The following is a 55706-nucleotide window of genomic DNA, read 5'->3' on the forward strand; positions in this document are numbered from 1 at the left end:
ACCGCCGACCGCTGCCCGGTGGTCGGGTCCGACACCTCGCGGCGGTGCCGCGCCTGGCAGGTGATCGTCACGACCGTGCCCTCGTGGTAGGTCGCCTTGTCGGTGTCGCCGGGGATGTCGGGAGTGCGGAAGCGGAACACGCCGAGGTGCTGGTGGTACTGCTCCGACCAGGTGCCGACGATCTTCGCGCGCCAGATCCGCGGCTCGGGTTGCGCCCACAGCACGGTGAACCCGATCGTGCCGACCACCGCGACAGCGCCGAGGACCGCGCTGAGCACCAGTAGCGCGCGACGCCGGGTGGGCGGCGGTTCCGGAGGTTTGACCCGTTGCGCGCGCTGCTGCTCCTGGTACGCCTGCCGCGCCTGCTTGTAGCGGAAGTGCAGCTCGTCCGTCTGGACGCGTACGGTTGCGCCGCGCTGTTCGGCGAGTTCGACCAGCTTCGACGCCAGCAGCCACGCCTCCTCGACGACGCGTTCTCCGTTGAGGTAGCGGGAAAGCGTCGACGGCGACCACGGCACGTGCCCGGCGAGCTGCCGCAGCGACAGGCCGGTCGCCTCCGCCAGCTGCTGGAGCTGCTGCGCCCACTGCTGGATGTCGGGGTGCCGCTGTTCCGGATCTACCACCGCCACGTCCCCTGCCGCGTCCCCGGGAACAGCTGTCCCCGCAGGTGGAACGCCTGCGGTGTTCCCGATGTGTCCCCGATTCGCCGCCAAGGCTAGCGAGCCCGGTCGGTGCTGGAAAGACTCCGGTCGAGCACCGCGACGGGAACTCCGGACTCCACTGTGGACCGTCGCGGGCGGTTGTTCGTCCCGAGTTCACCAACCGACAGGAGAACGGTCAATGACCCGAAAGTCGACGGCCTTGTTCGCGGCGCTGGTCGCGTCGCTGGCCATCGCGACTCCCGCGGCGGCAGCGGCGCCGTCCCGCGCCGAGCTCGCGCGGAAGATCCTCGACGACGGCGGAATCACGTTGCTCAACAGCCACGTCGGCGGGCAGAACGATCCGGAGTCGACCGCGCGGCAGAACATCCGCGACACGGCCGCGGGCAAGGCCGCGCGGACCAGCCCGTGGAGCGACGTCGGGGTGACCGAGGTCCAGCTGTCCGCGGACCTGCTCAAGGGGATGGTCGCCATCGGCGCGGACTACGACTACCGCGTGACCACGATCGCCGGTGGCGACCACAGCTCGACCTCGTACCACTACGCGGGAACCGCCTTCGACGTCGACCAGATCGACGGCAGGGCGGTCAGCGCGAGCAACCCGAAGGTCGCCAAGATCAAGTCCGCGTGCGAGTCGGCGGGCGCGGTCGAGATCCTCGGGCCCGGCGACGCCGGCCACGACAGCCACGTCCACTGCGCCTGGAGGTCCTGAGCATGAGGAAGCAGTTACTGGGAAGGAACCTGCTGACGGCCGTGGCCGCCGCGGTCGCGGTGCTGGGCCTGACCACGGGTGCCGCGCAAGCCGACGCCCAGGCGCTCGGCATCGACGTTTCCAACCACAACGGCAAAGTCGACTTCGAGAAGGTCAAGAAGGACGGCCGGGACTTCGCGTTCGTCCTCGCCACCGACGGGCAGTCGTTCACCAGCGACCTGTTCGACAGCCAGTACAGCGGCGCGGGCAAGGCCGGTTTGTTCCGCGCCGGCTACCACTTCGCGCGGCCGGACGGGTCGGCGGCCAAGCAGGCGAGCCGATTCCTTGAGGTGGTGGGCTACCGCAACGACGGAAAGTCGCTGCCCCCGGTGCTCGACATGGAGGCCAACCCGAACGGCGCCACCTGCTACGGCCTCGACCACGGGCAGATGAAGGAGTGGATCTCGACGTTCGTCGGCGAGGTCAGGAAGCAGACCGGCCGCGAGGCGATCATCTACACCAGCCCGTCGTTCTGGAAGGAGTGCACGGGCAACAGCAAGGCGTTCGAGCGCAACCCGCTGTGGATCGCCGAGTGGGACGTGGACCAGCCGAGCAGGATCGGTGGCTGGCCGGAGTACACCTTCTGGCAGTACAGCGACTCCGGGAGCGTGGACGGCGTCAGCGGAGCCGTTGACGTCAACCGGTTCAACGGCGGCGTCGCCGACCTCGAACGCTTCGCCAAGGGCTGACCCGCTGCCGGGGCGCGGGATCCCGCGCCCCGGCACGTGCCGATGGGGGTACGCGAGGTGCGCGGGCGAGGTTAGGTTGTCCGGATGAGATCGCACTGGTCCGCCGGAATCCTGGCCGCTCTGCTCACGATCGCGACGGTGGGCGTGGCCCACGCTGACGCGCCGGAACCGAAGCCGCCCGTGGCGTGCGAGTTCATCCCGACTCCCGAGAATCCGGCAGCCCGCCCCGTCGTCCCGCCGTGGCCGGTGGCGCCGAGCGGGGGAACGGTCGAAGCGGAGATCGAGACCAACCACGGTGACGTCGTGGTCGAGCTCGACCGCGAGAACGCTCCGTGCGCGGTGCACAACCTCGTCCACCTCGCCCGCAGCGACTTCTACGACGAATCCCGTTGCTGGCGCCTGACGAACTCGGCGCGCCTCGGAGTGTTGCAGTGCGGCGACATCTTTTCGGTCGAGAAGGGCGGCCCCGGATACCGGTTCGCCGACGAGCTGACCGGGTCCGAGACCTACCCGCGCGGCACGATCGCGATGGGCAACCAGGGCCGGACACCAACGGCAGCCAGTTCTTCGTCGTGCACTCGCACGCGAACATCCCGCCCGCGTACACGGTTCTGGGCCGGGTCGTCGAGGGCATGGACGTGCTCGACGCCATCGTCGCCGGCGGCATCGTCGGCGGCGAGGACGGCGAACCCGCGCTACCGGTGGAGATCGAGGACGTCGAGATCGACGGCTGAGCGGGCGCTGTCCCTTCGGCGGGTCAACCGCAGGTGGAACACACCTTCGTCGCAACGCGCGAGCGGTCGGCTCCGGCATTGGCCTGAATGGCTTGACCGGTCTTGATCCGCTCCCAGGCGTTGGGCACGTCGCGGATCTCGCCCCACTCGTCGAAGCGTGACTCGGTGTTGTGCATACATCCGGGAACATGCGCTGTGCCGCTCGGGCTCACCAAGATCTGGTGGTGGGCCCGCGACGGCGCGGGCTGAGCGGGACGGGTGTGCGGGCACTGCCCAACCGGAAGTTCGCACAGTTCGCAGCGGACGACAGCGGAAGCCATGCGCTGATTATCCCGATTCCTTCGCTGGAATGGCCGCGTTTCCGCGCACTCACAGCAGCCCGCGCTTGGCGGCCTGCACCCCGGCCTGGAACCTCGTGCTGGCGCCGAGCTGGTCGAGCAGCGCAGCGATCCGCCGGACGACGGTGCGCCGGGACAGCTGCAACCGGCGGGCGATGGCGTCGTCGGTCGCGCCCGCGGCCATCAGCGTGATGATGGTCCGGTCCCGATCCGTCAGCAGCCCCTGCTTCCCCTTGCTGGAGACGGGGATTCCGAGTGTCCACAGTGTCTCGAAGACGCCGATGAGCGCGTTCAGCAGCCCGGAGGCGTGCACCAGCAGCGAGCCGTCCAGCCCGGCGCGGTCGGGGTCGGGCACCAGCAGCCCGGTGTGGTCGTCGCCGATCGTGAGCTTGACCGGCAGCTCGGACAGCACGCGGACGTTCTCGCCCAGCGCGGCCATCCGGGTCATGGCCGCGAACAGCCCCGGATCGTCGTACACGTCCTGGCTGTAGACCGTGCGGTAGCGCAGGCCAGCGGCCATCCGCCGCGCCTGGATGTCCTCCTGCGCCTGGAAGTGGTGCGGCTTGCTGTAGTAGGGCGGCCGGTCGAGCCAGCGGACCTGCTCGGTGGCCTGGTCCTGGAGCCGGGTGGTCAGCAGGATCAGGCGTTCCGGGTGCTCGACCGGCTCGACGTACCGGAACGTCCCCGCGCCGCCCAACGCCTGGTGGTAGAGGCGGTCGAGTTCGGCCCCCGCCTGCCACATCCGGGCGCGCCGGTCCTCCTCGGCGCGCAGCGCCACCGACATGACCCGGTCCGGCGGGGCGGCCTCCCACCGGTCGCCGACGCGCAGCACGAGGTCGAGATCGGCCAGCTCGTCGAGCACCTGCCGCAGGATCTCGGCGGTGATGCCGGTGTGGCGGGCCAGGGAGTCGGCGCGCGACCGCCCTCTTGTGGTGAGTGCGCGGTAGACCCGTCCGTGGTCGCTGTCGGCGGCGAGGACGTCGAGCACAGCACCCTCCCGGGCGGTCTGGACCGACCGAGCCTAGAACTCCTGGTCGAAAGAGGTCAACAAGGTGGCGCAGTTGCGCGATGGCCCAGGTGAGCCAGCCCGAGACCTGGCTTCCGCGACGACGGCGTTGCGATGATCTCGGTGATCGTCGGCGCCGGTTCCGAACTCGGCGAATTCCCGGTCACCGGCGCGAATTCGGATTCCAGGAGGCAGAGATGTCCGTGCGGAAGCTGGCGGCCTCGTCCGCCGTGCTCGCGGTCACCCTCACCGGAGCGTTGTTCGTCCCGCCCGCGCTTTCGGCGACTCCCGCGCCGACGGCCGCGGCGGTGCGCCCGGCGAGCGAACATGTGCTCCAGATCGACTACCAGGTGCAGGAGACGGGGTACTGGTGCGGCCCCGCGGCGACCAGGATCGCCCTGTCGGCGCGCGGGATCCAGCGCAGCCAGTCCGACCTGGCGGCCGAACTCGGCACGCACGAAGGCGGAACGGACCACATCGGCCAGGTCACGCGGGTCCTCAGCGCGCAGGTGGGCTGGTACGAGACCAAGGAAATGCCGAACGACCCGCCGTCCGAGGAGCAGAAGTCCCTGCTCTGGAACGACATCGTGCACGACATCGACAACGGCTACGCGGTCGTGGCGAACATCGTTGCCCCGCCGGGCAACCAGCCGCCCGGCTACCCGCCGGACCAGACGATCTACCACTACTTCACGGTCATCGGCTACGACGACGCGGCGGGGACGGTGCTGATCGCCGACCCGGCCTCGTTCAGCGGGAACCAGATCTACTGGCTGTCCTTCGACCAGCTGGCCAGCCTGATCCCGCCCAAGGGTTACAGCGCCTGACCCGGAGGGCGGGCCCCTCGCGGTCCGCCCTCACACCGCGGACGCGACCGCCGCCACCACCGCGACGAGCAGCGCGACGATCAGGAGCGTGGTCGCGGCCTGGAGCAGCCGGAACTTCTTCGTCCCGAGCCGAGCGACGACAAGCAGCCGCTCCCGGTGCCAGCGCAGCGGATCATCGGCGATGCGGTCGAAATGCCGCCGGAGTTCGGAGTCGGTCATCGAGCTGTAGGTGGTGAACCCGCTCTGCCGCAATCGTGGCCGCACGTTCCACAACAACAGCAACATGGCCACGGCGAGCAGCGCCAGCGCGGCCCAGAAGAGGACTGTCGCCACCACGGGCACCGAGGCCCGCGGCAGCACACCGAGCCCCACGGTGAGGATGGGACTGAACACGGCCAGCAGGATGCTGGTCTTGGTCTCGGTACGGGTGAGCGTCGAGTCCCCACGGGCCAGCTCGTCCTGCAGCAGCCCTTCCACCGTCTCCACGTCCGGGCCGCCGCCCGTCGATTCCGCCATGGCGGAATCATCGCGCATCCTCGGAGCGGTGTGGCTCCGTTCCCCTGGCGTGGATACGTTCGCGGGGTGAGCGCAGGACTTCGACTCAGACCGTTGCGAGGCGAGGACGAAGCTTCGTTCCTCGCCGCTCACAGAGCGATGGCAGCGGAGGGGGTCAACTTCGCCTTCGGCCTCGAGGCAGGTATGTCGTGGAGCGACTACCTCCAGACGCTGGAGGAATGGCGAGCTGGGATCAACCTGCCGACCGGCATGGTTCCCGCGACCTTCCTGGTAGCAGAGGTCGCCGGGGAGATCGTCGGCCGAACGTCCATCCGGCACACCCTCAACGACTTCCTGGCCCGCCTAGGAGGCCACATCGGCTACGCCGTCCTGGCAGAACATCGCCGACGCGGGTACGCGACCGAAATCCTCAGGCAGAGCATTGTCATCGCGCGAGCGCACGGGGTGGAACGAGTCCTGGTCACGTGCGACGAGGACAACATCGGCTCGATCACGGTGATCGAAGCCTGCGGCGGGCGGCTGGACACCCTCGTTCGCACCGAGCCGGGAGCCCCCGCGAAGCGCCGGTACTGGATCGACTGACTCCTGGTGCTCCCGACTCGCACTGCGAGCAGCGATGGTCCAGGGAGTGACCGGCACCCCTGCTGACACGGAACCGTCGTCGCCGGAGGGCGTACGAAGGGGATCAATGAGGTTCGGGGCATCGCTTTGTCACTAGGTGTGGTCGCGGACCCCGGCCTACGTTGCCATCGGTGGTCCGGCAGGTTCGGCTCTCATCGGACATCCGGTACGTAACCTGCGAACGTGACGACGGACGCAACTCCCGACGACCTGGCCCTGCCACCGGCATTCACCGAACTGCACGAGATCGGCATTCCCTGGGTATGGGACGACGATGAAGACACGCTGCTCTACGGCTGCGACTTCGAGTTCTACCCGCACTTCGCGGCTCCGGATCACACGGCCTGGTGGTTCCGCATGTGGACTGGCAATGAGGAGGTCGACGGAAGCGAGTTCCGATTCTTCGGCACGTCCGGGGCGGGCGACTATGCCGGATTCTGGCTCGTCCGAGACGACACACCGATCACCGGACAGCCCGTGGTTCTCCTGGGCTCCGAGGGGCAAATCGGGGTGATCGCCCGCGACCTCGGGGCTCTCCTGTGGGTGTTCGCCAACGGCTCCGGCCCGGTCGAAGCACTCGATGATCCGGACGAGAAGAGACCCCCGAACGAGACGTTCCACGCGATCGCAGAGCGGTACGCACCTGGACAAAGTCGCCCGACCGCCGAGATCGTCGCTGAGGCTCAACAAGAGTTCCCGGACTTCGAGGCGTACATCAACGCGATGTGCTGCTGAACGAAGCGTGCCTCGAACCGCATCGGAGCATTGTCCTCGGGGGCGGCGGGTCCGCTGCGTAATCGCACGCTAGTCGCACGACATGATGAAGGGGTGCGGGTCAGGAGCGGCCTGCACCCCTGCTGACCTGGCGTTATGCGCCCCCGGCAGGATTCGAACCTGCGACACCCGCTTTAGGAGAGCGGTGCTCTATCCCCTGAGCTACGAGGGCTTGGTCGCGTGCGACCCACCTCGGAGGGTACCGGGCGGCGGGACGGTTGCCGACACCCGGTCGCTTCTCGCGGACGGCGGTCACAGCGGGTGGGGCTCGCGTATCGTGAGGTGATCGTTACGGGCCGCGGGTTTGGGGGACGGTCGTGCACAACGAGAACCACGGGGACGTTCGGAACCTCGTCCAAGCCGGGGTCGCGCACGTGCACCTGCCGGACGGGCGGCGGACGCCCGGTGATCTTCCGACCTGGCAGCAGGTGCTGGTCGATCGGGTTTCGGAGCAGGCGCGGCTGATGGAGCTGTTGACCGGTGACGGCTCGGTGACCTGCGTGGGGATCAGCGGGACCAGCGGGGTCGGCAAGAGCGCGCTGGCGTTGTACTGCCTCAACCGGGTCGTCAAGCGGTTCGAGCACGGTCAGCTCTACTACGACTTCAACGCCCAGGGGCGGCCGGTCGGTCTCGTGGACGCGGTTCGGTACTGCCTGAAGTCGCTCGGTGGGCAGGTTCCGGTCGATCCGGGGGAGGCTGCCGCGCGGCTTCGGAGCGAGCTGAGCGAGCGTCGCGTCGTGGTCGTGCTCGACAACATCGCTGAGCTGGACGGGCTCCGGGAGCTGCGTCCGAGTACGGGCAGCCTGCTGCTGTTCACCACCCACCGCAACGTCGACGACCTGCGGTTCGACGGAGTGGAGCCGATCGCGCTGGACGTCTTCGACCTCGATTCCGGTGTCGAGCTGCTGGAGAAGCTGTGCCCGGACGGTCGGGTCGCGCGGGAGCCGGACGCCGCTCGTGAGCTCGTCGAGCTGTGCGGTTTCCTGCCGGTCGCGCTGCGGATCGTCGGCGGGATGCTGGTGAAGCGGAAGTCGCGGCGGTTGTCGGCGCTGGTGGCCGAACTCCGCAATGACGACGTCCGCCACGCCCGGATGCGGAATACGCTCAAGCACGTGGTGGAAGATCTTTCGCCCGGGGAACGGGATCTGTACCTGCTGCTCGGGCTGGTGCCCGGGCCGACGTTCTCCGCGCCCGCCGCAGCGGCGTTGGCCGATCTGCTGCCGCACGTCGCCGAGGAGCTGCTCGACGAACTCCGCACCAGCAACCTGCTGGAGGAGAACGATCGGGAGCAGTTCCGGTTCCACGACCTCGTTGGCCTGCACGCGAAGAAGCTTGCGGAAGCAGAGTTCTCGCACGACGCCGCCCGCGCGGCGCGGTTGCGGCTGGTGGAGTGGTACCGGACGCAGGGGGCGTTCGCCGATCGGGCGGTGACGGAGCCGTCGCGGCTGCGGGTGGGCGGGGACGACGACCTGGTCGCCGGCGCCAACCCGTTCGACAAGACCAGTGGGCTGGAGTGGCTTGAGAACGAGCGGCCGAACATCCTCGCGCTCGCTGAACTCTGCGCCGAATACCGTTGGGACGAAGCGGTGATCTCGTTCTGCGACGGTCCACTGTGGGCGCTGCACAACCATCACAAGAACTACCGGGACACCCTCGCGGCGTTGAAGTCGGGCGTCGGCGCAGCGGAGCGGGCGGGGGACCTGCGGGCCGAGGCGCGGATGCGCAGTCTTCGGGTGCAGTTGTGGACGGAGCTGGCCAGTTACGACGCCGCGCGTGATGAAGCCGCGCTGGCCGTCGCCGCGGCCGAGAGGTCCGGGAACCGCCGGATTCTGGCCTCTGCGCTGGAGTTCCAGGGCAAGCTCCACCTCGCCGAGGAGTCCTGGGACGACGCGATCGCGTTGTTCCGGCAGGCGCTCGCGCTCAACGAGGAGGTCGGCAGGCCGCGCGGCATGGCCATCCAGCACTACCTCATCGGCAAGGCGCTCAACGGGCGCGGTGATCACGAGGAGTCGTTCGCGCACCTCGACGTCGCCCTCGGGCTGCTGGCCGGATTTCCCGACGAGCGTCGGCTTCCCGGCCGGGTCCGCCTCGTCATCGCCAGCGGGCACCAGCAGCTCGGGTGGCACTCGGAGGCGGTCGAGCTGCTGCGCGAGGTCGTCGACCAGACCCGGGCCCGGAACGCCTCCTTCGAGCTCGCCGAAGCGTTGGAACTGCTCGGGATCTCGCTCGCCGAGACCGGCGACTCCGCCGCCTCCCGGGAGCACCTGACCGAAGCGCTCGACATCTACCGGCAGGCCGGGCACCCGGCCGCCGACCGCGTGCTCAGGCGTCTGGGCTGAAGACCTCGACGGGCTCCGCCCGCACCGGCCACCCCGGCAGCGGCAGCCCGATCGCGTCGTAGATCGCTTCGCGCAACCGCTCGGCGGACCGCCCGATCGGCGAGAACGCGTCGGACGCCAGCTCCTCGTGCCCGGCCACCGGCCGCGCCGCATCGACCTGCGCGCGCAGGTCCGCGGTCGGATCCAGCCAGGCCGCCCGGTCCGCGAGCCGGGCGGCCGGGGTGCCCGGCACGATCTCGTCGGTGCCGAACTCCGCCAGGAGGAAGGGAATTCCCAACGCCGCCGCGTAAAGGGCGAGCGAACCGTGGTCGGACACCACGACATCCGCCGCGACCAGCACCGCTCGCCAACCGCGATCCGGCGGCACGACGACCAGCCCGCGCGAACGCGCGTGCCGCGTCCACAGGTCGACCATGAAACGGCTGTGCTGCGCGGGGATGTTGGGATGCAGCACGAGCGCGACCTGGTAGTGGTCCGGCGGCAGCACCTCGACCAGCCGGGTCACGAGTTCGGCCTGCCGCCCGTAGGCGGACCGGTCACCCCAGGTCGAGCAGATCACGACCAGTTTGCGGTCGCCGGACCGGAGTCCGGAGCGGTAGTGGTCGCGCATCGGGATACTCGCGCGCAGGCGGTCGAAGCACGGGTCGCCGATCACCCGGGCGCGGTCGACGGCCTCCGGGCAGCCGGCCCGCAGCGCGTCGATCTGGTTGTGGTGCGAGAGTCCGATGATCTTCGGGACGATGCGGTTCTTGTGCACGAGCTGGGTGCGGGAAAGGCCGGAGATCTCGTCGGTGAATCCTTCGCCCGTGGCCCGTTTCTTGTGGTGCCCGGCGCCGTGCGGCATCGTCATGATCGGGATTCGCAGCTTGTGCAGGGCGCCGTTGCTGCTGGGGGAGATCGCCAGGTCGAAGTCCGCCGCCCTGATCTTGGACCACTTGACGACGCGCATGTGCTGGCGGTGCAGCAGCTCGGTCAGGTCGGCCGCGAACTCCGAGCCCTTGGCCACGGCGAAGCGGATCTCCAGCCGCACGTCGTCGGCCAGGGCCGGGAAGACGTCGTGCAGGCGGTCCAGCGCGGTCGGGGTGCGGACCACCGCCAGGATCCGGGCGGCGACGGGCACCGTGCCCCACCGGCCCATCCGGTTTCCGGTTTCCGGTTTCCGGTTTCCGGTTTCCGGTTTCCGGTTTCCGGTTTCCGGTTTCCGGTTTCCGGTTTCCGGTTTCCGGTTTCCGGTTTCATCTTACGTCGCCCCGTTTTCCGCTGCGGGCGTTCCGGAGAACCGGTCAACGCGAGTCCGTCCGGGAGATCGACGGCAGGTCGCCGCTGTCCTGGTCGATCTCCACCCGGTTGCGCCCCGCGCGCTTGGCCCGGTAGAGCGCGATGTCGGCGGCCGAGAACAGGTGGTCCAGTTCCGCTGGGCCCGCGGCGACTCCGATGCTGACCGTGGGCGGCTGCTTGGTCCGGCCCAGCACCAGCCGCCAGTCGTGCGCGTCCACCGCCGCGCGGATGCGTTCGGCGACCACCGGACCGGACTCGTCCGCGGAGTCGACCAGCAGGACCACGAACTCGTCCCCGGCCCACCGGCAGATCAGGTCGTCGGCGCGGCACTCCCGGCGCAGCAGGTGCGCGACCTCCTGCAGGGCCGCATCTCCCGCGGCGTGCCCGGCGCCGTCGTTGACGTCCTTGAACCAGTCGACGTCCACCAGCATCAGCCACGGGATCCGGCCCTGCGCCGCGGTCTGCTCCAGCAGCGCGGGCGCCCGCCGCTCCAGGCCGAGCCGGTTGGTCAGGCCGGTCAGCGGATCGCGCAGCGCCGCCTCCTGCGCCGCCATCGCCATCCGCTGCGCCTGCACCGCGACCCGGCGCTGCTCCAGCGCCTGGCCGAGCCCTTCCTGCAGCGTCTCCACCGCGAGCCGGGACGCGCTGACCGTGCGCCGCAGCGCCGCGGACTCGCCCACCGGGTCGGACAGCTCGTCGCAGATGGCGGCCAGGTCCAGCGAGAACTGCATCATCAGCTGCGTGTCCCGGATGGTCTCCGCCCGGTCGAGCGCGCGGCTGGCGTAGGTCCTGGCCTCCGGGAGCTCGTGCTGCTCGCGCCGGACGACCGCGAGCACCCAGTTGGCCACCGACGCGCTGAACAGGTCCTCGGCCGGCGTGCTCAGCCGCAGCGCCTCGGCGGCCAGCCGCTCCGCGGTCTCGTGCTCGCCGACCCCGGCGTGCGCCCGCGCACCGCCCGCGAGGGCCGAGCGGTACACCTGGCCGGGCCCGGTCAGCGCCCGGCTCTCCTCGAACAGCGCGCGGGCCAGCCGGAACTGCTCCTCCCGGGACTCGCTGCGCCGCGACACCGCGCGGAACACCAGCGCGTTGGCCTCCCGGCACAGGCACTGCGCGAGCGTGTCGTCGTCCCCGGCCGCACGCGCCACCTGCACCGCCAGCGCCATCAGCTCCAGCGCGGGCGCGCGGTGGCCGATCGTCTCCAGCAGGTGGCCCAGCATGCTGATGGTGTGCGCGGCGGCGATCCCGCTGGGGCGGTCGACGTCGAGCTCGGTCCAGCCCTCGGCGGCCAGCTCCAGCGCGAGCGGGATCCGGTCCAGCCGCCACGCCAGCGACGCGCGGTGCACCAGCACGGTCGCCCGGTCCCACTGGTCGGCGACCAGGTTCGGCCGGACCGCGGTGAGCTCGTCGAACGCGGCCCCGGCGGCCTCGAACCGGCCGGAGTCCAGCAGCAACCGCACCTGGCGGTCCTGCGCGGGCAGCCGGCCCGGCATCAGCGGATAGTCCTGCTGCACTGCGTCGTCCTCGCAGTCGCTCACCGGTAGTCGCGATGACTACTCATCGTTACCGATTCCGTGACGTATCAGGCTACCGGGTGAGGTCGTGCCGGTACGTCTCGTAATGCACCACCTTCTCCAGCGGAAGCCGGCGGCGCCAGCCGTGCCGTTCGAGATCGGGTGCGTCGGCCAGGCGGCGAACCGGGCCCAGGCACAACCATGCCACCGGTCGCACGCCGCTGGGAATGTCGAGCAGCCTGCGCAGGAACTCCTCGCGGTAGAAGCTCACCCAGCCCACGCCGAGCCCTTCGGCGGTCGCGGCCAGCCACAGGTTCTGGATCGCCAGGCAGACCGAGTACAGCCCGGCGTCGGTGATGGCGTGCCTGCCCAGCACCGCGGGCGAACCGCGCTCCGGGTCGTAGGTGACGGCCACCCCGAGCGAGGACTCGACGATGCCCTCGACCTTGATCTTGGAGAAGGTCTGCGCCCGCTCGCCGCTGAGCTGCGCGGCGAACACGCTGCGCTCGGCCAGCACGTGCTCGCGGAAGCCGCGGCGGGTCGCTTCGTCGCGCACCAGCACGAAGTCCCAGGGCTGGGACAGCCCCACGCTCGGCGCGCTGTGCGCGGCGGTGAGGACCCGGTGCAGGACCTGGTCGGGGATCTCGCCGCCGGTGAACTCCGAGCGCACGTCGCGGCGGCGCTCGATCACGTCGTAGAGATCGGCGGCGGGGGTGGAGGAGGGGAACTGAGGTACACGTCCGGCGGTGGTCATCGCAGACCATCCTGCCGTGTGACGATCGGCGGCCCGCATACGCCCGTGCGGGTGGGTGCGGCTGAGCGCACCCACCCGGGCCGGGTCAGCGCTTGGCGGCGGCGGGGTAAGGCAGCAGGGCCATCTCCCTGGCGTTCTTGATCGCCTGGGCGACATCGCGCTGCTGCTGCGGGGTCAGGCCGGTCACCCGGCGGGAGCGGATCTTGCCGCGGTCGGACACGAACTTGCGCAGCAGGGCGGTGTCCTTCCAGTCCACCACCACGACGCCCTCCCGTTCGAGGAGGTTCTGCTTCGGCCTGCGCGGCCGGTGGTTGCCAGCCATCCCTCACCAACTCGACTTCGTCACGCCGGGCAGTTCACCCGCGTGCGCCAGCTCGCGCAGGCGCACCCGGGAGAGCCCGAACTTGCGGAAATAGCCACGCGGCCTGCCGTCGACGGCGTCGCGGTTGCGCAGGCGCGTCGCGCTGGCGTCGCGGGGTTGCCGCTGCAGCTCCAGCACCGCGGCGTCCCGCTCGGCGGCGCTGCTGGCCGGGGCGGCGATGATCTTCTTCAGCTCGGCGCGGCGCTCGGCGTACCGGGCCACGACCTCGCGCCGCTGGGCGTTGCGGGCGATCTTGGACTTCTTGGCCATCCGGCCTCCTCGAATGTTGGGGGAGCGGCTAGCGCTCCTCGCGGAACTCCACGTGCGCGCGGATCACCGGGTCGTACTTGCGCAGCCGCATCCGGTCCGGGTCGTTGCGCCGGTTCTTCCTGGTCACGTACGTGTAGCCGGTTCCGGCGGTGGACCGGAGCTTGATCACGGGACGCACGTCGTTGCTCGCCATCAGATCCGCTCCCCTCGCGCGCGCATCTCGGCCACCGCGGCCTCGATGCCGCGGCGGTCGATGGTCTTGATCGCGTCGGTCGACAGCCGCAGCCGGATCCAGCGGCCTTCGGACGGCAGCCAGTAGCGCCGCCGCTGGATGTTGGGCATCCAGCGCCGCCGGGTGCGGACGTGGGAGTGCGAGACGTGGTTGCCGTAGCCGGGCTTCTTCCCGGTCAGCTGGCAGCGGACGGACATGACCTGCCTCTCGGTAATGACATCCGTTTTCATATGGCTGGGCCGACAGGGTAGCGTAGGTCCGGAACGAAATGAAAACCATTGCCGATTGGGGTCGAGGTGGGGATGGGAACCGACGCCCGGCGGATGCCGCTGATCATGGTGGCCGGGATCCGCGAGGACCAGGTCGGGACGACCGCGGAGGCGGTCCGCGCGCAGGACGCCGCAGGCACCGCGCTGGTGCAGCACGACCTCCGCGAGATCGAGCAGGGCGTGGTCCGCAGGCGGGTTCGGCACGGCGACGACGAACGCGTCACCGTGCTGGAGCTGGCGCACGGATGCGTCTCGTGCACGCTGCGCGAGGACTTCCTGCCGCTGCTGCGCGGTCTCTGCTCGGCGCCGGACGTGGAGCGGATCGTCGTGCAGCTGGATCCGGCGCTGGAGCCGGAGGCGATCTGCTGGGCGCTCCAGCACGTGGTGGTCGACGGCCGCACGTTGGACGACGACGTCGAGATCAGCGCCGTGATCACCGTCGTCGACCTGCCGAGCTGGCTGGCCGACGCCGGCAGCGAGGACGAGCTCGCCGAACGCGGGCTCGCGGGCAGCCCGGACGACGACCGCACCCTCGCGCAGGTCGCGGTCGGGCAGGTCGAGTTCGCCGACGCGGTCGTGCTGGCCGGGTCGGCCGAGGACCGCTGGAACCAGGTGCGGACCGAGGCCGTGATCAGCAGGCTCACTCCGAGCGCGCCGCGCGTCCACCTCGACGCCCTGGACGTGCCCGCGCTGCTCGCCGGGGTGCCCGAGCTGGCGCGGCGCGGGCAGATCGACTGGCCGCACGGCCCGCTGCTGCGCGGCCAGCCGCCACTGGACACCGAGGCCGGGGTCGCGGTCGTGCTGTTCGAGGAGCGCAGGCCCTTCCATCCGCAGCGGCTGCACGAGGCGATGGATGTGCTGCTCGACGGCGTCGTGCGCACGCGCGGGCGCGCGTGGGTTGCCAGCCAACCGGACGTGGCGCTGTGGCTGGAGTCCGCGGGCGGTGGTCTGCGCGTCGGGCACGCGGGTCCGTGGCTGGCGGCGCTGGACCGCGACCAGTGGGCCGACATCCCGGCCGAGCGGCAGGTCAGGGCCTCGCTGAACTGGGACGACTACTACGGCGACCGGATGCAGGAGCTGGTGGTGATCGCCCACGAGGCCGATCCGCGCGACATCACCCGCGCGCTGCGGTCGGCGGTCCTGACCGACGACGAGATCGCCGCGGGCCGGGAGGAGTGGGCGACCTACGAGGACCCGTTCGGCGAATGGCACACCGACCCGTGCGAGCCCACCGGCGCCGACTCGCCCGCCGACGCCGCCCGCGACAGCGGGACGTACTGAGACAGCGGGAAGTACTGAGAGGACAGCGATGAAGCCAGACATCCATCCCACCTACGAGCCGGTGGTGTTCCAGGACAGGTCCACCGGAAACCGGTTCCTGACCCGGTCGACGGCCACCTCCGACCAGCGCGTCGAGTGGTCCGACGGCAACTCGTACCCGTTGATCGTGGTCGACGTGACCTCGTACTCGCACCCGTTCTGGACCGGCAACCAGCGGGTGCTGGACAGCCAGGGCCGGGTGGAGAAGTTCCGGCGGCGCTACGGCGACCGCAAGCGTGGAGGGGAGTGAGCCGTGGCCGTTCCGAAGCGGAAGATGTCCCGCAGCAACACCAGGCACCGGCGGTCGCAGTGGAAGGCCGCCGCGCCTGATCTGGTGCCGATCGTGGTCGACGGGGAGCGGAAGCTGGTGCCCCGGGCGCTGGTCCGGTACTTCCAGCAGCAGGGTTGACCCGATCCGGTGGACGAGGCGCGCCGCGAAGATCGCGGCGCGCCTTTTTCGCGCAGAAGACCCGATTTATCACGGTATGTGCCTGCCGTAGCTAGATCGAGTAGGTGTGCGTGCATCCGGGTGGCGCCCGGAAACTCCTCGTGCAAGGATGCGCCGCCGCGCCGCCACCCGGTCGTTCCGCCGGGATTCCCTGGTCGGGAACGTTTGCAAAACTCTTTCGCGTACTCATTTCGGTTCTGGGCCGGAAATCGCTTTGCGTCGCGGATATCTCCGCCGGTTGATCCCTCACTCAGGGTGTTGACGAATGGTGGCCGGTGGTCCACTCTTCCGCGCCTTGGTATGTCCGTTTTGTTCCCATAGGCTTGAGGTGCCGGAGGGCGACCCCCTCCGTGCACCCTGAAAGTTCCCCAGAAAGTTCCTGCAGAAGTTCGCACAGGGAGTTCCGGCTTCGAGTCCGGCTCCTGTTTCCCTGTCATTCGCCGCGCTCAACGTGAGGAATAACCGTGAACTACGGAACGGCGCTCCGAAACGAAATCCTGTCCCCCCAGATCACCCCGCTCATCGGCATTTACGACATGCACTCGGCGTCGGTGTCGGCGCAGCACTACGACGGCATGTTCGTGTCGGGGTTCGGTTTCGCGGCATCGCACTACGGACTGCCCGACATCGGCTTCATCGCCTGGTCCGACCTGGTCTCGTTCGTGCAGCGGCTCCGGCTGGCCTTCCCGCGCCAGCACCTGCTGGTCGACATCGACGACGGCTACGTCGACCCCGAGGTCGCCTGCCACGTCGTGGAGCACCTGGAACGCATCGGCGCCTCCGGCGTGATCCTGGAGGACCAGCGCAGGCCGCGGAAGTGCGGGCACGTCGAGGGCAAGCAGATCCTGGCGCTGGAGGAGTACCTGGAGAAGCTCGAACTGGTCCTGCGCACCCGCCGCGACCTGGTCGTGGTGGCCCGCACCGACGCGGTCGAGGAGGCCGAGATCCTGCGCAGGGCCGAGGCGCTGGCCGAGACCGACGCCGACGTCCTGCTGGTCGACGGGGTGCGCGACGTGGACTGGATCCGCAAGGTCCGCAAGGTCATCGGCGACAAGCCGCTGCTGTTCAACCAGATCGCGGGAGGCAAGTCGCCCCGGCTCTCGCTGCCCGAGCTGAGCGCGCTCGGCGTGGACGTGGCGATCTACAGCACGCCGTGCCTGTTCGCCGCCCAGAGCGCCATCGACGAGGCGCTGTCCGAACTGCGCCGCAACGAGGGCAGGCTGCCGGAGGTGTCCGGTCAGGCCGTCGGGGTCGCCTCGTCGCTGCAACTGCTGGAGAAGAACATCAGCAGGCACCACGAGCGGAACGTCCGCAGCTACGCGTGATCGAGGTGGCCCCGCGCCACCCGCGTCCGGTGATCGGCGGCCGTTCCGCCGCCGATCCCGCAAGAAGATTTCCGAATCGCTATTTCTCCGGAAAGGATTTTTTGTGCCCCCCGTTTCGGGTGCGCTCGCTCGAATTCGACCCGATCCCTACGTTCTCGCCATTGTCGTCAGTGCGGCCGCGGCCGTATTGCTTCCGGCGCAGGGTGTTGCCGCGGTCGGCCTGGACCGCGCGATAGCCGTCGCCATCGCGGTGCTCTTCTTCGTCTACGGCGCGCGCTTGTCGGCCGCCGAGGCGCTGGCCGGAGTGCGGAACTGGCGACTGCACCTGCTGATCCTCCTGCTCACCTTCGCCCTCTTCCCGCTGCTCGGCCTCGCCGCCCGGCTTCTCGTCCCGGGCGCGGTGACCCCCGAGCTCTACGTCGGCCTGGCGTTCCTCTGCGCGCTGCCGTCCACCGTGCAGTCCTCGATCACGTTCACCTCGCTGGCCAGGGGGAACGTGGCGGCGGCGATCTGCGCGGCGACCTTCTCCAACGTGCTGGGCGTGGTCCTGGCCCCGCTGCTGGTGGGGATGCTCGTCCGGACCGAGGGCGGTGCGTTGTCGGCGGGCGCGATCCGCGACATCGTTCTGCTGCTGCTCGTCCCGTTCCTGCTCGGGCTGTGCCTGCACGGGTGGACCGGGAGCGCGCTGCGGCGGCACCGCCGCGCGTTCGGGCTGGTCGAGCGCGGTGTGATCCTGATGGCCGTCTACGCGGCGTTCAGCGAGGGCACCGTCTCCGGCGTCTGGCACCAGCTGACCGCTCCGCGGATCGCGACTCTGGTACTGGTTGACGCGGTGCTGCTGGCGGTCGTGCTCGCCGTCGCCGTCGCCGTCACCAGGGCGGCGGGATTCGACCGGGCCGACGCGGTGCCGATCGTCTTCTGCGGCTCGCAGAAGAGCCTGGCCACCGGGCTCCCGATGGCGACGGTGATGTTCGCGGGCCAGGGAGTCGGCCTCGTCGTGCTGCCGCTGATGCTCTACCACCAGCTGCAGCTGATCATCTGCGCGTGGCTCGCCCGCCGCTTCGCGCAGCAGGAAACGTCCGAACCGGAGAAGGAGTCCACGTGCGCCTGATGATCGCGCTGCCCGTCGCGCTGCTGTTCGCCGCGGCGCAGGCGGCCACCGCCAACGCCGCCGAGAGCGGCCTCACCCTGATCAACGTCGACGACAGCGTGCTGGAGGTCGACCGGTCCCTGAACATCAACCAGGGCGGTCACGGCGACACCGGCAGCGACGTCGTCGCGCAGACCGGCGACGGCCAGAACCTCGGGGCCTGATGACCGTCGTCACACCCTGATCGCGAACCCCGCGACAGGTTCTCAGGTGCTTCTCAGGGCTTCGGGTAACACTGTGGTCATGCGCATCCTCGTCGTCGACGACGACCGGGCCGTGCGCGAGTCCCTGAGGCGGTCGTTGCAGTTCAACGGGTACCAGGTGGAGCTCGCCGCGGACGGTCAGCAGGCCCTCGACTGGTTGGCCGACCAGCGACCCGACGCCATGGTCCTCGACGTCATGATGCCCAGGCTGGACGGACTGGAGGTCGCCCGCCGGTTGCGCAGCACCGGCGACGACCTCCCGATCCTGGTGCTCACCGCCCGGGACGCGGTCTCGGACCGCGTCGCCGGGCTCGACGCGGGAGCCGACGACTACCTGCCCAAGCCGTTCGCGCTGGAGGAGCTGCTCGCCCGCCTGCGCGCGCTGCTGCGCCGGGCGGCGCCGTCGGACCTCGACCACGACGACCTGCCCGCTCCGCTGCGCTTCGCCGACCTCGAACTCGACCCCGGCACCCGCGAGGTCCGCCGCGGCGACCGCCAGATCAGCCTCACCCGCACCGAGTTCGCCCTGCTGGAACTGCTGATGGCGCACCCCAAGCAGGTGCTTACCCGCAGCAGGCTGCTGGAGGACGTCTGGGGCTACGACTTCCCGACCTCCGGCAACGCGCTGGAGGTCTACATCGGCTACCTGCGCCGCAAGACCGAGGCCGAGGGCGAACCGCGGCTGATCCACACCGTGCGTGGCGTCGGTTACGTCCTGCGCGAGACGCCGCCGTGACGGTCCCGACCTCCCAGCCGCCCGCTCCGCCGCCACCGGACCTGCCCGCGCCGGCCGCGCGCGGCCTCCAACGGGTCTCGCTGCGCAACCGGGTCACCTGGCTGGCCGCGATGTGCGTGGCGGGCGCGGTCGCCCTGGTGTCGGTCGCGGCGTTCGTCACCGTGCACGACAGCCTGTACTCGCAGCTGGACGAGAACCTGACCGAGCGGGCGGTGGAGGCGGCCGAGGGGCCGCTGGTGCGGACCCCGAACCTCCAGCAGGTGCCGGTCGCGTTCTACGCGGCGGCGAACCTGAAGATCAGCGTGCTGTCCGCGGACGGCACCGAGATCACCCCGAACCCGGGCGACCGGCCGCCGTCGGGCTACCTGGAACTCGCGGTGGCCAAGGGGCAGAGCGCGCATTCGGCCCGCACCGACCAGGCGACCAACAGCCGCGTGGTCGCGGTCCCGGCCGGGCCGAACGTCGCGCTGGTGATGTCGCAGTCGCTGCGCCCGACGCAGGCGACGCTGGCGCAGCTCAGCGTGGTCCTGGTGGTGATGGGCGGGGCGGGCATCCTGCTCGCGGCCGCCGCCGGGACCGCGGTGGCCCGCGCCGGGCTGCGTCCGGTGCAGCGGCTGACCGCCGCGACCGAGCGGGTCGCGCTCACCGGCGACCTGCGGCCGATCCCGGTCTCCGGCGACGACGAGCTGGCCAGGCTGACCACGAGCTTCAACCGGATGCTGGGCGCGCTCGCGGAGTCCCAGGAACGCCAGCGCAGGCTGGTCGCCGACGCCGGGCACGAGCTGCGGACCCCGCTCACCTCGCTGCGGACCAACCTCGAACTGCTGATGGCCTCGTCCCGTCCGGGCGCGCCGACGCTGTCCCCCGAGGACCGCGACGAGATGATGGCCGACGTCCACGCCCAGATCACCGAGCTGTCCTCGCTGGTCGGCGATCTGGTGGAGCTGGCGCGGGAGGACACGCCGCAGGCCGTGCACGAGCCGGTGGACCTGCTCGAAGTGGTGGAGCGGGCGCTGAACCGGGCCCGCAGGCGGGCGCCGCGCGCGCACTTCCTGGTCCGGCTGGAGCCGTGGCTGATGATGGGCGACGCCACCGCGCTGGAGCGGGCGGTGCTCAACCTCCTGGACAACGCGGCGAAGTGGAGCCCGGAGGGTGGCACGGTGCGCGTCGACCTGCACCCCGACCAGGCCGGGCACACGGTGCTGGAGGTCGCCGACGCGGGTCCGGGCATCGCCCCGGCGGACCGGCCGCACGTGTTCGAGCGGTTCTACCGGTCGTCGGACGCGCGGACGCTGCCCGGTTCCGGGCTCGGGCTCTCGATCGTCAAGCAGGTCGCCGAGCGGCACGGCGGTACCGTCCGGGCGGGCGAGGCACCGGAGGGCGGTGCGCTGCTGACCATGCGCCTGCCCGGTGACCAGCGCGCGGCAAACGAACAGCACTGAACATCGCGACCGGGCCCCGCGCGGATCGTCGCAGCGGGTAGTGTTGGTTCCTGTTGACTTGACGTGTCAAGTTCGAAAGGACTGCCAGTGCTCGCACGGCAACGCCAGGAAGTGATCCTCGACGAGGTGCGCCGCACCGGTGCGGTTCAGGTGAGCGCGCTGGTGCGGCGGCTCGGGGTGTCGGACATGACCGTCCGCCGGGATCTCGACGCCCTGGCCAGGCGCGGGCTGGTGGAGAAGGTCTACGGCGGCGCCACCTCGACCGTCGGCCGCAGCACCGACGAGCCGGGTTTCGAGGCGAAGTCGGTGCGCCAGCTCGCGGAGAAGGAGGCCATCGCGCGGCTGGCCGCCGAGCAGGTGCGGCCCGGCACCGCGATCGGCCTGTCGGCGGGGACCACGACGTGGACCCTGGCGCGGCACCTCGACGAGATCGCCGACCTGACGGTGGTGACGAACTCGGTCCGGGTCGCCGACGCGCTGCAGCAGCGCGGGCGCACCGACCGGACGGTGGTGCTGACCGGCGGCGTGCGGACGCCGTCGGACGCGCTGGTCGGGCCGGTCGCGGTGCAGTCCCTGCGGTCGCTGCACCTGGACCTGGTGTTCCTCGGGGTGCACGGCATCGCCCCGCACGCCGGGTTCACCACGCCGAACCTCAACGAGAGCGAGACCAACCGCGCGCTGGCCGACGCGGCCGCCCGGCTGGTCGTCGTCGCCGACCACTCCAAGTGGTCGACCGTGGGGATCTCCACCATCGCCGACCTGTCCGAGATCGACCTGCTGATCAGCGACGACGGCCTGCCCGCCGAGGCGCGCGAGGTGCTGTCCGAGAACGTCCCGGAACTCCTGCTCGCGGAGGTGCAGCGGTGAAGTCGGTTCGCAAGCTCGCGGACGGGCGCGAGATCATCTACTTCGACTCCGATCCGTCCAGGGTGCGCGACGCGGTGGACACCCGGGACCTGCCCGCGCGGTCCCCGGCCTCGGAGATGCGGCGCGACCCGCTGACCGGGGAGTGGATCGCGATGGCCGCGCACCGGCAGTCGCGCACCTACAAGCCGCCCGCCGAGCTGTGCCCGCTGTGCCCCAGCGCGCCGGGGCGGCCGAGCGAGATCCCGGAGTCCGACTACGAGGTGGTGGTCTTCGAGAACCAGTTCCCCTCGTTCGCGCAGGGAATCCCCGGCTCGCTGTCCACTGTGGACGGAATGCCGATGGTGCCGTCGGCGCCGGCCACCGGGCGCTGCGAGGTCGTGTGCTTCACCTCGGACCACAACTCGTCCTTCGGCCGGCTCAGCGCGGCGCAGGCCCGCGCGGTCGTCGACGTGTGGGCCGACCGGACCGAGGCGCTGTCCGAAACACCGGGCGTCGAGCAGGTCTTCTGCTTCGAGAACCGCGGTGAGGAGATCGGCGTGACCCTGCACCACCCGCACGGGCAGATCTACGGGTACCCGTTCGTCACGCCCAGGACGGAGAAGATGCTTGCGGCCGCGGAGGAATACCGCGCCGAGCACGGCAGCCACGTGCTTGGCGACGTCCTCGCGGCCGAGCGCGTCGACGGGCGGCGGGTGGTCGTCGACTCCCGGCACTGGACGGCCTTCGTGCCCGCCGCGGCGCGCTGGCCGGTCGAGGTGCACGTGGTCCCGCACCGCCAGGTGCCGGACCTGGTGGAGCTGACCGACGAGGAGCGCGACGACCTCGCGGCCACTTATCTGGACGTCCTGCGGCGGTTCGACCGGCTCTACGACCGGCCGCTGCCCTACATCGCGGCGTGGCACCAGGCGCCGGTCCGGACCGGGCGGGACCTGTCGTGGCTGCACCTCCAGCTGTTCTCGGTCCTGCGCTCGGCGGACAAGCTGAAGTACCTCGCCGGATCGGAGTCGGGCATGGCGGTGTGGATCAGCGACGTGACCCCCGAGCAGATCGCGGACCGGCTGCGCGCCGCGTGACTTCGCGCACGGTGAAGGTTTCCAGGGTGCGGCACAGCAGGATCTCAGGCGCTTCTCAGCTCGGTGCAGGACAGTGAAGGACATGACCGACCAGACCCCGGGCTCCGCCGGCGACCGACCGGAGGAGCCGCAATCGCAGGCAGCGCACCAGGCCGCGGGGGATGCCGCGACCGTCCCGCTGGCGGGCGGGGCTCCGAAGCGGCCGGAGGACGCGGAGCAGCCGGGGGCTGCGGAGCCGTCGGAGGCCGCTGCGGAGGCAGGCGTCCCCGGTCGGGAGCCAGGCGTCGCCGGGCAGCGGGCGAGCGTCGGTGAGCAGACGGGCGCTGCCGATCAGCAGTGGGGTGCTGATCGGCAGCAACCGGGGACCGCCGATCAGCCCGCAGGCCAGTACCCGGGTGCTGCGGGTCAGTCCGCAGGTGTCGCAGGCCAATACCCGGGTGCCGCGGGCCAGTCCGCAGACACTGCCGGCCAGCACTCAGGTGCGGCAGCAGTCCAACACCCCGGCGCTGCAGGCCAGTACCCCGGCGCTGCGGGTCAGTCCGGAGACGCTGCGGGCCAGCATTCCGGTGCGGCGGCAGGCCAGTACCCCAGTGCTGCGGGCCAGTACCCGGGTGCTGCGGGTCAGTCCGGAGACGCTGCGGGCCAGCATTCCGGTGCGGCAGCAGCCCAGACCCCCGGCGCTGCAGGCCAACACCCCGGTGCTGCGGGTCAGCCCGACGACGCCGCGAGCCAGCACTCGGGTGCCGCCGGTCAGCCGGGTGCCGCCCAGCCGGGTTCCGCTGGTCATCAGCCGGGCGCTGCTGGTGCAGGTTCCGGTTCCGGTCAGCCGGAGCAGCCCCGGTCGCCCTGGGCGGCCCCGACGGGCCAGGCCGGGCAACCGGGTCAGCGACCGCACCACACCCAGCAGTTCGCGCAGCAGGAGCCGCACGGTCAGCAGTACCAGGGGCAGGCGCCGTACTCGGCGCAGCAGTACGGCGGTTTCCAGCCGATGAACCCCGTGGCGCCCCAGCGGACCTCCGCCCCGGCCCGGCAGAGCCGGATGCTGGTGGGCGCGGTCGCGCTGGCGCTGGTCGCCGCGCTCGTCGGCGGTGGGGTCGGCGGCTTCGTCGGTTTCCAGCTCGGCGCCGGCAACCGCCCGGGACCGACCGCGCTCGACGAATCGCGGCCCGCGCGCAGCGCGAGCACCGCGCCGCCCGGGTCGGTGCAGCAGGTCGCCGAGCGGGTGCTGCCCAGCGTCGTCCAGTTGCAGGTGCAGAGCGCGCAGGGTTCCGGTGAGGGATCGGGCATCGTGATCAGCCAGGACGGCTACATCCTCACCAACAACCACGTCGCCGAGGGCGCGCAGGCCGGTCGGATGACCGCGTCCTTCCACGACAACCGGACCGCGCCGGTCAAGGTCGTGGGCACCGATCCGAACTCCGACCTCGCCGTGGTCAAAGCCGACATCACCGGTCTGACCCCGGCGTCGCTGGGCCGCTCCGACGATCTGCCGGTCGGTGCTCCGGTGGTGGCCATCGGTTCGCCGTTCGGCCTTTCCGGGACCGTGACCAGCGGGATCATCAGCGCCAAGGACCGTCCGGTCCGCGCGGGCGGCGAGCAGGGCAGCCAGGCCAGCGTGCTCAACGCGCTGCAGACCGACGCGGCGATCAACCCGGGCAACTCCGGTGGACCGCTGGTCGACATGGACGGCAACGTCGTCGGCATCAACTCCGCCATCTACAGCCCGGGCTCGGGTCAGCAGCAGGCCGGTTCGGTGGGACTCGGCTTCGCGATCCCGATCGACCAGGCCAAGCGCACTTCCAACGAGCTGATCACGACCGGCAAGGCGACCCAGACGACACTCGGCGTGATGATCACGGGCGCCAACCGCCCGGGTGCTCTGATCGCCAAGGTCGTCCCGGGCGGCGCCGCCGAGCAGGCCGGACTGCGTCCCGGCGAGCTGATTACCAAGCTCGGCGACCGGGTGATCCACGACCCGGACGAGCTGATCGCCGCGGTCCGCTCGCACCTCCCGGGCCAGCAGGTCCCGGTGACCGTCATGGACGGCAGCGGTGGCGAACGCACCGTCGGGGTCACGCTGACCGGCGAGAAGAACTGACATGACCAGACCCGCGGCCGATCCGCTCGGCCGCGCCACGCCGATCGCGCCGGGACCGCATGCCCCCTCCGCGCCTCCCGGCGCGATCGGCGTTCAAGACCCCCGCGCCGGCGAAGCGGCGCGGCTTCCGGGTTCTCATGCCTGACAAGGAGAGTTTCGGCAGGATGTCCGATTTCACAGGCAGCATCGTTCCCCGTCGGTTGCGCGGTCTTGAGCGATCCGACTCACAGGATCTGACCGACGAGGTCCTTGCCACTACGGTGACCGATATGGAACGCAGCGCGCAGCGGTTGGGGCGAGCTCTGGTGGTCATCGTGGACGACCGGGTCGCCCAGGGCGAACAGGACGACAGCATCGGTCCGCTGGTGACCGAGCTGCTGGAGGAAGCCGGGTTCATCGTCGACGGCAGCGTCGCGGTGGCCGGCGAGACGGTGGACATCCGCAACGCGCTGAACACGGCGGTCATCGGCGGGGTGGACGTGGTGATCACGGTCGGCGGCACCGGGGTGTCGCCCCGGGACGTCACGCCCGACGCGACCGCGGGTGTTCTCGACCGGCCGATCCCGGGCATCGCGGAGGCGCTGCGGGCCTCCGGGCTGGCGGCCGGTGCGGTGGACGCGGGGGTGTCGCGCGGGCTGGTCGGTGTTTCCGGCAGCACGCTCGTGGTGAACCTCGCGGGCTCGCGGTCGGCGGTGCGCGACGGCATGGCCACGCTGAGCCCGCTGGTCACGCACGTGATCGAGCAGCTGTCCGGTCTCGAACCGGCCTGACCCCAAGCAGCAGAACGCGGCGGCGCCCGAGGTGGGCGCCGCCGCGTTGGTGTTCCGCGGTCAGGAGGACTTCGGCGGCTGCTCCGAGCCGGGCTCGTCCTTCCTGGAGTCCTGCGGGCCCTTGTCCTGCGGCCCCTTGTCCTGCTGGCCCTTGTCCTGCGGGGTCGCGTCCGGGCCGGCCGAGGATCCGCCCGGCGACTGCTCGTCGCGCTTGAGCATGCCCTCGACCTTGCTGCTGACGCTCTCGATCTTGTCGTGGTACTTGCCGCCGGTGGCCTTGTCCAGGCCTGACTTGGCGGCGTCGAGTCCCTTCGCAGCGTTGGGACCCGCCTTCTCCGCGAGATCCTCCGCCTTGGTCCTGGCCTGCTGGGCCAGTTCCTTGGCCTTGTCCAAGAATCCCATCCGTTGCCTCCCGTGGCTGGTGCGACGCCGCTGGGGGCCGGTCCGGCCGCGTTCGGCGTCCGGTTCACCGCTCGCGCGGACACGACCTGCCATCGCCGGGCGTTTGCCCGTTATGTCCATGGTGGCACCGTGATCGGCTCAGGCCAAAAAGCACCTGGTGGAACGGCGCGTCGCCACCTCGCCGAGGTGGGGGACCATGGTGGTGTGACGGAGCAGGACAAGACCGCGTCGGAGCGCAGGCGCCGGCTCGCCGAGATCTTCGGGGACGTGCTCCCCGAGACGACCTCGGACGAGCGGCCCGAGCGTCCGCCAGCGTCGAACGAGACCGAGCGCTGGTACCGGGAGAACCGGCCACCGCACCACGACGGTCGCTGACGCGCGCCCGCGCGACGGCCGCTGACGTGTCGCGCACCGTGGCCGCCGCCGGGGGTGCCGCCTGGGGGTGCCGACCACCGCGAGGGCCGCTGACTTCCCGCGTCGGGAGGCTCGCCGACGGGCACCTGCGCCACGACGCTCGCTGACGCGTACCTGCGCCACGACGCGCTGGCGCGTCCCGCGCCACGGCCGCCGCCGACGTGTCGGGCACCGCGAGAGTTGCTGATGCGTTTCCGCACCTTGGCCGCCGCTGGGACACCGCGACGGGTTGCTGACGTGTCCCGCCACGGCCACCGCTGACGCACCGGACACCGCGAGGGCCGCTGATGCGTGCCTCTGCGATGGCCGCCGCCGGCGCGCCGGATACCGCGATGGCGGTTGATGCGGTCCCCCGCGATGGCCGCCGATGACGCGCGGGACACCGCGACGGCGGTTGATGCGGTCCTCTGCGTTGGCGGCCGCTGGTGCGCCGGATACCGCGAGGGCCGTTGATGCGTTGCCCTGCGATGGCCGCCGCTGGCGCGGGATACCGCGACGGTTGCTGATGCGGTCCCTCACGTTGGCCGCCGCTGACGTGTCGGGCACCGAGACGGTCGCTGGTGCGGTCCTCGTCATGGCCACCTGGCGTGCCCCGCGAACCATGACCGCTGCTGGCGCGACTGGTCGCACAAGATCAAGTCTGGCTGGCTCGGGTGCGCCTGTCGCTGGTCAGGGTCGGTGGATCGTGCCGGGGCACTCCATCGTGGGGTCGCCGCCGGGCAGGTGGGCCGGCTGGGGGACGGCCCACCTGCGTCGGTGTGCGCAGTTGGGTGTGCTCAGTTCTGCGAAGCCTTCTGGGGCTCGTCGCGCTCCTCGCCGGCGAGGCCCTTCACCGGGGGCAGGCCCTGCTGGCGGCGGAGCAGATCGCGGATTTCCTGGAGCAGTTCGACGTCGGTCGGGTCGACCTCCTCTTCCTGGCCCTTCTTGCGCCGCTCCTGGATGGTCTTCATCGGCAGCACGAACAGGAAGTAGACGACCGCCGCGGTGATGAAGAACGTGATCACCGCGTTGATGACCTGGGCGATGTCGATGATCGCCTGGTCGTTCCCGGCCACCAGCTGGTAGGAGAGCCCGGTGACGTTGCCACCGCCGGTGGCCGCGATCAGGGGCTTGATGATGCTGGTGGTGAACGCCGTGACCAGCGCGGTGAACGCACTGCCGACGACCACCGCGACGGCCAGGTCGATCACGTTGCCGCGCATCAGGAAGTCTTTGAAGCCCTTGAGCACAGGTGTTCCTTTCCACGTTCGGGGACCGTCCGTTCTCCCGGACGGGCGATCTGGAGACTGATGGGGGAAGGAGTCATGACGACTGCTCAGCGGAGGGTAACGGTGACCGAACGGGTGATGGAGGCTGTGGCGACCGCCGGTGCCAGCTGTTCCGGTAACCCGACGACGATGAGTCTGCCCTGGTCACGTTGCTCGCCCGGAGGACGAACAGAGATCACCGGAGCCCGCTCGGCCAGCACCGAACTATTACCCGATCGGGTGGCGGTTGTGACCAGGTCCACCCGGCGGCCCGGGTACAGCAGGTCGGCTATGTCCGGATCCTCCAGCCGCACCGGAACCGCCGCATGCCCCGCGTCGCCGGTTGTCAGCGCGGTCTGCGCCGGACCGGCGAGGCGGACGTCGGTCAGCGGTTCCCCGCGGCGTGACGCCGAACCCAGGACACGGCCCTCCGCGGCGTTCAGCTGGTTCAGCGCGCCTCCTGGCACGAGTTCGAGGGGCATGCTCCGCTCGGCCAGGTCCTCGCGGGCGAGGACGTGACCGGGTGGGAGATCGCGAGCCGCGACGAGCACCGGAGCCTCCGAGGCTTCCGGGCCTGGTCTCGGTTGTATGGCGAGCATCGCCGCGAGCAACGTCAGCACCACCGCGGTCGCTCGCCGGAGAAGCACGATCTGTGCGTACCGCCCGTCGGGCAGCAGGTTGCGCAGACGCGATTCCGTTTTCGTCCCCATGGCTGTCTCCTGCCTGGTCAGAGTTGATCTGACATCGACGCTAGGGCGAGCCTGCGATCTCGGGCAGGGTCAGTTTTCGAACCTGTGGACAAACCTGTGCCCTGTGGATAACTCACGGGCAGGCGGGCAGCGGCCACCGGGCCAACGGGCGCAAGAAAAAGCCGCCGACCGGGCGGTCGGCGGCTGACGAGCGGACGGCTCAGGAAGCGGCGGCGGCCTTCGTCGAGGACGAGCTCGACGACGAAGATGACGAAGATGACGAGCCCGAAGACGACGAGGTCGAGGAGCTGCTGCTCGACGAGTCGCCGGAACTCGACGAGGAGGAAGACGAGGTCGAGCCGGTGTTGCTCGAGCTGGAGCGGTTGTCGGTCCGGTAGAAACCGCTGCCCTTGAACACGATGCCCACGGCGTTGAACAGCTTGCGGAGACGGCCCGTGCACTCGGGGCACTTGGTCAGCGAGTCCTCGCTGAAGGACTGCACCGCTTCGAAGCGGTGGTCGCACTCAGTGCATGCGTACTGGTACGTGGGCACGGCCGAAACCTCCGACATCTCGGTGTTGGCACTCCTGTGGGCAGAGTGCCAACACCGATGATGCGTCAAAACGAGTGCGTAGCGCAATTACTCCTACGTCACACCGGCAGTGACGTGACGCCACCGTGCGGCGTCAGCACCGCGCGCATGCGCACGTCGTGGTCCTCGCCGGGCAGCTCGTCGACGAACTCCTCGTCCCGCACGATCCCGATCAGCGCCGCCTCCGGCGCCGCCATCGGCAGCGACCGGTCGTAGAACCCGGCGCCCCGGCCGAGCCGGACACCCCGGCGGTCCACCGCCAGGGCCGGGACAAGCACCGCGTCCGCCTGCCCGACCCCTTCCGGGCCGAGTCGGTCACCGACGGGTTCCAGCAGCCCGTAGCCCGCGGGCGCCAGCGAGTCCGGCCCGGTGTACTCCGCCCAGTCCAGCGGCGACCGGCGCACCACGATCGGCAGCAGGACCCGGTACCCGGCCGTGCGCAGGTCTTCCAGCAGCTGAGGCGAGCCCGGCTCGTCCCCGACCGGCACGTACGCGCACACGGTCCTGACGCCGTGATCGCCCATCCAGCCCAAAACCCCCGCGCACAGGGCCGAACTGTCGGCCGAACGTGTGGTTTCCGGGACCGCGCGGCGCCGTTCCAGCAGCGTGCGACGCCAGTCCGCCTTGCTTTGACACAGATCTCCAAGCGAGGTCACAGCCTCACTGTAGGTTCGCCCGATAGGCTCTGCGGCCATGGACAGCCCGACGCGCCCACCGGCCGCAGCGTTCCGGACCGCCATCGTCCCAGCCGCCGGACTGGGGACCAGGTTCCTGCCGACGACGAAGGCAGTGCCCAAGGAACTCCTGCCCGTCGTGGACACCCCCGGCATCGAGCTGGTGGCCGCCGAGGCCGCGGAGGCCGGGGCGACGCGGCTGGTGATCGTCACCTCGCCGGAGAAGGAGTCGGTCACCGACTACTTCCGGCCCCGCCCCGAGCTGGAGCGCACGCTGGAAGAGCGCGGCAAGACCGGGCTGCTGTCGAAGGTCCGCCGGGCGCCGGAGCTGATCGCGGCCGAGACCGCCATCCAGGACAAGGCGCTCGGGCTCGGCCACGCCGTCGGCTGCGCCGAACCCAACCTGACCGACGAGGACGACGCCGTCGCGGTCCTGCTGCCCGACGACCTCGTCCTGCCGACCGGCGTCCTCAACCGCATGGCCGAGACGCGCGCCCGGTACGGCGGCAGCGTGCTGTGCGCCTTCGAGGTGCCGACGGAGCAGATCTCCTCCTACGGCGTCTTCGAGGTCGCCGAGACCGATGCCGACGACGTGCGGGAAGTGCTCGGCATGGTGGAGAAACCGGCGCCCGAGGACGCGCCGTCGAACTTCGCCGCCGCCGGCCGCTACCTGCTCGACCGGGCCGTCTTCGACGCGCTGCGCCGCATCGAACCCGGCTCCGGAGGTGAACTCCAGCTCACCGATGCCGTAGCGTTGCTGATCTCCGAAGGCCACCCGGTCCACGTCGTGGTGCACCGAGGCGCGCGACACGACCTGGGAAATCCTGGCGGATTCCTCAGGGCTGCGGTGGACTTCGCGCTGGAGGATCCCGAGTACGGGCCGGGCCTGCGGGACTGGCTCGACGAGAGGTTGAACAGGAAGTAGCGCCGGACGCCGCCGCTCGCAGGGCCACGGCTTCCGGGGCACGCTCCGGAAGAGGTCGACAGCCATGAGGTCAGTAGACGAGCAGCTCGCGCGCGTGCTCTCCGCCGCGGTGCGCCCGGCGCCGGTCCGGGTCGCGATCTCCGAGTCGCAGGGCCTGCTCTGCGCGGAGGAGGTCGTCGCGGAGCGGGCGCTGCCAGGCTTCGACCAGGCCGCCGTCGACGGCTACGCGGTGCGCAGCGTCGACGTGCAGGCCGCCGCGGACACCGGGGTCGTGCTGCCGGTCGTCGGGGAGATCCCCGCCGGTTCCCGCCAGCCCCGCAGGCTCCAGCCGGGGCAGGCCGTCCGGGTGGTCACCGGCGCGCCGTTGCCGACGCTGGCCGACGCCGTCGTCCCGCTGGACCACACCGACGAGCACCCGGCGAAGGTCACCGTCCACCGCCCGGTTCCCTCCGCCGCCTACGTGCGCCGGACCGGCGAGGACGTGCAGACCGGTGACGTCGCGGTGCGCCGGGGCGCGCCGATCGGGGCCGCGCAGGTGGGACTGCTCGCGGCGGTCGGGCGGGACAAGGTGCTGGTGCACCCGCGGCCCAGGGTTTCGCTGATCTCGATCGGCGACGAGCTCGTCGACGTCGACCGCACTCCCGGTCAGGGCCAGGTTTACGACGTCAACTCCTACGCGCTGGCCGCCGCCGCGCGCGACGCGGGCGCCGAGGTCACGAGGGTCGGCATCGTCAGCACCGATCCGCGCAGGCTGCGCGAGGTCGTGGAGGGCCGGCTGCTGCTGTCGGAGGTCGTGGTGATCGCCGGGGGCGTTGGCGGGACGGCGGGCGCGGAGGTCCGCGCGGCGCTGGCCGACCTCGGCGACCTCGACGTGACCAGGGTGGCGATGCACCCGGGGTCGGTGCAGGGGTTCGGCAGGCTGGGGCCGGACCAGGTGCCCACCTTCGTCCTGCCCGGCAACGCGGTCAGCGCGCTGGTGGTCTTCGAGGTGCTCGTCCGGCCGCTGATCCGGTCGGCGCTGGGCAAGTCCAACCCGCACCGCCGCACCATCTCGGCGAGCCTGCTCTCCCCGGTCACCTCGGCCAAGGGGCGCCGCGGCTACCTGCGCGGGCAGCTGCTGCGAGATCCCGGGAACGGGTCGTACCTGGTCCAGCCGCTGGGCACCTCGGGATCGCACCTGCTGGCCTCGCTGGCCGAGGCGAACTGCCTGCTGCTGATCGACGACGACGTGACAGAGGTGGCGGCGGGCGAGGACGTGCGGGTCAGCTTCCTCTCGCAGCGCGCCTGAGCTCCCCATGGGCGAGCCGTCCGACGTCGACGCGTTCCAGGGCTTCGGCCGGCATCCCGGTTGGCCCGCGAGGCTCGGCCCGCTGGTGACCGAGGCGGGTGCGGTCGTGCTGCGCCCGCCACGGCTGCGGGACGCGGCCGCGTGGAGCCGGATCCGCCTGCGCGACCGCGTCTACCTGCAGCGCTGGGAGCCGACGTCCGCAGGTAGCTGGCAGGAGCGCAACTCCAGGCTCGCGTGGCCCGCGCAGTGGAGCGCGCTGCGCGGGCTGGGCAGGCGGGGTCAGGCGTTGCCGTTCACGATCACCGTCGACGGTGATCTGGCCGGGCAGCTGACCGTCGGCAACATCGTCCGCGGCGCGCTGCGCTCGGGCTGGATCGGGTACTGGGTGACCCAGCGGCTCGCGGGCCGCGGGGTCGCGACAGCAGCGGTCGCGCTGGCCGTCGACCACTGCTTCGGACCGGCCGGGCTGCACCGGCTGGAGGCCACGGTCCGGCCGGAGAACACCGCCAGCGTGCGCGTGCTGGAGAAGTCGATGTTCCGCCGGGAGGGGCTGTTCGAGCGGTACCTCGACGTCGCGGGCGACTGGCGGGACCACTACGTCTACGGGCTGACCGTCGAGGAGCTGCCGCAGGGCGCGGTCGAGCTGCTGGTCCGGGAGGGCCGCGCGCGGCGGCCTTGAGGCCCGAGATCTTGGTCACCCGAACGGTGGCATCCGCGGTTGGGGGGTTCCCGGTGCGATCCGCCGTTCGGCTGCCGGGTTCGCGCTGATCAGCGGTACGGATTCCGACACGCCGGTGCCGATGTTGCGCCCGGTTGCTCCGAACGTGCGGTTCCCTGGGGCCGAGCGGCGCGGTGGTGACTCGGCGTGGCTGCGAGACAGAAGTGACTGATGTGACTAGCGTGGCGAGCGCAGAGGTGTGCTGCCGGTGGCCAGGGGGAGGTGGCGAGGCATGCTCAGTTCGTTGATCTTCGCTGCGCTGGCGGCTGCTTGGCTGGTCGTGCTGGTGCCGATGTTCGCGCGTCGCCGCCAGGAAGTGTCCAAGACCACCGACTCGGCGCTGGCGGCGCGCGTGGTCCGGCGCGGGAGCGGCCGGCGTCCGGCGGCGCCCGGCGCACCGAAAACCTACAGGGCGGAGGAGGCGTTCGGGATGGCTGACACCGACCAGGACGTCGAGATCGACGACTACCAGGACGACGGTTCGTGGCGCCGCGTGCACAGCGACGACGTCCGCGCTGGTCGGCGCTACCGGCCGGGCCGGGGCGGCTACGACCCGGAGGCGGCGGCGCTGGCGGCGAAGGCCAAGTACGCCCGCAGGCAGCGGATCGTGCTGGTCATGCTGCTCACCGCGGTCCTCACCGGCGTCCTGGCCGCGGTCGCGTGGCCGATGGTGTGGTGGCTGCACGCGGTGGTCGACCTCGTGCTCGTCGGTTACCTGACCTACCTGCGCAGGCAGGTCCGGATCGAGGAGGACGTCCGCAGCCGCAGGCTCGCCAGGATGTCCTCCGCCCGCGACGAGGACGGCTACGACGACGAGTACGAGGGCGTCGACGAGGTGGCCGAGGACGAGCCGGAGGAGCCCGGCGACGAGCGGCGCCGCACCGGGCACCGGAGCGCTCCGGTGGCCAACGCGGTCGCGGTGGAGATCGACGACGAGGACCCGATGTTCGACGAGCTCGACGAGCGGACCTGGGAGCCGTACCGCCGGGCGGTCGGCGAGTAGTACCGGACGAAAGCGCGGAGGGCCTGGTTCACCAGGCCCTTTTCCTTTTCCGGGGGGTGCCTGCGAGGGCGCTGGGAGGGGGTTGCTAAGCTACAACAGCAATCAGCAAGGGGCTGTAGCGCAGTTGGTAGCGCGTCTCGTTCGCATCGAGAAGGTCAGGGGTTCGATTCCCCTCAGCTCCACGTTGGGGTTGCTATTTGCACCCCCGCCCGCGTTGAGCTCTTGGAGCAGGATCTCAACGCCGAAGAACGAGGATGGGCCACCCGCTTTGCGGGTGGCCTTCTTGCTGTTTCGGGGCTGTGGGATGACCGGTGCGATCTCACAGCTGCCTGCTGGCGGCTCGCGTGCGCTGGAGGGCATGGAGCTGCCCGAAGGGCTCACGGAAGTCGCCGTGGGTGCTCTCCTCGTCCTCGAGGTAGAGGCCGTGCAGGGTGGCCATTTCTGTCGGGCGTCCCGTCGGAGGCGATCATGAATCCGGCACCTGCTTGGCGAAGAGCGCAGCGATTTGCGTGCGGGAGTTGAAGCCGAGTTTGGTCAGGATGTGTTCGACGTGGCTATCCACCGTGCGGGTTGCGATGACGAGTTCGGCCGCGATCTTCTTGTTGGTCTTTCCACTGGCCACGAGCTTCGCGATCTCGCGCTCCCGCGGGGTGAGCGGCAGGTCCGAGTCAGCGGTGCGGTGCCGGGTGGCTTTTTCGTCGAGGGCGTAGGCGATGGCGTCGTCTTTGCCCAGCTCGCGCCCGTTCTCCAGAGCAGCGTTGAAGGCGCGTTGGCCGAGAATTTCCTGAGCCCGCCGGGCATACTGCTCGTGCCATTCGAGGAGGCGTTGGATGCCTGCCAGGTGTGCGCCGAGCGATTCGCGGAGAGCTTGGCTGGCGCCCATCAAGCGGGCGGCGCGTTCCGCATCGGGGGCGCTGGCGGTGAGCGCGGCCCAGGCGAGAAATTCGACGGCTATGTTGAGCCCGAGGATGTCGTCGAGAGCGCGTTGGCGTGCGAGTCCGTCGTTGAGCAGCGCCACCGCCTCCGGGACTCGCTGCTCGATGAGCTCGGCGAGCCCGAGGAAGACCAGGCTCCAGGCCAGTAGCCACTGGTCGCCATGGGCGGTGCTGAGGTTCCTGGCCTCTTGAAGGACTGCCACTGCGCGGTTCGGCTGCTTTCGGTAGCAGAGGGCGGACCCAAAATCGATCAGGGCAGGGGGGTAGAGGGGGCTGAGTTCGGGGAGTCCCCGCTCGAGGCGCACCCCCTCGTCCAGGAGGCTTATGGCGTCTTCGATCCCGCCCTGGAACAGCTCGGCGAGGCCACGGATGTAGGTGGCGTGGGCAACGACGGCCGGGTCGTTCAACGGGGTGGCCAACTCGCGGTACTGATCCAAAAGACGTAGTCCGGCGGGGATATCGCCGTCGTAGACCGCGAGGTAACTGTTGACCCACAACGCAGCAACCCGCTCAGGGCTGAGTCCGCTGTCCACGGCGAGGAGGCGGTCGAGCCAGAGCCGCCCCTCGCGTTGCCGCCCACAACCGAGCCAGTAGTACCAGAGATCGCTTGCCATGCGCAGGCCCGTGTCGACCTCGCCGGGTTCGGTGAGGCAGAACTCAAGTGCCGCCCGGATGTTCGCGAGCTCAGCCTGAATGCGGCCGAGCAACGCCGGTTGGTCGGGGCTGAACCAGCTGGTGGCCGCTTCGTCGGCGAGTGCCGCGAAATGGTCGCGATGTGCTGTGCGCGTGGGCTGCTCCTCGCTCAGGGTGCGCAGCCGTTCGCGCCCGTACTCGCGAAGCGTGTCCAACATCCTGTAGCGGACACCATCGAAAGTCACGATCGACTTGTCGACGAGTTCGCTCAGCGTCTCTTCCGCGAGGTCACGGGACGGCATCCCGCCCGCGCAGACGGCTTCGACCGCGGTGAGGTCGGCGCCGCCGCTGAACACGGACATTCGTGCCCACAGCGCGCGAGCCTCGGGCGAGCAGAGCCGGTAGCTGTAGTCCATGGTGGCGCGGAGAGTCTGCTGCCGGGACGGAGCGTTGCGGCTGCCAGAGGTCAGCACTCGGACGTCGTTGTACCGGTTCACAAGCTCGCCGATGGACAACGCGCGGATGCGTGCGGCGGCGAGTTCGATCGCCAACGGTAGTCCGTCCAGCCGCCGGCACAATGCGACCACCGCCTGCTCGTCGTCTGACGTCAGGGTGAGACCGGGGCGCAGGATGGACGCACGCTCGAGGAACAGCATCACGGACTCGCTGTTGTGGCTGTCACCAGTTCGGAGTTGTCCCATTTCGGGCACGGCCAGCGGCGGGACGGTGTAGGGCGCCTCGCCCTCGACCCGTAACGCCTCCCGGCTCGTCGCAAGCACCCGAAGCTCCGGGCAGTTGCGCAGCAAGTCGGCGACCAGTTTCGCGCAGGCCTCGGTCATGTGTTCGCAGTTGTCGAGCAGCAGCAGCATCCGCTGATCGCCGATGTATTCGCTCAGCTCGGCCACGCCGGCGCCTGCCCGGCTTTCGGCGGTGAGCGCGGCCATCGCGGTCATCGGTAGCAGGTCCGGCTGGGTGAGTTCGGCCAGCGACACCAGCCATACCCCGTGCGGAAACGCTCGCCTGGTCTGTCGCGCCACGTGCAAGGCCAGCCTGGTCTTTCCGACCCCACCGGTACCGACCAAGGTCACCAGCCGGGACACCGACAACAGTTGCTTGACCGCGATCGACTCACTCCGCCGACCCACCAAGCTTGTTAAATCGGCTGGCAGGTTGTCACACCGCCGCGAAGACACCACGGTGCTCTCCCACGTGTGTATCTGCTCGCTCTCAGGAAGTAAGAGTGTACGCTCGCGCCCGGATGTGAGCCGTGATGCGCCGCTACCAGCTGGCATCCGTTTTCGTCTGGTGTGGTGGGAGACTCCCCTGGATTGGGGAGTCTCCCCGCAGTTTCAAGCGAAACCGCACACCATGGCGTGTCGGGGGCGGCCTTTCAGCGGTTGTCTTCCTTGAGCATGTCGGAGCACTTCTCACCGATGGCCATGGTGGTGATGTTCGGGTTCACCGCCACCAGGAACGGCATCGCCGAGGCGTCGGCGACCCGCAGGCCCTGCACGCCCTTGACCCGCAGGCGTGCGTCCAGCGGCTTGGTCGGGTCGTCGTCGGCGCCCATCGGCACCGACGACGCCGGGTGGTAGACGGTGTTGTGGGTGCGCTTGATGTAGTCGGCGATTTCGTCGTCGGTGACCACGTCCGGGCCCGGGTGCAGCTCGGCACCGGCCCAGTCCCGCAGCGCCGGCTGCGCCGCGATGCGGCGGGCGAGCTTGATGCCCTCGGTCATCACCCGCATGTCGTGCGGGTCGGTGAAGTAGCGCGGGTCGACCTTCGGCTTGTCCCGGAAGTCCCGGCTGCGCAACCGGACCGTGCCGGTGGAGCGGGCGCGGGTGACGTTCGGGGTCAGGCAGAAGCTGTTCTCCGAGGTCGGGTAGCCCTGCCGCACGGTGTGCATGTCGAACGGCACCGAGCCGTAGTGGAACATCAGGTCCGGCCGGTCCAGGCCCGGCTCGGTGGTGGTGAAGATGCCGATCTCCCACCACTGCGTGGAGTCGGTGACCATCGGCTGCCTGGCGTCCCAGCTGATCACGCCCTCCGGGTGGTCCTGGAGGGTGGAGCCGACGCCGGGGGAGTCCACCAGCACGTCGATGCCGAACTCCCGCAGGTGCTCGGCCGGGCCGATGCCGGACAGCATCAGCAGCTTCGGCGTGTCGATGGCGCCCGTGGACAGCACCACCTCGCGGCGCGCGGTCACCGTCCGGGTGTGGATCAGGTCCGGGTCGAGGTACTGCACGCCGGTGGCCCGGGTGCCGTCGAAGGTGAGTTTCTTGGCCCATGCCTGGGTGCGGATCGCCAGGTTCGGCCGGTCCAGGACGGGGTGCAGGTAGGACACCGACGACGACGAGCGGGTGCCGTCCTCGCGGGCGTTGATCTGGAACCAGTTCGCGCCGTGCACCACGGTCTTGCCCGAGTTGAACTCCGTGGTCGGGATGCCCTCCTGCGCGCAGGCCTCCAGCAGCGCGACGCCGCACGGGTCTTTCGGCGGGACGCTGCGCAGGGTCACCGGACCGCTGCGGCCGTGGTGCTCGCCTGGGCCGTCGTTGGTTTCCAGCCGTTTGTAGAGCGGGAAGATGTCCTTGGCGCCCCAGCCGGTGGCGCCCATCGACTCCCATTCGTCGAGGTCCTCGGCCGGGGCCCAGAACGCGATGCACGAGTTGTGCGAGGAACAGCCGCCGAGCACGCGGGCGCGGGCGTGCCGCATGAACGAGTTGCCGTTGGCCTGCGGTTCGATCAGGTAGTCCCAGTCGTATCCGGACTCCAGCAGCCCCATCCAGCGGTTGAGCTCCAGGATCGCCTTGTCGCCCACATCGGACGGTCCGGCCTCGAGCAAACAGACGGTGACGTCGGGGTCTTCCGAGAGCCGTGCCGCGACCGCGGCACCGGCGCTGCCACCGCCCACCACGACGTAGTCGAACTGATCGGTCATGCGCAATCTCCGTTTCTGGCAAAAGAAATGGCGGTTGTGACTTCGGTGTCCGAAGTGGCCCCGGTCGTTTCAGGGCTGGAAGCGTGCTCGGCGAGCACGCCGACTTTGCGGCGCTGGACGAACCAGTAGTAGGCGAATCCTGCCGCCGCGGCGACGCCGACGAACAGCACCGAGCTGTACTGCAGGTACCAGTGGTACGGCGGCTCGGCGTTGTAGACCTCCTTGCGCGGCCAGGCAAGGTTGACCGTCATGCCCGCACCCCACAACACGCCCAGGACGTTCACCGGCAGTCCGAACCTGCCGAGGCTGAACCGGCCCTGCCGCCGCTCCGAGGACCACTCGCCGCGCAGCCGCGCGACCAGCATCGGGGCCGTGACCAGCAGGTACGAGACGTAGATCAGGATGATCGCCAGGCTGGTGATGGCGGAGAAGATCTGCGGCTGGCCGATGTTGACCACCAGCAGGGCCACCGCCAGCACGCCGATGACCACCGCGGGCACCACCGGGGTCTGGAACCGCGGGCTGACCCGCGCCAGCTTCTGCCCGCCCGGGAGCGCGTTGTCACGCGCCATCGCGAACGCGATTCGGATCGCCGCGGTGTGCACCGCGAGCACGCACACGGTTATCGCGATGAAGATCGTCGTCAGGAAGACCCGGCCGACCCAGGGCCCCAGCGCGTCGTTGAGTACGAACTGCAGGCCGGTCTCGCTCATCTCCGGGCCGTGGATGTTCCGCGCCGCCATCAGCGCCAGCAGGATGATCAAACCACCGAGGACGAACGACGCGACCAGGGCGCGCAGGACCGCCTTCGGCGCGTTGCGGTGCGGGTTGATCGACTCCTCGCCCAGCGACGCGGCGGTGTCGAACCCGTACATCACGTACGACGAGGCGATTCCGGCGACGAGGAACGCCCCCAGGTAGCCCGTGGCGTAGTTCGCGCCGGTGCCCTGCGTGTCCAGCACGACCTCCGGCCCGCGGACGGCGGCGAACGCCAGCACCACCACGAGCAGCACTGCGGCGACCAGCTCGATGAACACCCCGGCGCTGTTGATCCGCGCCATGAGCTTCACGCCGAAGGCGTTGACCAGGGTGGTGAACACGATCAGCACGGTGGCCAGCACGACGCCGTTGACGGCCTCGTCGGTGGGTCCCGTGCCGTCGCCGATGAACTGGAAGCCCGACCAGATCTCCGGCAGGGTCTTCTGGTACGCCAGCGCCGTCGCCGCGATCGAGACGATCGAGGCCAGCAGCATCATCCAGCCCGCGAGCCAGCCCACGTGCTGGCCGCCCAACTTCTTCGACCAGTTGTAGACGCTGCCGGCGATCGGGTAGCGCGAAGCCAGTTCGGCGAAGCTCAGCGCTACGAACAACTGCCCGACGAAGACCACCGGCCAGGACCACCAGTAGGCGGGACCGCCGAAGGAGATGCCGAAGTAGGACAGTTGGAAGGTGCCGGTGAGCACCGAGATGTAGCTGATTCCGGCGGCGAAGGTGTGGAAACCGCCGAGGGATCTCTTCAGTTTGTTGGTGTAGCCGAACTCGTTGAGCCCGACATCGTCAGTGGGTGCGCTCATGCCCAGAACTCCTTTCCCGGCCTTTCCTTTCCTCGGGAGCGAAAAGGGAAGGCGGGGGTGATCTTGCGCGCAAAAATGAAACCAGCCGTCCGATCCGGCGGGGATTGATTAACGGCCGGACGTGATCTACTGGAGCCGGTCGGCGGTGTTCCTCCCGGCGGATTCCTCCTTATTCTCCGCCGAACCAGTTCTGCGGTCCGGGCCGGAGGTTCTGGTACACGTGCTTGGCCTCCTGGTACTCGCCGAGTCCGGCGCGGCCGAGTTCGCGGCCGATCCCGGACTGCTTGAAACCGCCCCATTCCGCCTGCGGCAGGTAGGGGTGGAAGTCGTTGATCCAGATAGTCCCGTGCCGCAGCCGGTTGGCCACCCGCTGGGCCCTGCCCGGGTCGGAGGTGAACACCGCACCCGCCAGGCCGTAGTTCGTGTCGTTGGCGATGCGCACGGCGTCGTCCTCGTCGGTGAATCGTTCGACCGTGAGCACCGGCCCGAACGATTCCTCGGTCACGGCGTAGGAACCCTGCTTGACCTCGTCCAGCACGGTCGGCAGGTAGTAGTGCCCGTTCGCGTACTTCTCGCCGTCCGGCCGCGAGCCGCCGGTGCGCAGCACCGCGCCCTCGGCGATGGCCTTCGCGACGTAGTCCTCGACCTTGCGCAGGTGCGCGTCCGAGATCAGGGGCCCGGTCTCGGCGTCGTCGTCGAACGGGCCGCCGATGCGGATCTGCTCCGCGCGGCGCACGATCTCGTCGACCAGCGCGTCGTGCAGGTCGTCCTGCACGATCAGCCGCGCGCCCGCCGAGCAGACCTGGCCGGAGTGCAGGAACACCGCCATCAGGGCGTAGTCGACGGCGGTGTCGAAGTCGGCGTCGGAGAAGACGATGTTGGGGTTCTTGCCGCCCAGCTCCAGGGCGACCTTCTTGACCGTCGGCGCGGCGGCGGCCGAGATCAGCCTGCCGGTGTGCAGGCCGCCGGTGAACGACACCAGGTCGATGTCGGGGTGTTCGGCCAGCACCGAGCCGACTTCGGCGCCCGTGCCCAGCACCAGGTTGCCGACCCCGGCGGGCAGACCTGCCTCGGCGAGCGCACGCATCAGCAGGATCGCGGTGCTGGGCGTGAGCTCGCTGGGCTTGAGCACGAAGGTGTTGCCAGCCGCGATGGCCGGCGCGACCTTCCACGCGACCTGCAGCAGCGGATAGTTCCACGGCGTGATCAGGCCGCACACACCAACTGGCTCGTACTGCACCCGGCTGATGGCATCCGGCGATCCGGTGTCGACGACGTGCCCGGCGTCGGTTCCGGCGATTTTGCCGAAGTAGCGAAAGCACGCGGCGATGTCGTCCATGTCGTACTCGCTTTCCACCAGGCGCTTGCCGGTGTCCAGCGACTCGGCGCGGGCGAACTCGTCCTTGTCCCGCACGAGGATGTCGGCGACGCGGATCAGCAGGTCACCGCGCTGCCACGCCGAAGTGTTCGCCCAGACGCCGTCGGCGAAGGCGCGGCGGGCGGCGGCGATGGCGCGCTCGACATCCGATCGGTCGGCTTCGTCGACCGTGGCCACCGGCTCACCGTTGGCGGGACACCGGATCTCGCGGGTGCCGCCCGCGGCTGCCGAGACCCACTCGCCGTCGATAAGCAGCGTGCGACCTGAATTCGGCGTGCTCGATCCGGAACGGTGAGCGGGCACCGGGGTTCCGTCAGTGTGCAGCATCGATTGCATCCCCGTTTTGTTGAGTTCGTCGATTTTTCCGCAGGTCGCGCGGAATCTTGATGATCGATATTACTGCGATCGGATTGGAAATGTGCCGGCATGCTTCGCCGGCGAGCGTGAATTCCGTTGTTCGGTGCAGCCGGCGTTCCGTGCGGAACTCGTCGATGCGGCAATGCGTTGCCCTGTGCGTGTGCCAGCGGCAGCTGTGATGTCTCGAGATCTACGCAGGTATTGAGCGCCGCCCTTGCCGGCGCCGCCCGGCACGCGGAGCTGCTGGGCGGCTGAGAAGTCGGCTGGTGAGCCCCGGCGACGGTGGCTTCATGCGACTCCTTCTTCTCCTCCTTGCTCCCGGGCAAGATCCTGCAACGCTCGGTGCTGGGTGGCCACGTGCACGTAGATGACGCCGTCGGCGACCATTACGTGGTGGGTGCGCACGGGACGTTTGGCGGGCAGGCAGGTGGGCATGCCGGTACGGAGGTCGAAGAAGGCGGCGTGCAGGGGACATTCGACGTAGCAGCCTTCGAGGAAGCCGTCCGACAGCGAGGCGTCCTGGTGGGTGCACGTGTCGTCCACCGCATAGAATTCGCCGTCGGCGTTGAACACGGCGATGGGGGCGTCAGCGAGAACCCGGATCGACTCACCGGCCGGGAGCTCGTCGACACGGCACACGGGGATCATGAGCAGCTCCTTGTTGCGGGTGGTGAGTGACAAGGCTTACTGAGGCAACCCTGATCCTCGTCGGGCAACTTACCTATCCGGGACCTAAACGCTCTGCGTAGGTAGGTAGCCAGGCTACTGGTGCTCGGGCCGTCCCGCTCCCGATTACCGAAGGGTAGGTGCCGATGGGTGCGAAGGCTCCGTTGATCCTGGTGCTGCGTTAGGCACGCAGCGTGGCCTGGGGCTTTCGGGTCGCGGGAGCCTCGGGGCAGAGGCACGATTCCGGTATCCGCATTCGGGGGTGGTCGGGGTGCCCAATCTGTTGTGGACGAGCGCGAAGGTGTGGATCCGCAACTGCGAGTCGGGGGCCTGCGGCGGCTGCGGGTGGTGGACCCCTCGTTCTTCCCGGCCATGCCGAGCATCAGCCCCATGGTCGCGGTGCTCATGGCCGCCGAGCGCGCGGTCGACCTGATCTGAACCTGACCAGGGGGCGTCATGTCCACTTCGGACCGCGCTGACAGCAGTGCTGACGACGTGCGGCTGAGCGAACTCGGCTACACCACCGAATTCCGCCGGGAGATGAGCCTGTGGGCGAACTTCTCCCTCGGTTTCACCTATCTGTCGCCCGTGGTCAGCACCTACACGTTGTTCGGTGCCGCCCTGGCCACCGGCGGGCCGCCGATGATCTGGAGCTTCCTGGTCGCCGGTGCCGGGCAGTTCCTGGTCGCCCTGGTCTTCGGCGAGGTCGTCGCGCAGTACCCGCTCGCCGGCGGCATCTACCCGTGGGCGCGGCGGTTGTGGGGCAAGCGCTGGGCGTGGATGTCCGGCTGGGTCTACCTGTGGGCCTTGCTGGTGACGATCACCAGCGTGGCCTACGGCGCCGGCCCCTACATCGCGCTGCTGTTCGGCTTCCCGCCCACTGTGATCAACAACGTGCTGTGCACCATCGCCCTGATCGCCGTGGCGACCCTGATCAACTACGGCGGCACGAAGGTGCTGTCGATGGCCGCGATCATCGGGTTCTCCTGCGAACTGGTGGGGGCGCTGTGCGTCGGGATCTGGCTGCTGACGACACACCGCTTCCACGGCCTGGGCGTGCTGTTCGACAGTTTCGGCGCTGCCCACGGCGGGGCCTACCTGCCCGTGTTCCTGGCCGCCGGGATCATCGGCTTCTACCAGTACTACGGTTTCGAGGCGTGCGGCGACACCGCCGAGGAAGTGCCGCACCCGGGCAAGAACGTGCCGAAGGCGATGCGGCGCACCATCTACATCGGCGGAGCTGCGGCGACCTTCGCCTGCCTGACGCTGCTGCTGGCCGTCCCCGACTTCGGGAAGGTCATCTCCGGTGCGGATCCCGATCCGCTGATCAACGTGCTCAACAGTGCGTTCGGCGCAGTGGGCGCGCGGGTCGTGATGGCCGTCGTGCTGATCTCGTTCCTGTCCTGCACCATCAGCCTGCAGGCGGCGGCCGGGCGGCTCACCTACTCCTACGCCCGAGACGAGATGATCATCGGCTACAAGCTGTTGCGCCGCTTCTCCCACGCCCGGCACGTACCGCCGTACGCGCTGCTTCTGGCCGGAGTGGTGCCGACCCTGATCGCGTTGGGCTCGCTGTGGTCCACCGACGCGCTGACCAAGATCGTCTCGTTCGCGATCCTCGGCATCTACCTGGCGTTCCAGATGGTCGTGCTCGCCGCGCTGCGGGCCCGGCTGAAGGGCTGGCGGCCGATGGGCGAATTCACCCTCGGCCGGTGGGGACTGCTGGTCAACCTCCTGGCACTGGCCTACGGCATCGGCGCGATGGTGAACATCTCGTGGCCGCGGACACCGCAGGCGGCCTGGTACGACAACTACATCGTGCTGCTCTCCGGCGGAATCGTCGTAGCCGTCGGAGTGATCTACATGTTCGCCACGCACCACTACGGCCGCAGCAAAGCCCCGGCCGGGGATGCCATACCGGCACGCCGGCCGTGACCGCCGGAGCGGAGCATGTCTCCGGTTCGCGTGCTTCTCGGCCGGTTGGTCATCGCTGCGCCAGGTGGAGGGCGAGGGCGCGGCCGTGCCGCGCCCGCGTCAAGGTCCTCGCCGAGCACCCGGACGTCCCGGCGCTCGGCAGCGGCACGCGTACCTCAACATCGTCTGAACCGCGCCTGTCACGTCCGGCGCTCGTGTCCTGTTCTTCTTCCGGAGGACCGAGTGCCGGAGGTGGCTGAGCTGTGCGGGTTTGGGTTCGGATCGGATTGGTGCTGCTCGGGGTCGCGCAGCTTGGAGTGGGAGTCTGGGCGCTGCTGCTGCCCCGGGCGTTCTTCGCGATCCCCGTGGTCGGGATGGGGATGCCGTACAACCCGCACCTGATGATGGATTACGGGGCGTTGAGCGTGGCGACGTCGATCGTGCTGGGCGTCGCCGCGGTGACCATGCGGCCGGGCATGATCCGAACCGCGCTGGCGGTGTTCCTGGCGTTCGCCGTGCCGCACCTGCTCATCCACGTCCGGTTCCTGCACCACCTCCCGCCGGACCAGGGCGCGTGGTTGCTGACCTGGCTGGGGCTGGCGGTCGTGGTCCCCGTCGTGCTTTGGGTGCTGGGGGAGCGGGCGCGGCGGGGATGAGCCACGTCCACAGTGGAACCGGCGCGGGAAGTTGGCGTGCGGTGGCAGGAGATCGGCCCGCGTTTGGGGGCGAACCCATGTGCGGAAGTGGGAATCGTTCGCGGCGGTGGGGAACCCGAGTGCGGGTGGTGGGGAGTCGGCGCGCGATGGTGGGAGATCGGCGTGCGGCGGCGGGAAACCAGCCCGGAAGCGGCGGGGAAGCAAGCGCCGCGGTGGCGGAGAAATCAGCCCGCATTGGCGGGCGAACCGGCGTGCGGCAGCCGGAAATCAGCTCGCGGCGGCGGGGAACGACCGCACGGCGACGAGAAACCAGCCCCCACCGCCGCGCGAATCAGCGAGCGTCGGCGGGTGGCTGCTGCCTGCCGCGCGGCGCGGGGATGAGGGCCCCGGTGATCCGCTCGTCGCGCGCCAGGTGGAAGCCCAGGGCCATCCGGGAGTGCGTGCCGTAGCGCTGCTGCAGCCCGGCGACGACGGTCCGCACCGTGCGGGCGCTGACGTGCAGGCGGTCGGCGACCTCGGTGTCGGTGGCGCCGTCGATGAGCAGCCGCGCGACTTCCAGCTCGCGCCGGGACAGGCTCTGGTTCGCCGGCGTTTCCGGGGTGCGCGCCTCGTTCCACAGCAGGTCGAACAGGCTGCGGTGCGGCGCCGTGGCCGCGGCGTGGAACAGGTAGGCGCCCCTGCCCAGGCGCAGCAGGTCGAAGGGCAGCAGGGTGAACCGGTCGTCGAAGACGATCATCCGGTGCAGCGGCCCGTGGTTGACCCGGACCTCGACGTCCGGGGTGGCCGACAGCACCAGCTCGTCGAGCGCGCCGGGCCGGGCCGCCGCCCGCGGCTCGACCAGCACGAGCCCGCGCCTGCCGCCGGACTGGAGTTCCGGAGCGCTGTCGTGGCCGGTTATGCAGGTGCGCACGGTCTGCGCGGTGCAGGCGAGCCGGTGTATGCGCGCGCGCACCTCGGCGGCGTCGACCAGGTACTCCACGCCGTGCGTCCTGCCGGTGGACTGATCCAGGGTCATGCGAGCTCCCCCCGCTGCCTGGATCAATCGTCGCCGCTGGCGCAGGAGCGCTCTACTCGGTTCACCCGGCCTGTGGACGCGGTGGCGGTCCGGGACCGCCGGTGTTTTGCCCGCGCATCCGGGATTCGGATCGGCGCCGCTGGGGTGCGCTGATTTCACCCGCTGGAGTGCATACGTTCGTCGGGGAGGCACCCGGCCGGCGGGTGGAAAGGGCGTCGGCCGGGTGCGGATTCGACGGGTTCGGAGCCACCGCGGATTTTCCTGCGGGGGAGAGGTGACAGCCGCTCGAATCCGCCGGGCCGGCGAATTACGCAGGAAAATCGCGGTGGCGAAGAACAATTTAGCACCACCGCCGTCGCGGACCATTCGAGGAATGCTTCCGGAAGCGGAAGAACGAACCGGACGCGGACGTGAAACCCTTTTCTTGATTGATTTCGGTATCGGCTGGTAATTCGCCAGGGCATTTGGTCATGAGTGCGTGGGGCGTCGACGCGGCAGTCGTCACGCAGGGTGACGATCTTCCGTCGCGCGGGCCGGAGCAGAAGAAAATCTTCGGCCTTGACGTAGTGTTGACGGAAGAACGTTGCTTTTTCGCGGATCGCTGATGTAATAGTTCTTGACAGTGACGGGCGCCACCGTGACCGAGCGACGCCGGGAGGCTGATCATGACGACCCAGCAGGACGCAGTTGTGGACCCGGGCGGGATCCGCGCCCAGCGCGGTACCTCCACCGATGCCGTCACCAGTCTCAAAGCGCACGTGACCGGTGATCTGATGGATATCGTGGTCGATCTCGACGCCGGTGACGGCTGTCGTCTTTACGACCTCCGGGACGGTACCGAATACCTCGACATGACGATGTTCTTCAGCTCCGCCACGCTCGGGCACGGCCACCCCGGGCTGCGGCATCCCGATTTCGAACTGGCGTTGGTGCGCGCCGGGCGGGTGAAGCCGTCGAACCCGGATTTCGCCACTGCCGAGCAGGCCCGGTTCGCCGACACGTTCAAGCGGGTCGTGGGCGACCCCGAGCTCCCGCTGATGTTCTTCATCGACGGCGGGACCCTGGCCGTGGAGAACGCGCTGAAGGTCGCGTTCGACTGGAAGACCAAGGTCAACGCGCGCAAGGGGTTCGCGATCCGCGGCAGCCGAGTGCTGCACCTGGAGCGCGCCTTCCACGGCCGCAGCGGCTACACGCTGTCGCTTACCAACACCGACCCGTCGAAGATCCGGGACTACCCGATGTTCGACTGGCCGCGCATCCCGAGCCCGGCCGTCCCGCCGGGTGACGAGTGGGACGACCCGGAGCTGCTGGCGGGCGAGCGGGTGGCGCTGGAGGCGGCCGAGGCCGCGCTTCGCCGCTACGGCCGGGAGATCGCGTGCTTCGTCTTCGAGCCGATCCAGGGCGAGGGCGGTGACCGGCACCTGCGGCCCCGGTTCCTGCGCGCGATGCAGGACCTGTGCCGGGAGCACGACGTGCTCACCGTCGCCGACGAGGTTCAGACCGGTGCGCTGACCGGCGGCGCCTGGGCCTACCGGGCGCTCGGGCTGGAGCCCGACCTGGTGGCGTTCGGCAAGCGGATGCAGGTCTGCGGGGTCATGGGCGGTCGCCGCGTGCTGGAGGTCGAGGACAACGCCTTCCGCGAGGCGAGCCGGATCAGCTCCACCTGGGGTGGATCGCTGGTGGACATGGTCCGGGCCACCCGGATCCTGGAGATCGTCGAGAGCGAGAACCTGTTCGAGCACAGCAGGCAGATGGGCGAGCTGCTGCTCGGCGAGCTGCGCGGGCTGGTGGCCGAGTTCCCGTCGCTGGTCGGGCAGGCCCGCGGTCGCGGCCTGATGTGCGCGGTCAGCTTCCACGACCCCGCCAAGCGCGACCGCGCGCTGGCCGTCGCGCGGGACAGCTACCGCACGTTGTTCCTGCCCTCCGGGCCGGACTCGCTGCGGTGCAGGCCGCCGTTGTCGGTCCGGCCCGAGGAGATCGTGGACGCGGTCGCCGCGCTCCGCAAGACCCTCGGCGACCTGGTCTGACCCGGCGGCTGACGAGGGGGCGGAGGGGCGAGTGCTCGCGGGCACTCGCCCCTTCTCCGCATCAGCGGCGCAGGACCCACCACGCCTGGGCGGCGGCGAAGACGAGGATCGCCGCGCCGAGCACGCTCGTCACGTGCACGCCGAAGGTGAAGGCGTGCGCCGCCGACTCGCGCAGCGCGTCGGCCTGCTCCGCCGGTAACTCCCCGGCCACCGCCAGCGCGCCGCCCAGCGTGTCCCGCGCGGTGTCCACTATGGATTCCGGGATGCCGGTCAGGTCGATCCGGCCGCGGTAGGCGGCGGTCAGGGCGCTGCCGAGGATGGTCGTGCCCAGCGCCGCGCCCAGCTCGTAGCCGGTCTCCGAGATCGCCGAGGCCGCGCCCGCGTTCTCCGGGGCCACGCTGCTCAGGATCGTGTCGTTGGTGGCGGTCTCGGTGATGCCCGCGCTGAAGCCGACCACCATGAACGCCACCGCCAGCAGCCAGCCGCCGTCGCGGGCGGGCAGCAGGACCATCAGCAGGTAGCCGAACGCGGTCACCAGGATCGCCGCGCCGAGCAGCTCGGCCAGCCGGATCCGGCGGACCAGCCGGGCGGCCAGCAGCGACCCGGCCACCGACAGCGCGACGCCCGGCAGCAGCGCCAGCCCGGACTCCAGCGGGCTCATGCCGAGCACCAGCTGGAGGTACTGGGTCATGAAGAACAGGCCGCCGACCATCACGAACACCGCGAGCAGGTTGCTGGCGACCGCGATGCTGAAGCGGGAGTTCGCGAACAGCCGCAGGTCCAGCATCGGCTGCTCCAGCCTGCGCTGCCTGCGCACGAACGCGAACCCGGCCACCGCCGCCACGGCCAGCGCGATCCCCGAGAACTCCTTGATGCCCAGGGCCAGCGCCATCATCGCCAGCAGCGACATGCCCGCGCTGGGCAGGTCGTAGCGGCCCGGGTCCGGGTTGCGCGACTCCGGGATCAGCAGCGGGCCCGCGACCAGCAGCAGGACCATCACCGGCAGGTTGATCAGGAACACCGAGCCCCACCAGAAGTGCTCCAGCAGCAGCCCGCCGAGCAGCGGGCCGAAGGCGGCGCCGCCCGCGAAGGTGGCCGTCCAGGCCGCGATCGCGGTCGTGCGGGCGCGCGGCTCGGTGAAGATGTTGCGGATCAGCGAAAGCGTCGAGGGCATCAGCGTCGCGCCGGCCACGCCGAGCAGCGCGCGGGCCGCGATGAGCAGCTCGGCGCTGGGGGCGAAGGCCGCGAGCGCGGAGGCCGCGCCGAAGCCGGTGGCGCCGATGAGCAGCAGCCTGCGGCGGCCGATCCGGTCGCCGAGCGTGCCCATCGTGACCAGCAGTCCGGCCAGCATCAGCGAGTAGATGTCGACGATCCACAGCAGCTGGGCGCCGCTGGGTCGCAGCTGTTCGCTCAGGTGCGGCACGGCGAAGCTCAGCACCGTGTTGTCGACCGAGATCAGGAGTACGGGGAGCAGGAGGGCGGCGAGCGCGGCCCACTGGGTTCGGGTTGCAGTCATTTTCTATACCGTCCAGACGGTACAGTAACCGTCCGGACGGTATAGTGCAAGGCCGTGGCAGCCACCGACACCCGGGACCGCATCCTCGACGCGCTCCAGCGCATCCTGCTCCGCAAGGGCGCAGGTGCCGTGACGCTGGAGTCCGTCGCCGCCGAGGCGGGCGTCTCCAAGGGCGGGCTGCTCTACCACTTCCGCTCGAAGCAGGCGATGCTGCAGGGCCTCACGCTGCGGCTGGACGAGGAGGCCGAGGCGGAGTTCGCGCAGGCCGCGCAGGACGGTGTCGACGTCGTGCGGTACTTCCTGGAGACCTCGCTGCCGGGGTCGGACGAGGAGATGGCGCTGTACTGGTCGGTCATCGCCGCGCTGCGCAGCGCGGAGGGGCTGAACGAGGACGGCGCCCAGGTGCTGGCCAACGTCTTCGGCCGGTGGTCGACGGTGCTGACCGACTACGTCGGGGATCCGGTGCTGGCCGAGACGATCCGGCTGGTCGGCGACGGGCTGTACCTCAGCGCCCTGTCCGGCCTGCCGCACCCGGACCCGGACCTGCTGCAGAAGGTGTTTGACCGGCTGCTGAGCCAGGTCGCCGAGGCCCGGGAGGAGTGCGGGTCGTAGCGGGTCGCTTGGCGGAACCTCAAGCGGTTTCGCTAGATCCAGCCCTCTTCCCAGGCACGCCGGGCGGCCTCGTGCCGGGTGCTCACCGACAGCTTCGCCATCGCCGACGACAGGTAGTTCCGCACGGTGCCCTGCGCGAGGTGCACCTCCTCGGCGATGGACGCGATCGTGGCGCCGCTCTGCGTGTGCCGCAGCAGCTCCAGCTCCCGCTCGGTCAGCGGGCACGTCCCCGCGGTCAGGGCGCTGGCCGCGATCTCCGGATCGACGTAGCGCCCGCCGTCGCTGACGTCCCGCAGGATCGCGGCGAGCCGGGTCGCGGGCGTCGTCTTCGGCACGAACCCGCGCACGCCCGCGGCCAGCGCGCGCCGCAGCACCCCCGGGCGCGCGTGCCGGGTGACCAGCACGATCGGCAGGTCTGACCGCTTGCGGATCTCGGCGGTGGCCTGCACACCGTCGAGCCCCGGCATCTCCAGGTCGAACACCGCCACGTCCGGCTCGTGCTCGGCCACCGCCCGCACCGCCGCCGCGCCGTCGCCGACCTGGGCGAGCACGGTGATGTCCGGCTCCAGGTCGAGCAGCGCCGCGAGGGCGCCGCGGATCAGGTCTTCGTCGTCGGCGAGCACCACCCGGATCACGTGCGCGGCCTCCCTGGTTCTCCGGCGAGTCCGACCAGTTCGAACCAGCCCTCGTGCTCGGCGGCCAGCACCTGACCACCGACGGTCGTGAAGCGGTCGCGCAGCCCGTCGATGCCCGAGCCCGCCGCACCGGTGCTGGGGCGGACGCCGTCGTTGCGCAGGACGACGCGCACCTGTCCGTCGTCGGCGGAGATCGTCAGCTCGCAGTGCTGGGCCCGGCTGTGCCGGAGGATGTTGGTCGCGCCCTCCCGCACCAGCGCGCCGAAGAGCGGCTCCAGCGGCGGCGCCACCGCGGTGACCGCTCCGTCCACTGTGGTCTTGATTCCGGCCGATTCCAGGATCTCCACCGCGTTGTCGAGTTCGGTCGCCAGCGTCGTGCGCCGGTACCCGTGCACCACGTCGCGGGTGTCCTTCAGCGCCTTCCTGGCCAGCTCGGCGATTTCGGCCGCCTGCGCGCGGGCGGCGGCGTCGTCCACGCCGACCAGCCGTTCGGCGAGCTCGCCCTTGAGCGCGATGGCCTGGAGGTGGTGGCCCTGGATGTCGTGCAGGTCGGCGGCGAACCGCAGCCGCTCCTCGGCGACCGCGAGCTCTCCGGACACCGAACGCGCCCGGTCGAGTTCGAGCACCACGTCCCAGATCCACGCCTGGAACAGCATCGCGAACGTCGTGATCGCGGTGACCGTTCCGCTGTAGACCAGGATGTTGATCAGCACGATCGCCTTGCCCAGCAGGATCATCAGCCCCGTCGCGGCACCGCAGACGAGCAGGATCAGACCGACCGCGAGCGGGGCCCGGAAGCGGCGGGGCGCGGCGGCCACCAGGATCCCGGCCAGCCCGGCAGGGGGCAGCGTCCAGGTCAGGACGTTGACCGGGGAGAGCGAGACCGCGTAGACCAGCCCCGCGATGGACAGTGCGAAGACCGCGATCTGCTCGGCGGGGTGCTGTTCGCTTTGGCCGAGGCCGCGCATCATGCCCAGCGAGAACCGGAAACCCTCGACGCCCAGCACGATCAGGATCGCGAGCATGACCAGCGCGTGCGCCCCGTGGTAGGCGCCGGGTGCCGCGGCGACGATCGACTGGACCGTCGCGGCGACGGCGAACAGCGGCAGGGTCGGGACGATCACCCACCACGTGTAGCGGCGCAGCCGGGTGATGCGGCGGCTGTCGAACTCAGCCGGATCGGGCACCGCTGCAGCATCGGACACCACTACAGCATGGTCGATCATCGGCGGGGTGTCTGCTGACGGGCCTCACCGGTCGCGATGACATCCGTCATCGATGCTGCTGACGGTTCGCTCTACCGGCGGGGACGCTGCCCGGGCGAGGCTTGCGGGCATGACAGCACCAGTGATCGCGGTGAGCGGGCTGCGCTGCCGCTACGGCGAGTTCGAGGCGGTGCGCGGCATCGACTTCGAAGTGGGCCCGGGCGAGCTGTTCGCGCTGCTCGGCACCAACGGCGCGGGCAAGACGACGACGATGGAGACGGTGGAGGGGCACCGCAGGCCGGCAGCGGGCTCGGTGCGGGTGTTCGGCCGGGATCCGTGGCAGGACCGCGCGCAGGTGCGCGGCCGGGTCGGGATCATGTTGCAGCGCAGCGGTTTCGCCGGTGACCTCACGGTCGCCGAGACGGTCGGGCTGTGGCGGTCGATGGTCCGCCGCCCGGCACCGGCGGATCAGGCGCTGGAGCTGCTCGACCTGGCACGGCGGCGCGACGTCGCGGTCAAGCAGCTCTCCGGCGGCGAGCAGCGCAGGCTCGACCTGGTGCTCGCCGTGCTCGGCCGACCCGAGCTGCTGTTCCTCGACGAGCCGACGACCGGGCTCGACCCCGAGTCGCGCCGCGCCACCTGGGAGGTCGTGCGCGGGCTGCTCGCCGAGGGCACCTCGGTTCTGCTGACCACGCACTACCTGGAGGAGGCCGAGCGGCTGGCGCACCGGCTGGCGATCATGCACGACGGCCGGATCGCGGTCTCGGGCTCGCTGGTCGACGTGCTCGCCAGCGAGCAGGCGCGGATCGACTTCGTGCTCGACCGGCCGGTCGAGCTGCCCCGGCTGACCGGCGAGGTCCGCGGTGCCGACGGCAGGGTGCGGGTGCGGACCCGGGAGCTCCAGCGCGATCTGCACGTCCTCCTGGACTGGGCCGGGGACAACGGCGTCCGCCTGTCGGGGCTGCGGGCCCGGCACGCGTCGCTCGACGACATCTTCCACTCCGTGCGCGAGGGGGTCCGATGAGTTCACCGCTGATGGCCGTGGGCATGGCCGAGTGCAAGCTGTTGCTGCGCAACAGGATGGTGGCCTTCAGCGCCACGGTGCTGCCGCTGGCGATGGGCGTCTACCTCGGGTTCGTCCGCCCGCCGGACGGATCGTGGGGCATGTTCCTCGCCCTCCAGCTGATGGTGGTGCTCGGGTTCACCGTGTACTTCACCACCAGCACCGCGCTGACCAGCCGCCGCGAGGACCTGTACCTGAAGCGGTTGTGCAGCGCCGAGCCCGGGCGGCTGGTCGTGCTGTCGGGACTGCTCGTGCCGGTGGTGCTGCTCGGGGTCGTGCAGTCGGCCGTGATGCTCGGGATCGCTGCCGCCTTCGGGGCGCCGGTCGGCGGAGTCGGCCTGCTGCTGGTGGCCGTCGCCGTGATCGGCGGGCTCGTGCTGTGCCTGGCGGCCGGGATCGCGACCAGCGGTCGCACGTCCACACCGGAGCAGGCGCAGATCACCACGCTGCCGTTCTTCATCGTCCTGTTCGGCGGGGCGGTGTGGGGATCGCTGAGCAGCGCGTGGCATCCGCTGCTCATCCCCGGCGGTGCCGTGGGCGACCTGGTCGAACGGGCGCTGAGCGGGGAGCTCGGCGGGGCCGGTCCCGCGCTGGTGGCGCTGGTGGCGTGGGTGGTCGTCGCCGGTTTCGCGGCCCGGCAGTGGTTCCGGTGGGAGCCGCGGGGCTGACGTCGGACGCCGAGCTGCCCGCTGGGGGTGGGCAGCTCAGCGCCAGGAAGGCAGCCAGAGCTCGGCCTGCCAGCGCTCATGCGTGATCGGCTCGCCGTTGAGCACCGGCCACAGCCACACGAAGTTCGCCACCACCAGGCCGACGTAGAGCGCGACCACGAGCAGTCCGGTCTTGCGCCGTTCGAGGTGGTCCCGCGCCGAGCCCAGGATCTCGCCCAGCACCAGCACGATCCCCAGCATCAGGAACGGCGCCAGCGGGGTCGCGTAGAAGTAGTACATCTGCCGGTCGAGGTTGACGAACCACGGCAGGTAGCCCGCGCCGTAGCCGACCAGCACCGCGGCGTAGCGCCAGTCCATCCCGCTGGCCGCGCGCCACACCGCCCAGCCCGCGACCGGCAGCGCGAGCCACCACATCGCCGGGGTGCCGATCAGCATCGTCGCCTCGACGCAGCTCTGCCTGCCGCAGCCGGGCATGCCGGTCTCGTACTGGTAGAGCATCGGGCGCATGCCCATCGGCCAGGCCCACGGCTTGGACTCCCAGGGGTGCGGGTCGTTGGCCGGGGTCGACAGGTGGGTGTGGAAGTCCAGCACGTTGAGCTGGTAGTAGATCAGCGACCGCAGCGGGTCCGGCAGGAACGCCAGGCCCACGTCGTCGGAGACGATCGCGGCGTGCCGGTCGGTCGCGGTCTCGCTGGCGAACCAGTTCGCCCAGGTCGCGAAGTACACCAGCAGCGGGATCGCGACCAGCGACCACAGCGCGGGCGCGGTGTCGCGCACCAGCGCGCCCACCCACGGCCGCCGCACCCCGGCAGACCGCCGGGCCAGCGCGTCCCAGGCCACGCTGAGCAGGCCGAACGCCATGATGTAGTAGATGCCGTTCCACTTGACCCCGCAGGTCAGGCCCAGCGACAGCCCGGCGGCGAACCGCCACCAGCGGAAGCCCAGCCGGGGCCCGAACACCGAGTCGCCGATCCGGCCGTCGGCGAACACCAGCGACATCCGCTGCCGCACCTGGTCGCGGTCGGCCAGCAGGCACGCGAAGGCGGCCAGGATGAACAGGGCCTGGAACACGTCGAGCATGCCGACCCGGGACTGCACGTGGCTGAGGCCGTCGCAGATCAGCAGGATCCCGGCGAGCGCGCCGAGCAGCGTCGAGCGGGTCATCCGCCGGGCGATCCGCACGACCAGGACCACCATGATCGTCCCGGCGAGCGCGGCGCTGACCCGCCAGCCGAGCGGGGTGTAGCCGAACAGCCACTCGCCGATCGCGATCAGCTGCTTGCCGACCGGCGGGTGCGCGACCAGCTCGTAGCCGGGGTTGTCCTCGTAACCGCCGTTGCGCAGCATCTGCCACGCCTGCGGCACGTAGTGCTTCTCGTCGAAGACCGGGGTGCCCTTGTTCGTGGCGTGGCCCAGGTTCCAGAACCGGACCAGCCCGGCGAGCAGCGCGATCACGGCCGTGACCAGCCAGCCGCGGAGCCGGTCGGTGGGCATCGACACGCTGAGCAGGTGCCGCGGATCGCCCTCGCCCGGCGAGCGCGCGGGCGGCGTCCGGCCGACCTGGACCAGCTCGTCGGTGGTCCGGCCACCGGAGTTCGGTACGAGGACAGTCACACCCAGATCGTAGGGTTGAGCTCATGGACCTCGTCGCCGGATCGGGCACCCTGCTGCTGGCCGCCACGCCGCTCGGGGATGCCCGGGATGCTTCCGCCCGGCTCACCGACGCCCTCGCCTCGGCCGACGTGGTGGCGGCCGAGGACACCAGGCGGGTGCGCGCGCTGGCGACGGCGCTGGGCGTAACCCCGGCGGGAAAGGTCGTCAGCTACTACGAGGTGGTCGAGTCGTCCCGCACGCCGATGCTCCTCGACGCGCTGCGCGAGGGACGGAACGTGCTGCTCGTCACCGACGCGGGGATGCCGAGCGTGTCCGACCCGGGCTACCGGCTGGTGTCGGCGTGCGTAGCGGAAGGACTGCCGGTCACCTGCCTGCCGGGCCCGTCGGCGGTGACGACGGCGCTGGCGGTGTCCGGCCTGCCGTCGGACCGGTTCTGCTTCGAGGGCTTCCCGCCCCGCAAGCAGGGAGAACGCCGCCGCTGGCTGGGAAGGCTGGTCGCCGAACAGCGAACGTGCGTGTTCTTCGAAGCCCCGCACCGCCTCGCCGACACCCTCGCGGACGCGGCGGAGCTGCTGGGCGACCGACCCGCGGCGGTGTGCCGAGAACTGACCAAGACCTACGAGGAAATCCGCAGGGGAGGACTGGCCGAACTCGCGGAGTGGGCAGCCGAAGGTGTGCGCGGGGAGATCACGGTGGTGGTCGGCGGAGCCGAGGTGCAGTCGACGGACCCAGCGGAACTGGTCGCCCAGGTGGAGGAGCGCGCCGCAGGCGGCGTCCGGCTGAAGGACGCCGTGGCGGAGGTCGCGGAGATGGCCGGAGTGCGCAAGAAGGAGCTGTACGACGCAGTCCTGTCCGCCCGCAGGTGAGGACGGACAGCGCTTTCGCGTAGCGGTACGGACCGACACGCAACCCACCCAACGCACCCAGCAAATGCCCCCACCTACAGAGGCGGGGTAGAAGCCCCCACCTACAAGGGAGGGGTTTGGT

Annotated in this window: 58 protein-coding genes, 2 tRNA genes and 1 pseudogene (1 of these 61 cut by a window edge); 33 read left to right on the forward strand and 28 right to left on the reverse strand. The window is 70.3% G+C overall.

The window, feature by feature from the left end; all coding sequences use genetic code 11:
• On the reverse strand, positions 1-623 hold the 5' portion of the coding sequence (locus ABD691_RS08625; protein ID WP_344678969.1) for a helix-turn-helix domain-containing protein. It extends 100 nt beyond the left edge of the window; the window shows 623 of its 723 coding nt (coding positions 1-623); the start codon lies at positions 621-623; the stop codon falls past the left edge of the window.
• Between the two features lie 217 nt (positions 624-840).
• Here ABD691_RS08625 and ABD691_RS08630 point away from each other — a divergent pair, with 217 nt between their 5' ends.
• The 3 genes and pseudogenes from ABD691_RS08630 (at position 841) to ABD691_RS08640 (ending at position 2833) form a co-directional block, all read left to right on the forward strand.
• Positions 841-1371, forward strand: coding sequence for a carboxypeptidase (locus ABD691_RS08630; RefSeq protein ID WP_344678970.1), 531 nt, complete (start codon positions 841-843; stop codon positions 1369-1371).
• Positions 1372-1373: 2 nt separating this feature from the next.
• Positions 1374-2099, forward strand: coding sequence for a GH25 family lysozyme (locus tag ABD691_RS08635; protein WP_344678971.1), 726 nt, complete (start codon positions 1374-1376; stop codon positions 2097-2099).
• Between the two features lie 84 nt (positions 2100-2183).
• Positions 2184-2833 (forward strand): annotated as a pseudogene (locus ABD691_RS08640) (peptidylprolyl isomerase).
• 23 nt (positions 2834-2856) lie between these two features.
• Here the strand turns inward: ABD691_RS08640 and ABD691_RS08645 are convergent.
• Complete coding sequence (locus tag ABD691_RS08645) at positions 2857-3153, reverse strand: hypothetical protein (RefSeq protein ID WP_344678972.1); 297 nt, start codon at positions 3151-3153, stop codon at positions 2857-2859.
• 49 nt (positions 3154-3202) lie between these two features.
• The gene (locus ABD691_RS08650) at positions 3203-4159 is read right to left on the reverse strand and encodes a helix-turn-helix transcriptional regulator (protein WP_344678973.1); all 957 of its coding nucleotides are present in this window, start codon (positions 4157-4159) and stop codon (positions 3203-3205) included.
• Between the two features lie 215 nt (positions 4160-4374).
• Here ABD691_RS08650 and ABD691_RS08655 point away from each other — a divergent pair, with 215 nt between their 5' ends.
• Positions 4375-5004: a C39 family peptidase gene (locus tag ABD691_RS08655; protein ID WP_344678974.1), complete on the forward strand. Its 630-nt coding sequence runs from the start codon at positions 4375-4377 to the stop codon at positions 5002-5004.
• Between the two features lie 30 nt (positions 5005-5034).
• Here the strand turns inward: ABD691_RS08655 and ABD691_RS08660 are convergent, their stop codons facing one another.
• Positions 5035-5520 (reverse strand): Pycsar system effector family protein, encoded by a 486-nt coding sequence (locus ABD691_RS08660; protein ID WP_344678975.1) that lies wholly within the window; start codon positions 5518-5520, stop codon positions 5035-5037.
• A gap of 66 nt (positions 5521-5586) precedes the next feature.
• Here ABD691_RS08660 and ABD691_RS08665 point away from each other — a divergent pair, with 66 nt between their 5' ends.
• Together ABD691_RS08665 and ABD691_RS08670 are read left to right on the forward strand one after the other, a co-directional pair.
• The gene (locus ABD691_RS08665; RefSeq protein WP_344678976.1) at positions 5587-6102 is read left to right on the forward strand and encodes a GNAT family N-acetyltransferase; all 516 of its coding nucleotides are present in this window, start codon (positions 5587-5589) and stop codon (positions 6100-6102) included.
• 222 nt (positions 6103-6324) lie between these two features.
• Entirely contained in the window at positions 6325-6876 is a 552-nt protein-coding gene (locus ABD691_RS08670; RefSeq protein ID WP_344678977.1) for an SMI1/KNR4 family protein, read from the forward strand.
• 138 nt (positions 6877-7014) lie between these two features.
• Here the strand turns inward: ABD691_RS08670 and ABD691_RS08675 are convergent.
• Positions 7015-7087: transfer RNA gene (locus ABD691_RS08675), tRNA-Arg, on the reverse strand.
• A 145-nt stretch (positions 7088-7232) separates the two neighbouring features.
• Here ABD691_RS08675 and ABD691_RS08680 point away from each other — a divergent pair.
• Positions 7233-9254: an NB-ARC domain-containing protein gene (locus ABD691_RS08680; protein ID WP_344678978.1), complete on the forward strand. Its 2022-nt coding sequence runs from the start codon at positions 7233-7235 to the stop codon at positions 9252-9254.
• On the opposite strand, the gene ABD691_RS08685 is transcribed toward ABD691_RS08680, so the two are convergent.
• The 7 genes from ABD691_RS08685 to rpmB all read right to left on the reverse strand — a co-directional run bounded on the left by ABD691_RS08685 (position 9238) and on the right by rpmB (position 13857).
• Positions 9238-10374 carry a hypothetical protein gene (locus ABD691_RS08685; protein ID WP_344678979.1) on the reverse strand — a complete coding sequence of 379 codons (1137 nt, stop codon included), beginning with the start codon at positions 10372-10374 and terminating at the stop codon, positions 9238-9240. The two genes, ABD691_RS08680 and ABD691_RS08685, sit on opposite strands and share 17 nt — an antisense overlap.
• A 163-nt stretch (positions 10375-10537) precedes the next feature.
• Positions 10538-12022, reverse strand: coding sequence for a GGDEF domain-containing protein (locus tag ABD691_RS08690; RefSeq protein ID WP_425565029.1), 1485 nt, complete (start codon positions 12020-12022; stop codon positions 10538-10540).
• 94 nt (positions 12023-12116) lie between these two features.
• On the reverse strand, positions 12117-12797 hold the full coding sequence (gene bluB, locus ABD691_RS08695; RefSeq protein WP_344678981.1) for a 5,6-dimethylbenzimidazole synthase: 681 nt from the start codon (positions 12795-12797) through the stop codon (positions 12117-12119).
• An 85-nt stretch (positions 12798-12882) separates the two neighbouring features.
• The gene (gene rpsR / locus ABD691_RS08700) at positions 12883-13119 is read right to left on the reverse strand and encodes a 30S ribosomal protein S18 (protein ID WP_344678982.1); all 237 of its coding nucleotides are present in this window, start codon (positions 13117-13119) and stop codon (positions 12883-12885) included.
• Positions 13120-13122: 3 nt separating this feature from the next.
• Entirely contained in the window at positions 13123-13428 is a 306-nt protein-coding gene (gene rpsN / locus ABD691_RS08705) for a 30S ribosomal protein S14 (protein WP_344678983.1), read from the reverse strand.
• 28 nt (positions 13429-13456) lie between these two features.
• Entirely contained in the window at positions 13457-13621 is a 165-nt protein-coding gene (rpmG, locus tag ABD691_RS08710) for a 50S ribosomal protein L33 (protein ID WP_211900134.1), read from the reverse strand.
• A complete protein-coding gene (gene rpmB / locus ABD691_RS08715; protein WP_344678985.1) occupies positions 13621-13857 on the reverse strand; it encodes a 50S ribosomal protein L28 in 237 nt (78 codons plus the stop codon). The genes rpmG and rpmB overlap by 1 nt, the downstream gene beginning before the upstream one ends.
• A gap of 105 nt (positions 13858-13962) precedes the next feature.
• On the opposite strand from rpmB, the gene mrf reads away from it, so the two are divergent.
• The 10 genes from mrf (at position 13963) to galT (ending at position 22493) form a co-directional block, all read left to right on the forward strand.
• Entirely contained in the window at positions 13963-15210 is a 1248-nt protein-coding gene (gene mrf / locus ABD691_RS08720) for a ribosome hibernation factor-recruiting GTPase MRF (protein ID WP_344678986.1), read from the forward strand.
• Positions 15211-15238: 28 nt separating this feature from the next.
• The gene (locus tag ABD691_RS08725; protein ID WP_344678987.1) at positions 15239-15499 is read left to right on the forward strand and encodes a type B 50S ribosomal protein L31; all 261 of its coding nucleotides are present in this window, start codon (positions 15239-15241) and stop codon (positions 15497-15499) included.
• 3 nt (positions 15500-15502) lie between these two features.
• Positions 15503-15658: a 50S ribosomal protein L32 gene (gene rpmF / locus ABD691_RS08730; RefSeq protein WP_344678988.1), complete on the forward strand. Its 156-nt coding sequence runs from the start codon at positions 15503-15505 to the stop codon at positions 15656-15658.
• Positions 15659-16161: 503 nt separating this feature from the next.
• Positions 16162-17022, forward strand: coding sequence for an isocitrate lyase/PEP mutase family protein (locus ABD691_RS08735; protein WP_344678989.1), 861 nt, complete (start codon positions 16162-16164; stop codon positions 17020-17022).
• A 103-nt stretch (positions 17023-17125) separates the two neighbouring features.
• Positions 17126-18133 carry a bile acid:sodium symporter family protein gene (locus tag ABD691_RS08740; RefSeq protein ID WP_344678990.1) on the forward strand — a complete coding sequence of 336 codons (1008 nt, stop codon included), beginning with the start codon at positions 17126-17128 and terminating at the stop codon, positions 18131-18133.
• Positions 18124-18336, forward strand: coding sequence for a hypothetical protein (locus tag ABD691_RS08745; protein WP_425565024.1), 213 nt, complete (start codon positions 18124-18126; stop codon positions 18334-18336). Before ABD691_RS08740 ends, ABD691_RS08745 begins: the two co-directional genes overlap by 10 nt.
• Before the next feature lie 79 nt (positions 18337-18415).
• Positions 18416-19111, forward strand: coding sequence for a response regulator transcription factor (locus tag ABD691_RS08750; protein ID WP_344678992.1), 696 nt, complete (start codon positions 18416-18418; stop codon positions 19109-19111).
• Between the two features lie 41 nt (positions 19112-19152).
• The gene (locus ABD691_RS08755) at positions 19153-20553 is read left to right on the forward strand and encodes a sensor histidine kinase (protein WP_344679088.1); all 1401 of its coding nucleotides are present in this window, start codon (positions 19153-19155) and stop codon (positions 20551-20553) included.
• Positions 20554-20640: 87 nt separating this feature from the next.
• Positions 20641-21420 carry a DeoR/GlpR family DNA-binding transcription regulator gene (locus ABD691_RS08760; protein ID WP_344678994.1) on the forward strand — a complete coding sequence of 260 codons (780 nt, stop codon included), beginning with the start codon at positions 20641-20643 and terminating at the stop codon, positions 21418-21420.
• Positions 21417-22493: a galactose-1-phosphate uridylyltransferase gene (gene galT, locus ABD691_RS08765; RefSeq protein ID WP_344678995.1), complete on the forward strand. Its 1077-nt coding sequence runs from the start codon at positions 21417-21419 to the stop codon at positions 22491-22493. Before ABD691_RS08760 ends, galT begins: the two co-directional genes overlap by 4 nt.
• Positions 22494-22968: 475 nt before the next feature.
• On the opposite strand, the gene ABD691_RS08770 is transcribed toward galT, so the two are convergent.
• Entirely contained in the window at positions 22969-23421 is a 453-nt protein-coding gene (locus ABD691_RS08770; RefSeq protein ID WP_344678997.1) for a hypothetical protein, read from the reverse strand.
• 60 nt (positions 23422-23481) lie between these two features.
• Between ABD691_RS08770 and ABD691_RS08775 the strand changes: the two genes are divergently transcribed.
• Together ABD691_RS08775 and ABD691_RS08780 are read left to right on the forward strand one after the other, a co-directional pair.
• Positions 23482-24591 carry a S1C family serine protease gene (locus tag ABD691_RS08775; protein ID WP_344678999.1) on the forward strand — a complete coding sequence of 370 codons (1110 nt, stop codon included), beginning with the start codon at positions 23482-23484 and terminating at the stop codon, positions 24589-24591.
• A 269-nt stretch (positions 24592-24860) separates the two neighbouring features.
• Complete coding sequence (locus ABD691_RS08780) at positions 24861-25361, forward strand: MogA/MoaB family molybdenum cofactor biosynthesis protein (protein WP_344679000.1); 501 nt, start codon at positions 24861-24863, stop codon at positions 25359-25361.
• Positions 25362-25421: 60 nt separating this feature from the next.
• Here ABD691_RS08780 and ABD691_RS08785 read toward each other — a convergent pair whose 3' ends face one another.
• On the reverse strand, positions 25422-25763 hold the full coding sequence (locus ABD691_RS08785) for an antitoxin (protein WP_344679001.1): 342 nt from the start codon (positions 25761-25763) through the stop codon (positions 25422-25424).
• Between the two features lie 204 nt (positions 25764-25967).
• Here ABD691_RS08785 and ABD691_RS08790 point away from each other — a divergent pair, with 204 nt between their 5' ends.
• Positions 25968-26138, forward strand: coding sequence for a hypothetical protein (locus ABD691_RS08790; protein WP_344679002.1), 171 nt, complete (start codon positions 25968-25970; stop codon positions 26136-26138).
• Positions 26139-26953: 815 nt separating this feature from the next.
• On the opposite strand, the gene mscL is transcribed toward ABD691_RS08790, so the two are convergent.
• The 4 genes from mscL to ABD691_RS08810 form a co-directional block, all read right to left on the reverse strand.
• Positions 26954-27406 (reverse strand): large-conductance mechanosensitive channel protein MscL, encoded by a 453-nt coding sequence (gene mscL / locus ABD691_RS08795; protein ID WP_344679004.1) that lies wholly within the window; start codon positions 27404-27406, stop codon positions 26954-26956.
• Between the two features lie 86 nt (positions 27407-27492).
• Complete coding sequence (locus tag ABD691_RS08800) at positions 27493-28134, reverse strand: SAF domain-containing protein (RefSeq protein WP_344679005.1); 642 nt, start codon at positions 28132-28134, stop codon at positions 27493-27495.
• Between the two features lie 199 nt (positions 28135-28333).
• Positions 28334-28666 carry an FmdB family zinc ribbon protein gene (locus ABD691_RS08805; RefSeq protein WP_344679006.1) on the reverse strand — a complete coding sequence of 111 codons (333 nt, stop codon included), beginning with the start codon at positions 28664-28666 and terminating at the stop codon, positions 28334-28336.
• A gap of 98 nt (positions 28667-28764) precedes the next feature.
• A complete protein-coding gene (locus ABD691_RS08810; RefSeq protein ID WP_344679007.1) occupies positions 28765-29445 on the reverse strand; it encodes a 5-formyltetrahydrofolate cyclo-ligase in 681 nt (226 codons plus the stop codon).
• Between ABD691_RS08810 and ABD691_RS08815 the strand changes: the two genes are divergently transcribed.
• The 5 genes from ABD691_RS08815 to ABD691_RS08835 all read left to right on the forward strand — a co-directional run bounded on the left by ABD691_RS08815 (position 29399) and on the right by ABD691_RS08835 (position 33495).
• Positions 29399-30304, forward strand: a complete 906-nt coding sequence (locus ABD691_RS08815) for a UTP--glucose-1-phosphate uridylyltransferase (protein WP_344679008.1) — start codon at positions 29399-29401, stop codon at positions 30302-30304. The genes ABD691_RS08810 and ABD691_RS08815 overlap by 47 nt on opposite strands.
• 64 nt (positions 30305-30368) lie before the next feature.
• The gene (gene glp / locus ABD691_RS08820) at positions 30369-31592 is read left to right on the forward strand and encodes a molybdotransferase-like divisome protein Glp (protein ID WP_344679009.1); all 1224 of its coding nucleotides are present in this window, start codon (positions 30369-30371) and stop codon (positions 31590-31592) included.
• A gap of 7 nt (positions 31593-31599) precedes the next feature.
• Complete coding sequence (locus tag ABD691_RS08825; protein ID WP_344679010.1) at positions 31600-32271, forward strand: GNAT family N-acetyltransferase; 672 nt, start codon at positions 31600-31602, stop codon at positions 32269-32271.
• A 271-nt stretch (positions 32272-32542) separates the two neighbouring features.
• Complete coding sequence (gene sepX / locus ABD691_RS08830) at positions 32543-33313, forward strand: divisome protein SepX/GlpR (protein WP_344679011.1); 771 nt, start codon at positions 32543-32545, stop codon at positions 33311-33313.
• A gap of 109 nt (positions 33314-33422) precedes the next feature.
• Positions 33423-33495, forward strand: a tRNA-Ala gene (locus ABD691_RS08835).
• Positions 33496-33779: 284 nt separating this feature from the next.
• Here ABD691_RS08835 and ABD691_RS08840 read toward each other — a convergent pair.
• The 5 genes from ABD691_RS08840 to ABD691_RS08860 form a co-directional block, all read right to left on the reverse strand.
• Entirely contained in the window at positions 33780-36173 is a 2394-nt protein-coding gene (locus ABD691_RS08840; protein ID WP_486374890.1) for a helix-turn-helix transcriptional regulator, read from the reverse strand.
• A gap of 98 nt (positions 36174-36271) precedes the next feature.
• Entirely contained in the window at positions 36272-37819 is a 1548-nt protein-coding gene (locus ABD691_RS08845; RefSeq protein ID WP_344679013.1) for a GMC family oxidoreductase, read from the reverse strand.
• On the reverse strand, positions 37816-39393 hold the full coding sequence (locus tag ABD691_RS08850; RefSeq protein WP_344679014.1) for an APC family permease: 1578 nt from the start codon (positions 39391-39393) through the stop codon (positions 37816-37818). Before ABD691_RS08850 ends, ABD691_RS08845 begins: the two co-directional genes overlap by 4 nt.
• A gap of 169 nt (positions 39394-39562) precedes the next feature.
• On the reverse strand, positions 39563-41098 hold the full coding sequence (locus tag ABD691_RS08855) for an aldehyde dehydrogenase family protein (RefSeq protein WP_344679015.1): 1536 nt from the start codon (positions 41096-41098) through the stop codon (positions 39563-39565).
• A 318-nt stretch (positions 41099-41416) separates the two neighbouring features.
• A complete protein-coding gene (locus tag ABD691_RS08860; RefSeq protein ID WP_344679016.1) occupies positions 41417-41776 on the reverse strand; it encodes a bifunctional 3-phenylpropionate/cinnamic acid dioxygenase ferredoxin subunit in 360 nt (119 codons plus the stop codon).
• Between the two features lie 303 nt (positions 41777-42079).
• On the opposite strand from ABD691_RS08860, the gene ABD691_RS08865 reads away from it, so the two are divergent.
• The 3 genes from ABD691_RS08865 to ABD691_RS08875 all read left to right on the forward strand — a co-directional run bounded on the left by ABD691_RS08865 (position 42080) and on the right by ABD691_RS08875 (position 44364).
• Entirely contained in the window at positions 42080-42232 is a 153-nt protein-coding gene (locus tag ABD691_RS08865; protein WP_344679017.1) for a GMC oxidoreductase, read from the forward strand.
• An 18-nt stretch (positions 42233-42250) separates the two neighbouring features.
• Positions 42251-43729: an APC family permease gene (locus ABD691_RS08870; RefSeq protein WP_344679018.1), complete on the forward strand. Its 1479-nt coding sequence runs from the start codon at positions 42251-42253 to the stop codon at positions 43727-43729.
• Positions 43730-43971: 242 nt separating this feature from the next.
• The gene (locus ABD691_RS08875) at positions 43972-44364 is read left to right on the forward strand and encodes a hypothetical protein (RefSeq protein ID WP_344679019.1); all 393 of its coding nucleotides are present in this window, start codon (positions 43972-43974) and stop codon (positions 44362-44364) included.
• A gap of 331 nt (positions 44365-44695) precedes the next feature.
• Here ABD691_RS08875 and ABD691_RS08880 read toward each other — a convergent pair whose 3' ends face one another.
• Positions 44696-45379 carry a helix-turn-helix transcriptional regulator gene (locus tag ABD691_RS08880; RefSeq protein ID WP_344679020.1) on the reverse strand — a complete coding sequence of 228 codons (684 nt, stop codon included), beginning with the start codon at positions 45377-45379 and terminating at the stop codon, positions 44696-44698.
• A 665-nt stretch (positions 45380-46044) separates the two neighbouring features.
• On the opposite strand from ABD691_RS08880, the gene lat reads away from it, so the two are divergent.
• On the forward strand, positions 46045-47406 hold the full coding sequence (gene lat, locus ABD691_RS08885) for an L-lysine 6-transaminase (RefSeq protein WP_344679021.1): 1362 nt from the start codon (positions 46045-46047) through the stop codon (positions 47404-47406).
• Positions 47407-47467: 61 nt separating this feature from the next.
• On the opposite strand, the gene ABD691_RS08890 is transcribed toward lat, so the two are convergent.
• Positions 47468-48922: an MFS transporter gene (locus ABD691_RS08890; protein WP_344679022.1), complete on the reverse strand. Its 1455-nt coding sequence runs from the start codon at positions 48920-48922 to the stop codon at positions 47468-47470.
• 54 nt (positions 48923-48976) lie between these two features.
• Here ABD691_RS08890 and ABD691_RS08895 point away from each other — a divergent pair, with 54 nt between their 5' ends.
• Positions 48977-49534, forward strand: coding sequence for a TetR/AcrR family transcriptional regulator (locus ABD691_RS08895; protein WP_344679023.1), 558 nt, complete (start codon positions 48977-48979; stop codon positions 49532-49534).
• A 32-nt stretch (positions 49535-49566) separates the two neighbouring features.
• Here ABD691_RS08895 and ABD691_RS08900 read toward each other — a convergent pair whose 3' ends face one another.
• Both ABD691_RS08900 and ABD691_RS08905 read right to left on the reverse strand, forming a co-directional pair.
• On the reverse strand, positions 49567-50169 hold the full coding sequence (locus ABD691_RS08900; RefSeq protein WP_344679025.1) for a response regulator transcription factor: 603 nt from the start codon (positions 50167-50169) through the stop codon (positions 49567-49569).
• Entirely contained in the window at positions 50166-51374 is a 1209-nt protein-coding gene (locus ABD691_RS08905; protein ID WP_344679026.1) for a sensor histidine kinase, read from the reverse strand. Before ABD691_RS08905 ends, ABD691_RS08900 begins: the two co-directional genes overlap by 4 nt.
• A 130-nt stretch (positions 51375-51504) precedes the next feature.
• On the opposite strand from ABD691_RS08905, the gene ABD691_RS08910 reads away from it, so the two are divergent.
• Positions 51505-52398, forward strand: coding sequence for an ABC transporter ATP-binding protein (locus ABD691_RS08910; protein WP_344679028.1), 894 nt, complete (start codon positions 51505-51507; stop codon positions 52396-52398).
• Positions 52395-53105: an ABC transporter permease gene (locus tag ABD691_RS08915; RefSeq protein WP_344679029.1), complete on the forward strand. Its 711-nt coding sequence runs from the start codon at positions 52395-52397 to the stop codon at positions 53103-53105. The genes ABD691_RS08910 and ABD691_RS08915 overlap by 4 nt, the downstream gene beginning before the upstream one ends.
• Before the next feature lie 36 nt (positions 53106-53141).
• Here the strand turns inward: ABD691_RS08915 and ABD691_RS08920 are convergent, their stop codons facing one another.
• A complete protein-coding gene (locus tag ABD691_RS08920) occupies positions 53142-54719 on the reverse strand; it encodes a dolichyl-phosphate-mannose--protein mannosyltransferase (protein WP_425565025.1) in 1578 nt (525 codons plus the stop codon).
• Positions 54720-54742: 23 nt separating this feature from the next.
• Between ABD691_RS08920 and rsmI the strand changes: the two genes are divergently transcribed.
• Entirely contained in the window at positions 54743-55585 is an 843-nt protein-coding gene (gene rsmI / locus ABD691_RS08925; protein ID WP_344679030.1) for a 16S rRNA (cytidine(1402)-2'-O)-methyltransferase, read from the forward strand.
• The last annotated feature ends 121 nt before the right edge of the window (positions 55586-55706 follow it).

It is taken from the genome of Saccharopolyspora taberi (genome assembly GCF_039534165.1).
Lineage (GTDB): Bacteria > Actinomycetota > Actinomycetes > Mycobacteriales > Pseudonocardiaceae > Saccharopolyspora_D > Saccharopolyspora_D taberi.

Coding starts and splice junctions, on each gene's coding strand:
- ABD691_RS08910 (WP_344679028.1), top strand. CDS start 51,505: ATGACAGCACCAGTGATCGCGGTGAGCGGGCTGCGCTGCCGCTACGGC.
- rpsR (WP_344678982.1), bottom strand. CDS start 13,119: ATGGCTGGCAACCACCGGCCGCGCAGGCCGAAGCAGAACCTCCTCGAA.
- ABD691_RS08750 (WP_344678992.1), top strand. CDS start 18,416: ATGCGCATCCTCGTCGTCGACGACGACCGGGCCGTGCGCGAGTCCCTG.
- ABD691_RS08810 (WP_344679007.1), bottom strand. CDS start 29,445: ATGGCGGTCCGGAACGCTGCGGCCGGTGGGCGCGTCGGGCTGTCCATG.
- ABD691_RS08850 (WP_344679014.1), bottom strand. CDS start 39,393: ATGAGCGCACCCACTGACGATGTCGGGCTCAACGAGTTCGGCTACACC.
- bluB (WP_344678981.1), bottom strand. CDS start 12,797: ATGACCACCGCCGGACGTGTACCTCAGTTCCCCTCCTCCACCCCCGCC.
- rsmI (WP_344679030.1), top strand. CDS start 54,743: ATGGACCTCGTCGCCGGATCGGGCACCCTGCTGCTGGCCGCCACGCCG.
- ABD691_RS08890 (WP_344679022.1), bottom strand. CDS start 48,922: ATGACTGCAACCCGAACCCAGTGGGCCGCGCTCGCCGCCCTCCTGCTC.
- ABD691_RS08690 (WP_425565029.1), bottom strand. CDS start 12,022: ATGCCGGGCCGGCTGCCCGCGCAGGACCGCCAGGTGCGGTTGCTGCTG.
- rpsN (WP_344678983.1), bottom strand. CDS start 13,428: ATGGCCAAGAAGTCCAAGATCGCCCGCAACGCCCAGCGGCGCGAGGTC.
- sepX (WP_344679011.1), top strand. CDS start 32,543: ATGCTCAGTTCGTTGATCTTCGCTGCGCTGGCGGCTGCTTGGCTGGTC.
- mrf (WP_344678986.1), top strand. CDS start 13,963: ATGGGAACCGACGCCCGGCGGATGCCGCTGATCATGGTGGCCGGGATC.
- ABD691_RS08840 (WP_486374890.1), bottom strand. CDS start 36,173: ATGCCAGCTGGTAGCGGCGCATCACGGCTCACATCCGGGCGCGAGCGT.
- ABD691_RS08870 (WP_344679018.1), top strand. CDS start 42,251: ATGTCCACTTCGGACCGCGCTGACAGCAGTGCTGACGACGTGCGGCTG.
- ABD691_RS08815 (WP_344679008.1), top strand. CDS start 29,399: ATGGACAGCCCGACGCGCCCACCGGCCGCAGCGTTCCGGACCGCCATC.
- glp (WP_344679009.1), top strand. CDS start 30,369: ATGAGGTCAGTAGACGAGCAGCTCGCGCGCGTGCTCTCCGCCGCGGTG.
- ABD691_RS08825 (WP_344679010.1), top strand. CDS start 31,600: ATGGGCGAGCCGTCCGACGTCGACGCGTTCCAGGGCTTCGGCCGGCAT.
- rpmB (WP_344678985.1), bottom strand. CDS start 13,857: ATGTCCGTCCGCTGCCAGCTGACCGGGAAGAAGCCCGGCTACGGCAAC.
- ABD691_RS08855 (WP_344679015.1), bottom strand. CDS start 41,098: ATGCTGCACACTGACGGAACCCCGGTGCCCGCTCACCGTTCCGGATCG.
- ABD691_RS08725 (WP_344678987.1), top strand. CDS start 15,239: ATGAAGCCAGACATCCATCCCACCTACGAGCCGGTGGTGTTCCAGGAC.
- ABD691_RS08800 (WP_344679005.1), bottom strand. CDS start 28,134: ATGGGGACGAAAACGGAATCGCGTCTGCGCAACCTGCTGCCCGACGGG.
- ABD691_RS08655 (WP_344678974.1), top strand. CDS start 4,375: ATGTCCGTGCGGAAGCTGGCGGCCTCGTCCGCCGTGCTCGCGGTCACC.
- rpmG (WP_211900134.1), bottom strand. CDS start 13,621: ATGGCGAGCAACGACGTGCGTCCCGTGATCAAGCTCCGGTCCACCGCC.
- lat (WP_344679021.1), top strand. CDS start 46,045: ATGACGACCCAGCAGGACGCAGTTGTGGACCCGGGCGGGATCCGCGCC.
- ABD691_RS08775 (WP_344678999.1), top strand. CDS start 23,482: ATGAACCCCGTGGCGCCCCAGCGGACCTCCGCCCCGGCCCGGCAGAGC.
- ABD691_RS08860 (WP_344679016.1), bottom strand. CDS start 41,776: ATGATCCCCGTGTGCCGTGTCGACGAGCTCCCGGCCGGTGAGTCGATC.
- ABD691_RS08635 (WP_344678971.1), top strand. CDS start 1,374: ATGAGGAAGCAGTTACTGGGAAGGAACCTGCTGACGGCCGTGGCCGCC.
- ABD691_RS08630 (WP_344678970.1), top strand. CDS start 841: ATGACCCGAAAGTCGACGGCCTTGTTCGCGGCGCTGGTCGCGTCGCTG.
- ABD691_RS08785 (WP_344679001.1), bottom strand. CDS start 25,763: ATGGGATTCTTGGACAAGGCCAAGGAACTGGCCCAGCAGGCCAGGACC.
- ABD691_RS08915 (WP_344679029.1), top strand. CDS start 52,395: ATGAGTTCACCGCTGATGGCCGTGGGCATGGCCGAGTGCAAGCTGTTG.
- ABD691_RS08660 (WP_344678975.1), bottom strand. CDS start 5,520: ATGGCGGAATCGACGGGCGGCGGCCCGGACGTGGAGACGGTGGAAGGG.
- ABD691_RS08645 (WP_344678972.1), bottom strand. CDS start 3,153: ATGGCTTCCGCTGTCGTCCGCTGCGAACTGTGCGAACTTCCGGTTGGG.
- ABD691_RS08780 (WP_344679000.1), top strand. CDS start 24,861: ATGGAACGCAGCGCGCAGCGGTTGGGGCGAGCTCTGGTGGTCATCGTG.
- ABD691_RS08880 (WP_344679020.1), bottom strand. CDS start 45,379: ATGACCCTGGATCAGTCCACCGGCAGGACGCACGGCGTGGAGTACCTG.
- ABD691_RS08845 (WP_344679013.1), bottom strand. CDS start 37,819: ATGACCGATCAGTTCGACTACGTCGTGGTGGGCGGTGGCAGCGCCGGT.